Source organism: Pseudoxanthomonas suwonensis J47, assembly GCF_000513955.1.
GTDB lineage: Bacteria > Pseudomonadota > Gammaproteobacteria > Xanthomonadales > Xanthomonadaceae > Pseudoxanthomonas > Pseudoxanthomonas suwonensis_C.
In genome coordinates this window covers 1-56421 of record NZ_AZUZ01000028.1, presented here as the reverse complement: position 1 = coordinate 56421, position 56421 = coordinate 1, and the positions used below count along the sequence as shown (strand labels likewise).

Here is a 56421-nt window from a genome sequence, read left to right as displayed (position 1 = left end):
CCCCTTCGGCACGCAGCGCGCGCAGGGCGCTGCGCAGGGCCGGGGCGCCGTAACGCATCGCCGACAGCACCCGCCACTGCGGCAGGCGCTCGGCCATCGCCGAGGCCAGGCGCTGGGTGTAGACCAGCAGCGGCGAACCTTCGTCCAGCCAGACCTTGGCGTAGTTGGCCGCCGAGCGCGGCCCGCGCAGCGGCAGGATCAGGCCGTGCAGCAGCGGCTTCCACAGCAGCGGCGGGATCGACACCACCCGTGGATCGCCGAGGAACTCGGCCAGGTACCGGCGCACGGCCGGCGCGGTGGGCGCGTCGGGCGTGCCCAGGTTGACCACGATCAGCGCGGTGTCGGGTGCGTCGGCCATGCCCCATTCTGACAGAGAGACCGGATGCGGTCGCGCGGCCCCCTGTACGCAGGGCGTGTCGTCATGGACGATTCATGGCGCGCTCATTAGCTTCGGTCGCGTCCGCGGCGGGGAGCCGCATCCCAAGTCATTCCGGAGCCATCGCATGCCGCGTCTTCCGAAGATCCTCCTGGCGCTCACCCTCCTGTTCGCCGCCGGCCATGCCGCCGCTGCGCCGTCGGAGGACGAACGCGCGCGCAACGCGGTGCGGGTGCTGGCCGAGATCCAGCAGATCCCCGAGCAGGCGATCCCGGACAAGCTGCTGGACGAGGCCCGCGCCATCGTCGTCATCCCGGACACGATCAAGGCCGGCCTGGTGCTGGGCGGCCGCCGCGGCCATGGCCTGATGTCGGTGAAGGCCGCCGACGGCACCTGGTCCAACCCGGTGTTCGTGACGCTGACCGGCGGCAGCATCGGCTTCCAGGCCGGCGTGCAGTCGGCCGACGTGGTGCTGGTGTTCCGCAACGACCGCAGCCTCGACAACGTGGTCAACGGCAAGTTCACCCTCGGCGCCGACGCCGGCGTGGCGGCCGGCCCGGTCGGGCGCAACGCCGCCGCGGCCACCGACGGCCAGCTGAAGGCCGAGATCTGGTCGTGGTCGCGCGCCCGCGGCCTGTTCGCCGGCGTGTCGCTCGACGGCGCCGTGCTGCAGATCGACCGCGACGCCCAGGCCCGCATCTACGGCCCGAACACCACTCCGCGCATGGTCTTCGAGGGCCGCGCCCAGGGCGCGCCGTCCGACGCGGTGGTCTCGTTCCGCGACCAGCTGGAGGAAGCGACCCACAACGCGCGGGTTGCCCGTTCCGGCGGCAGCGCCGCCCCGGCAGCCGCGCCGACGGCCCAGGCCGCACAGCCGGTGGACACCGCGCAGACCCTGCCGGCGGTGCCGGCGCAGCCCGCGACCAGCGGCCCGGCGCCGAGCCAGGGCTTCGAGCCGGTGGAAGACAGCGGCACCCGGACCGAACCGCTGCCGTAAGGCTGCGCTATCCTGTCCGCCCTCTCTAATTCTGCGAGCTTGCCATGGGCGGTCTGAGCATCTGGCATTGGATCATTGTGCTGGTGGTGGTGCTGCTGGTGTTCGGCACCAAGCGCCTGCGCAATGCCGGCCGCGACCTGGGCGAAGCGGTCAAGGGCTTCAAGGACGGCATGCGCGAACCGGAGAAGCCGGCCGGCCAGATCGGCGACGAGCGCCGGTCCGAGGAAAAGGCCGAGTCCGAGCGCGACCGCGCCCAGCACTGATCCCGCGTCGGTCGCACGCGGATGTTCGATATCGGCTTCGGCGAACTGCTGCTGATCGCAGTGGTCGCGCTGGTGGTGCTTGGCCCGGAGCGGCTGCCCAAGGCGGCCCGCTTCGCCGGGCTGTGGGTGCGCCGCGCCCGCGCGCAGTGGTATTCGGTGAAGGCCGAACTGGAGCGCGAGCTGGAGGCCGAGGAACTCAAGCGCAGCGTGCAGGAGACCCAGGCCGCACTGAAGCAGGCGCAGTCGCGCTTGCAGGACGAGCTGGGCCAGGTGCAGACCCGGGTGCAGGAAGGCCTGGACAGCGCCGGCCGGCAGCTCGACGAAGTCCGCCGCCAGGTAGAGGACGCGGCCCCGCCGGCCGATGCCGGCAGCGCGCCGGCCGGCGATCCCGTTCTCCCGGCACTGCCGGATGCGGGCACCCCCACCCCATCGGATACGGAGCATGGCGATGAACCACGCCGGTCCTGAGTCCGATACCGAAAGCAGCCTGATGGAGCACCTGCTCGAGCTGCGCACGCGCCTGCTGCGCGGCCTGGCCGGGCTGGTGCTGGTACTGCTGCTGTTGCTGCCGTTCGCCAACCGGCTCTACGCCTGGCTGGCGGCGCCGCTGCTGGACAAGCTGCCGGCCGGCGGCCAGCTGATCGCGGTGCAGGTGGCGTCGCCGTTCTTCACCCCGATCAAGCTGGCGTTCTTCGTCGCCCTGCTGTTCTCGGCGCCGTGGCTGCTGTACCAGGCCTGGGCCTTCGTCGCGCCGGGCCTGTACCAGCGCGAGAAACGCCTGGCGATGCCGCTGCTGGTGTCGGCGGTGACCCTGTTCTACGCCGGCTGCGCCTTCGCCTACTTCGTGGTGCTGCCGGCGGTGTTCGGCTTCCTCGCCGCGATCAAGCCCGAAGGCGTGGCGATGATGACCGACATCAACGCCTACCTGGACTTCGTGCTGGTGATCTTCCTGGCCTTCGGCGCCAGCTTCCAGCTGCCGGTGGCGCTGGTGATCCTGGTGGCGCTGGGCTGGGTCACGCCCGACCAGCTGCGCTCCGGGCGCGGCTACGCGATCGTCGGCATCTTCATCCTGGCGGCGATCATCACCCCACCGGACGTGGTCTCGCAGCTGCTGCTGGCCGTGCCGATGTGCCTGCTGTACGAGGCCGGCATCATCGCCTCGCGGATGGTGGCGCGGCGCCACGCCGCCGACGCCACCGACTGAGGCCGGGCCTCAGGCTTCGAACCGGCCGGTGGCCACCGCCGCGACCGGGGCCGCCTGCCCGAACAGCTGGGTCCAGGCGGTATAGACCGCGCCGGCCAGCAGTGGCATCAGCACCGCCATCATCAGCATCTGCGCGATCCACATCGCCACCACCGGCCCGGCCAGCAGCTGCACCACCAGGGTCAGCATCAGCACGCCGAAATAAATCGCGAAGATCGCGACCATCACCAGCAGCAGGAACACCACCAGTGCCGGCAGGTTGCGCAGGCAGGCGCGCAGGCTGTCGCCCATCGCCGGCAGGCCGTCGCGGCGGTCGAACAGGATCCGCGGCACCGACACGAACACGGTCATCGCCACCGCCACCGCCGCGGCCAGGCCCAGCAGCAGCCACAGCAGGATGCGGCCGGAGGGCAGCCCGGCGACCAGCGCCTCGACTTCCTCGGGCGTCGGCTGCTGCCCGGCCTGGGCCATCGCATTGAGTTCCTCGCTGGCCTGGGCCAGGTGCTGCAACTGCTGCGGCCCGACCAGGACCAGCAGCATCACGCCCAGCAGCAGGCCGGCGGCGACCTGCGGCAGCAGGGTCGCCAGCAGCTGCGGCCAGCGGCCCTCGTTCCAGCCCTGCAGCAGGTGCGCCGGCAGGGCCGGACGGCCGTGCGCGACCTCGCGCACCGCCCAGACCAGGCCGGCGAACAGCACCGGGCCGGCCAGCGCCACCAGCAGCTGCAGGATCGTGCCCAGCGCCGGTACCGCCAGGCCCAGGGTCACCACCAGCGAGGCCAGCAGGCCCCACAGCGCACCCAGCGTGCCCAGCGCGACCGGCGCGCGGCGCAGCAGGGTGAATCCACCCAGCACCCATTCGGCGCCGGCCGAAGCCGGCAGCTTGCGTATCGTGTCCATCCTGTTCCCGTTGAGGCGCGGCCGCGAACCGGACGCGCGCCGTGGATTATCGGTGATCGGCCACCGGAATGCCGTGGCCGTGCGGCGTTTTCCTCAGGCCTGCGGCGCCGGCCGCGCGGCGCTGCCGCGCGCGTGCTGGACGAAGCGCCGCAGCAGGCGCCGGGCCTGCGGCGCCGCGCTGACCTCGCGGGCCACGGTGCGCGGGCAGCGGCCATGGTTGCGCAGGCATTCGGCGCGGGCCTGCACGTAGCCACGCATGTGGTGGGTGGCGAACTCCGGGTGGAACTGCACGCCCCAGGCCTGACCGCCCCAGCGGAAGGCGTGGCAGCCGTCCTGCTCGGACCGGGCCAGCACCGTCGCCCCTTCCGGCGGCCGCAGAACGGTCTGCAGGTGGGTGGCATGGGCGGCGAAGCGGGCCGGCATCCCGGCGAACAGCGGGTCCTCGAACGCCGGCGGATGCAGGTCGATGAACACCGTGCCGGACTCGCGCCCGGCCGGGTTGTAGTCGACCTCCCCGCCCAGGGCGTGGGCCAGCAGCTGGTGGCCGTAGCAGATGCCCAGCAGCGGGGTGCCGTCCTGGACCGCCTCGCGGATCCAGCCGGCGGTGCGCTCGCTCCACTCGGCGCGGTCGGTGACGAAGGCGGCCGAGCCGCTGACGATCACCCCGGCCACGCTGGACGCCTCCGGCAGCGGGTCGCCCCGTTCGGCGTTGACCTCGACCACCTCGCCGGCCCGCAGCCCGGCGGCGACCCGGATCCAGTGCGGGAAGCGCCCGTAGCGCTTGAGGCTGCCCACCGGCTGGCCGGTTTCGACGATGAGGAAGGGCGCGCGGCGGGCGGCGTTCACGGGGGCGGGGGACCAGGGAAAAAGTAGCTTCTGAAACCGTGGAAACCCGCATGGCGCGGGGCCGGCCCTATACTAGCCCGCTTTTCCGCACCGCAATAAAAGCCGATGACCGGACCGACCTTCCAGGGACTGATCCAGGCGCTGAACGCCTACTGGGCAGAACAGGGCTGCGTGCTCATCCAGCCGCTCGACCTCGAAGTCGGCGCCGGCACCTTCCACCCGGCCACCTTCCTGCGCGCGCTCGGTCCGGAGCCGTGGAACGCCGCCTACGTGCAGCCGTCCCGCCGCCCCACCGATGGCCGCTACGGCGAGAACCCCAACCGCCTGCAGCGCTACTACCAGTACCAAGTGGTGATGAAGCCCAACCCGGACAACATCCAGGAGCTGTACCTGGGTTCGCTGAAGGCGCTGGGCATCGATCCGCGCGTGCACGACCTGCGCTTCGTCGAGGACAACTGGGAATCGCCGACCCTCGGCGCCTGGGGCCTGGGCTGGGAGGTCTGGCTCAACGGCATGGAAGTGACCCAGTTCACCTACTTCCAGCAGGCCGGCGGCCTGGAGTGCAAGCCGGTGCTCGGCGAGATCACCTACGGCCTCGAGCGCCTGTGCATGTACCTGCAGAACGTGGACAACGTCTACGACCTCATCTGGACCATCGGTCCCCAGGGTCCGGTGACCTACGGCGACGTGTACCACCAGAACGAGGTCGAGCAGAGCACCTACAACTTCGAATACGCCGACGTCGCCGAGCTGTTCCACCGCTTCGACGCCTGCGAGGCCGAGGCGCTGAAGCTGGTCGAGGCCGGCCTGCCGCTGCCGGCCTACGAGCAGGTGTGCAAGGCCTCGCACTCGTTCAACCTGCTCGATGCGCGCCGCGCGATCTCGGTGACCGAGCGCCAGCGCTACATCCTGCGCGTGCGCCGCCTGGCCCAGGCCGTGGCCGAGGCCTATTACGCCCAGCGCGAGAAGCTCGGTTTCCCCGGGCTGAAGGGCCAGGGCAGCTGAGCCCCACTCCGCCCGGCCGGGCGGGCCGCGAAGCCCGCCGGCCCAGGGCCGAAACGTCATCCGGCGCGATGCGCCACCTTCTCCCGGGAGAAGGGCAAGCCTAAGGTCACGACATGAGCGAACAGAAACCCCTGCTGATCGAACTGGGCACCGAGGAGCTGCCGGTCAAGGCGCTGCCGGGCCTGGCCCAGGCCTTCTTCGACGGTGTGGTCGCGGCGCTGGGCAAGCGCGGCGTAAGCGTGGAAGTGGGCGACGCGCGCCCGCTGTACACCCCGCGGCGCCTGGCGGTGCTGCTGCCGGGCGTGGCCACCGAACAGCCGGAGCAGCGCTCCGAGGTGCTCGGCCCCTACGTGAACATCGCGCTGGACGGCGAAGGCCGCCCGACGAAGGCGCTGGAAGGCTTCGCCGCCAAGGCCGGGCTGGAGTGGACCGCGCTGGAGCGCACCACCGACGCCAAGGGCGAGCGTTTCGTGCACCGCTCGGTGAAGCCGGGCGCGCGCACCGTCGAGCTGCTGCCGGAGATCATCGCCGAGGCCATCGCCGGCATGCCGATCCCCAAGCCGATGCGCTGGGGCGGCCACGACTACGCCTTCGCCCGCCCGGTGCACTGGCTGGTGGTGCTGCTGGGGGGCGACGTGGTCGACGTGGAAGTGCTGGGCGTGAAGTCCGACCGCATGAGCCGCGGCCACCGCTTCGAGCACGACAAGCCGGTGTGGATCGGCCAGCCGGGCGACTACATGGACGCGCTGCAGGGCGCGCGCGTGCTGGTCGATCCGCAGGAACGCCGCGCACGCATCGTCGCCGAGGCGCAGAAGGCGGCCGGACAGGCCGGCGGCACCGCCCGCATCACCGAGGACAACCTCGAGCAGGTGGTGTGCCTGACCGAATGGCCGTCGGCCGTGCTGTGCAGCTTCGAGCGCGACTTCCTCGCCGTGCCGCAGGAAGCGCTGATCGAGACGATGGAGATCAACCAGAAGTTCTTCCCGGTGCTGGACGCCGGCGGCAGGCTGACCGAGCACTTCATCGGCATCGCCAACATCGAGTCGAAGGACGTGGCCGAGGTGCGCAAGGGCTACGAGCGCGTGATCCGCCCGCGCTTCGCCGACGCCAGGTTCTTCTTCGACGAGGACCTCAAGCAGGGCCTGCAGTCGATGGGCGACGGCCTGAAGACCGTCACCTACCAGGCGAAGCTGGGCTCGGTGGCCGACAAGGTCGCGCGCGTGGCCGCGCTGGCCGAGGCGATCGCCGCCCAGGTCGGGGCCGATCCGCAGCAGGCGCGCCGCGCCGCGCAGCTGGGCAAGAACGACCTGCAGTCGCGCATGGTCAACGAGTTCCCGGAACTGCAGGGCATCGCCGGCCGCCACTACGCGCTGGCCGCCGGTGAGCCGAAGGAAATTGCCGTGGCGATCGACGAGGCCTACCAGCCGCGCTTCGCCGGCGACGACATCGCGCTGTCGCCGCTGGGCAAGGTGCTGGCCATCGCCGAGCGCCTGGATACCCTGGCCGGCGGTTTCGCCGCGGGCCTGAAGCCGACCGGCAACAAGGACCCGTTCGCCCTGCGCCGCAACGGGCTGGGCCTGGCGCGCACGCTGATCGAGAGCGGCTTCGACCTGTCACTCAAGGACCTGCTGTCCAGGGCGGTGGAAGCCATCGGCCCGCTGCCCACCGGCAAGGACGGAGCGACCGCGTCCGCCGATGCCGGCGAACTGTACGACTTCATCCTCGACCGCCTGCGCGGCTACTACGCCGACAAGGGCGTGCCAGCGGCGCATTTCAACGCGGTGGCCGAACTGAAGCCGGCCTCGCTGGCCGACTTCGACACCCGCATCGATGCGATCGGCACCTTCGCCGCGCTGCCGGAAGCCGAGGCCCTGGCCGCGGCAAACAAGCGCATCGGCAACATCCTGAAGAAGGCCGACGTCGCCATCCCGGCGATGGAAAACCCGACGCTGTTCACGGAACCGGCCGAGCGCGCCCTCGGCGAGGCGGTGGAAGCGGCGCTGGGCGAAACCGACGCGGCCCTGCACCAGCGCGACTACGTGCGCGTGCTCGAACGCCTGGCGCGGGTGCGCCCGCAGGTCGACGCATTCTTCGACCAGGTCATGGTCAACGCCGAAGACGCCCAGATCCGTGCGAACCGACTGGCCCTGCTCAAGCGCCTGGCCGACCGCTTCGGCGCAGTCGCCGCGATCGGCCACCTGTCCAACTGAACGCAGGTGATGGAAGGTTAACGGGGCCGCGATCGGCCCCGTTATCCTGAGCGCATGCGCCCTCGCCTGCTCCTCGCCCTGCTCCTGTTCCTGGCGGCCTGCCCCGCCTGGGCGCGGGGCACCATCGACCGCGTCGAGATCCGCGGCCTCGAGGACCACGAGGCGATGGAGCACAACGTGCGCCTGGCGCTGGGCGTGACCGCCGCGATCGGCCAGGTGCAGGGCGAATCGCGGCTGGAGTTCCTGCTGCTGAGCGCCGAGCGCGAGGCGCGCCAGGCGCTGGAACCGTTCGGCTACTACTCGCCGGACATCGCCATCGATTCCACGCGCGACGACGACAACCGCATCGTGGTGACGGTGAACGTCGGCCTCGGCGAACCGGTGCGCGTGCGCGACGCCAACGTCGCCATCGCCGGCCCCGGCGGCGAGGATCCGTACCTGGGCGAGGACCTGGCGAAGTTCCGCCCCGCCGTGGGCGAGGCCTTCGACCACACCACCTACGAGGCCAGCCGCGACGCCATCACCCGGCGCCTGGCCGAACGCGGCTATTTCGACGCCGACTTCCTCGAGCGCGAGGTGCGGGTCACCCGCGCCGACTACGCCGCCGACATCGACCTGGTCTGGGACAGCGGCTTCCGCTACGACATGGGCCCAACCACCTTCGACCAGGACTACTTCCGCCCCGGCCTGCTGGAGAAGCTGGTGACCTGGGAGGAAGGCAGCTACTTCCACCAGGGCAAGCTGGACCGGCTGCGCACCTCGCTGGTCAAGCTCGACTACTTCAGCGCGATCGACATCCAGCCGCGCCCGGAGGACGCCACCGACGACCTGCGCGTGCCGATCGACGTCACCCTGGTGCGGGCCAAGCGCAACGTCTACACCGCCGGCCTCAGCTATGGCACCGAGAGCGGCATGGGCGTGCGCTTCGGCGTGGAGCGGCGCTACGTCAACGACCGCGGCCACAAGCTGCTGTGGGACCTGGACTGGGCGCAGAACCGCAAGAACCTGCTGCTGCAGTACCGCATCCCCGCCTTCGCCTGGCTGGACGGCTGGTACACCGGAGCGCTGAGCGCGTACGACGAACAGACCGACTACATCGACCTGCGCAACATCAAGCTGATCGCCAGCCGCAGCGGCGAGATCACCGAACGGCTGACCGCGGTGGCCTCGCTCAACGCGCTGCGCGAGCGCTGGAGCTACGACATGGACGTAGCCACCGGCCAGCGCCTTTACACGTACTCGACCCTGCTGTACCCGGAGCTCACCGTCAACTACATCGGCGTGGACGACCGCCTGTTCCCGCGCAAGGGCATCAGCGGCAGCGTGTCGCTGCGCGGCGGCATCGGCGGCGCGGGCTCGGACACCAGCTTCCTGCAGGGCTGGGCCAGCGCGACCTGGTTCCAGGGCGTGGGCGCGGCGGACCGCTTCATCGTGCGCGGCGAAGCCGGCGCGACCTGGACCGACGACCTGATCGCGATGCCGCCAAGCCTGCGCTTCTTCGCCGGCGGCGACCGCAGCATCCGCGGCTACGCCTGGCGCGAGGTCGGCCCGCGCACGCCGCCGCCGGACAACTTCGCCACCGGCGCGCGCTACGTGCTCACCGGTTCGGTCGAGTACGAGCACTACTTCAATGCCGGGCCATGGGGCATGGCCGCCTTCATCGATGGCGGCGACGCCTTCGACGACAAGTTCGACCTGCACCTGGGCGTGGGCGTGGGCGCGCGCTGGCGTTCGCCGGTCGGTGCGGTGCGCATCGACATCGCCCACGGCCTGGATGACCCGGACTCCGGCTTCCAGCTGTACCTGAGCCTCGGGGCCAACCTGTGAGCGCGCCGGCCACGCCTCCGCCGCCTGCGCCGCGGCCGCGCTTCTACCGGCGCCGCCGTTTCTGGGCCTGGTCCGGCCTGGGCGTGCTGGCGATGGTGGTCGGCGCCGTGGTGCTGCTGTACTGGCTGCTGCAGACCGTGGCCGGGCGCGACGTGCTGCTGGCGCAGGTGATCTCGCGCCTGCCGGTCGGCGCCACCCTCACCTGGGAGAAGGCCGAGGGCCCGCTGGCCGGGCCGCTGACCCTGCACAACCTGGACTTCCGCTACCAGGACTACCGCTTCACCGCGCGGCGCGCGCACCTGGATCCGGACATCCGCCCGCTGCTCGGCCGCCGGCTGCGCCTGGACGCCTTCGAGATCGAGGGCGCCACCCTCAACCTGATGCGCAGCGACGAGCCGTTCGAGCTGCCGCGCTGGCCGGAGTCGCTGCCGGCGATCGAGATGCCGCTGGCGATCCAGGCCGACCGCATCGTCATCGACGGCCTCACCGTCACCTCCGGCGGCGAGCACGTGATCGACATCCGCCACCTGCGCGGCGGCATCGACATCGCCAACGGCTTCCTGCACGCCGAACAGCTGAAGATCGACAGCGACCGCGGCCTGTTCTGCGTGCACGGCAACTACGAGCCGGTGAACGACTACCGCAGCAACCTGCTGGTCACCGCGGTGCTGCCGGTGGCGCACGGCCACAGCTCGCCGCGCGTCGGCCTGCTGGCGCAGGGCGACCTGTCGGGGATGAAGGTCGGCATCGGCGGACGCGCGCCGCAGCCGCTGCGCGCCACGCTGACGCTCGGCGGCAACGAGGAAGCACCCACCTGGCACCTGCTCGCGCGCAGCGAGGGCCTGGATCCGGCGCTGCTCACCACCGGCGAACCGTCCTCGAGCCCGGTGGAATTCGACGTGCAGGCCAGCGGCACCGGCGGCGCGGCCGACATTTCCGGCCGGGTCGCCTTCGCCGGCCAGCAGGTCACCATCGCGCCTTCGCACGTGAAGCTGCACGAGCAGGTGCTGGAAGTGGCGCCGCTGGCGCTGGAGCTGTACGGCGGCACCGCCCGCCTGCGTGGCCGCGCCGACTTCACCGATCCGGAAGGCGGCCGCTTCCGCTTCGCCCTCGACGCGCGCGGGCTGGTGTTCGAGGCGACGGATCCGGCGACGCCGGCGATCGGCGTGGATGCGGCGCTGGGCCTGGCCGGTTCGATGAAGAACTGGGCTGCCTACGGCGACGCCAGCCTGCGCCGCGACAGCCAGCAGGCCGAGCTGGTGCTGGACGTGCGCGGCGACGACCGCCGCGCGCGCATCCATTCGCTGCAGGCGAGCATGCCCACCGGCACCCTGCGCGCCACCGGCGAGGCCGGCTGGGACCCGCGGCTGGACTGGGAGCTGGCGCTGGCGCTGGACGGCTTCGACCCGGGCTATTTCGCGCCGGGCTGGGACGGCAACGTCAACGGCCGCATCGCCACCACCGGCCGCGCGCGCGACGGCGGCGGCTTCGATGCGGACGCGCAGGTGCAGTCGCTCGGCGGCCGCCTGCGCGGGCGCGCGCTGTCCGGCAACGGTCGCTTCAGCCTGCGCGGCGAGGAAGGCGAGGGCGAGCTGGCGCTGGCACTGGGCCAGAGCCGCGTGCGCGCCAGCGGTCGCGTCGGCAACCGCATCGACGTGACCGCGCAGCTGGCGCCGCTGCGCATCGACGACGTGCTGCCCGATGGCGCCGGCGAGGTGCAGGGGTCGCTGCAGCTGACCGGCACCCGCCAGGCGCCGGACCTGGAGGCGGACGTGCAGGCGCGCGGCGTGCGCTGGGACGAATGGAGCGCCGGCGCGGTGGACCTGCGCGGCCGGCTGCCGTGGCGCGGGGCGCGGGGCGACCTGGTCCTGCAGGGCCGCGAGCTGGACGTCGGCATCGCGCTGCGCCAGCTCGACGTGCATGCGCGCGGCGCGGTCGAGGACCTCGAGTTGCAGGTGTCCGCCGACAGTCCCGACATGGCTGGCCTGCAGCTGGCCGGCCAGGTGCACCGGCGCGGCACCGCCTGGCAGGGCTCGCTGGACCGCTTGCGGATCGAGCCGGCGCGCGGCAATGCCTGGGCGCTGGATGCGCCGGCGGCCTTCAGCGTGCAGGGCCAGCGCTGGCAGCTGCAACCGGCCTGCCTGTCCACCCGCGGCTTCGGCGACGGGCAGCTGTGCGCGCACGCCGACTGGCCACGCGAGGGCCTGGTCGTGCACAGCGACCGCCTGCCGCTGACCCTGTTGCAGCCGTGGCTGCCCGACCAGGGCGGCCGCGCCCTGATCCTGCGCGGCGAGCTGAGCCTGGACGCCAGCATCCGCCCGCTGGGCAACCGCTGGGCTGGCGGCGTGCACCTGGCCTCGCCCGACGGCGGCCTGCGCCTGGGCAACAACGCGCGCCGCGAGATGTTCCGCTACGACAACTTCAGCCTCGACCTGGACTTCGACCCGCAGAAGATCCACGGCCGGCTCGGCACCGGCTTCAAGGGCAACGGCTACATCGACGCGACCTTCGACACCGGCTGGGAGCCGCATTCGCCGCTGACCGGCGAGCTGTACACCTACATCTCGCAGCTGTTCTGGCTGGAGCTGTTCTCGCCGGACCTGGTGCGCCCGCGCGGCGTGCTGCGCGGGCACATGAGCATCCGCGGCACGCGCAGCCAGCCGCTGATGGGCGGGCAGCTGCTGCTGGAGGATTTCCAGGGCGAACTGCCGGCGCTGGGGCTGAGCCTCAGCGAGGGCAAGGGCAGCCTCGATGCGCAGCCGGACGGTTCGGCGACGGTGTCGGCATCGGTCAACACCGGCGAGCAGCCGCTGATGCTGGACGGCCGCCTGTCCTGGTTCGGCCAGGCCACGCCGCTGGAACTGCGCATCCACGGCCAGGACGTGCTGATCGCCGACACCGAGATGCTCAACGCCACCGCCAACCCGGACCTGCAGTTCAGCATGGACGGGCCGACCATGGTGCTGCGCGGCGAGGTGGAAGTGACCCGGGCGAAGGTCAACCTCGAGCGCTTCGAGCAGGGCGTGTCGGCTTCCGAGGACGTGGTCGTGGTCGATCCGGTGGATCCGGAGGAACAGCGCAGCGCGCCGCTGGACATGGAGCTGACCCTGGCCATCGCCGACAACGTGACGATCAGCGGCTACGGCCTCAACGGCACCATGAGCGGCCGCCTGGACGTGCGTTCGCGACCGGGCCACGAGATGTTCGCCACCGGCGCGCTGTCGGTCGGCGGGCGCTACCGCGCCTACGGCCAGGACCTGACCATCACCAACGGCCAGCTGACCTGGAGCAACGACCAGATCGCCGACCCGCGCATCAACCTGCGCGCCGAGCGCCGCATCGGCGACGTGCTCGCCGGCATCGACGTGTCCGGCAGCGCCACCGCGCCGCAGCTCAACGTCTGGTCCAACCCGGCGATGCCGCAATCCGAGGCGCTGGCCTACCTGATGCTCGGCCGCAGCCTGGAAGGCGCCACCCGCAGCCAGGCGCAGCAGGTCACCGCGACCTCGGCCGCGCTGTCGGCCGGCACCGGCCTGCTCGCCGCGCAGCTGGGCACGCGGCTGGGCTTCGACGACGCCGGGGTGATGCATTCGCGCGCGCTCGGCGGCTCGGTGGTGGGCATCGGCAAGTACCTGTCGCCGCGCATCTACGTCGGCTACGGCGTGTCGATGGTCGGCGCCGGCCAGGTCGTGGTGCTGAAGTTCCTGCTCAACCGCGGCTTCGACGTGGAGCTGGAATCGAGCACGGTGGAGACCCGCGGTTCGGTCAACTGGCGCACCGAGCGCTGAGCGCGCGTGACCTGCGGCGGTTGTCGCCGGCGCCGCGGGCGGGCTAACTTCGCCGGCTGACCCGTTCCATGGAATACCGATGAAGCCGACCCGGATCGCCACCGCCGTGGCCCTCGCCTGCCTTGCCGCGCTGCCCGCCGCCCATGCCGACGAAGGCATGTGGATGCCCTCGCAGCTGCCGCAGATCGCCGCGCAGATGCGCCAGGCCGGTTTCGCCGGCGATCCGGCCGGGCTGGCCGACCTCACCGCCGCCCCCCTCAACGCGGTGGTGCGCGCCGGCGGTGGCACCGGCGCCTTCGTCTCCGCCGACGGCCTGGTGCTGACCAACCACCACGTCGCCTACGGCGTGATCCAGTACAACAGCAGCCCGCAGCGCAACCTCATCGACAACGGCTACATCGCCGCCGACCGCGCCGGCGAGCTGCCGGCCAACCCGGACTTCCGCGTGCTGGTCACCGTCGGCTTCGACCGGGTCACCGACGAGGTGCTGGCGCAGGCGCGCGGCAAGCAGGGCCGTGCCTACTACGACGCCGTCGACGCGGCCAGCAAGCGCATCGTCGCCGAGTGCGAGCGCGAGGCCGGCTACCGCTGCAGCGTCGCCAACATGTACGCCGGCACCGACTTCTACCGGATCCGCCAGCTGGAACTGCGCGACCTGCGCCTGGTCTACGCGCCGCCGCGCGCGATCGGCAACTACGGCGACGAGATCGACAACTTCATGTGGCCGCGCCACACCGGCGACTTCACCCTGCTGCGCGCCTATGTCGGCCCCGACGGCAAGCCGGCGGCGTACTCGCCGGACAACGTGCCGTTCCAGCCGCCGTCGCACCTGCAGCTGGCGAAGGACGGCCCGCGCGAGGGCGACTTCGCCATGCTCGCCGGCTATCCGGGCGTAACCTTCCGCCACCGCACCGCCGCCGAGTTCGCCGAGCAGGTGGAATGGACCCTGCCGGCGCGGGTGGAGGTGATGGACGCGCTGCTGGCCGCGATCGACGCCTCCACCCGCGGTAACGCCGAGGCCGCCACGCGCTACGCCTCGCAGGTGCAGAGCCTGAAGAACAACCGCAAGCGCGCCGCCGGCGAACTGGAAGGCCTGCGCCGCAGCGACGCGGTGCGCCAGCGCGCGCAGGACGAGAAGGCGATGCTCGCCGCCACCAGCGCCGCCGACCGCAAGCGGATCCAGGCGCTGGCCGAGGTCCTCGCCGCTGCTTCGGCCAACCGCGAGCGCGACCTGCTGCTGGGCCTGGTCGCCTCGCAGACCCAGCTGCTGCGCTCGGCGCTGCAGCTGGAACGCCTGCGCATCGAGTCGGCCAGGCCGGACGCCGAACGCGAGAAGGGTTTCCAGGCACGCGACGTGGCGCTGATCGAAGGCATGCTGCGCCAGGTCCAGCGCCGCTTCGATCCGCAGGTGGAGAAGGCGCTGCTTCGTGAACTGCTGGGTCGCTACCTGGCGCTGCCGCAGGCGCAGCGCGTGCCCGAGTTCGACGAAGCCTTCGGCCGCACCCCGGCCGAGCTGGAGCAGACCCTGGAGCGCCTGTACGCGGCCACCGGCCTGGGCGACGAGCAGGCGCGACTGTCGCGCCTGGAAGCAGCCCGCCAGGGCCAGGCGATGGACGCCGACCCGATGCTGGAACTGGCCGCGCGGCTGGTGCCGGCGCAGGTCCGCCTGGAAGCCGAGAAGAAGGCCAGCGAGGGCGAGCAGCTGCGCCTGCGCCCGGCCTACATGCACGCACTGGCCGCCTGGCGCGCGAAGCAGGGCCGCCCGCTCTACCCCGACGCCAACGGCACCCTGCGGGTGAGCTACGGCAACCTGCAGCGCCTGGAGCCGCGTGACGCGGTGACCTATGCACCGGTGACCACGGTGGCCGGGATCGTCGAGAAGAACACCGGCCAGGTCCCGTTCGACGCGCCGCAGCCGCTGCTGGACGCGATCGCGCGCGGCGACTTCGGCGACACCGCCGACCCGGCGCTGGGCACGCAGACGGTCAACTTCCTCACCAACCTCGACACCACCGGCGGCAACTCCGGCTCGCCGGTTCTCAACGCCCGCGGCGAGCTGATCGGCCTGAACTTCGACAGCAACTGGGAAGCGGTCAGCGCCAGCTGGTGGTTCGACCCGCGCTACAAGCGCGCCGTCCACGTCGACATGCGCTACATGCGCTGGCTGATGGAAACGGTCTACCCTGCACCGCACGTGCTGCGGGAAATCGGGCTGTAAGCCACGCCACCTCCCTGCCGGCACGTCCACATCGGCCGACAGGGAGGTGCGACTGGGCATTCCCACCCTGGAGGAAGCGCGGGCCCGCGCTGCCAGCATGGGCGGCTGATCCGGAACCTGCTGGACCGCCGCGGCCCGCTTGTCAACGGGTTACATCGCCGCGGCGCGGTTGCCACAATCCGGTTCCGCTTTTCCGCAGCAGAACCGCAGTCCATGACCGAGATTTCCCCTGCGCTCGCGCGCAAGATCGCCCAGACCATCGCCGAGGAGATCGGCGCGCAGACGCAGCAGGTGCAGGCCGCCGTTGCGCTGCTCGACGAGGGCGCGACCGTGCCGTTCATCGCGCGCTACCGCAAGGAAGTCACCGGCGGCCTGGACGACACCCAGCTGCGCAACCTCGAGGTGCGCCTGGCCTACCTGCGCGAGATGGAGGACCGCCGCGCCTCGATCCTGGCCAGCATCGAGGAACAGGGCAAGCTCACCGATGAGCTGCGCGCGCAGATCGAAGAGGCCGACAGCAAGTCGCGCCTGGAAGACCTGTACCTGCCGTACAAGCAGAAGCGCCGGACCCGCGCGCAGATCGCCCGCGAAGCCGGCCTGGAGCCGCTGGCCGACGGCCTGATCGAGGATCCGGCCCGCGTTCCGGAAGAGTTCGCCGCCGGCTTCGTCGACGCCGAAAAGGGCGTGGCCGACGCGAAGGCCGCGCTGGAAGGCGCGCGCGCGATCCTGATCGAACGCTGGGGCGAGGACGCGACCCTGCTCGGCGAGCTGCGCGCATGGCTGGAGCGCGAGGGCGTGATCCGCTCGAAGGTGGTCGAGGGCAAGGAAGCGGCCGGCGAGAAGTACCGCGACTATTTCAACCACGCCGAACCGCTGGCGAAGATCCCCTCGCATCGCCTGCTGGCGCTGTTCCGCGGCCGCCGCGAGGAGTTCCTGCAGCTGGACCTGGAAGCCGGCGCCGACGCCGACGCGGGCAATGCCTACGCCGAAGGCCGCATCGCCCTGCACGCCGGCATCGCCGACAAGGGCCGCCCGGCCGACGCCTGGCTGCGCAACGCCTGCCGCCTGGCCTGGCGCGCCAAGATCCACCTGCACCTGATGCTCGACCTGTTCAACCAGGCGCGCGAGAAGGCCGAGGCGGAGGCCATCGCCGTGTTCGGCGACAACCTCAAGGACCTGCTGCTGGCCGCGCCGGCCGGCCCGAAGGCGGTGCTGGGCCTGGACCCGGGCCTGCGCACCGGCGTGAAGGTCGCGGTGGTCGATCCCACCGGCAAGCTGGTCGCCACCGACACCATCTACCCGCACGAGCCGAAGCGGCAGTGGGACCAGTCGCTGGCCACGCTGCGCAGGCTGTGCCTCGCCCACGGCGTGCAGCTGGTCGCGATCGGCAACGGCACCGCCTCGCGCGAAACCGACAAGCTCGCCGGCGACCTGCTCAAGGTGGTGCCCGAGCTGAAGATGCAGAAGATCGTGGTCAGCGAGGCCGGTGCCTCGGTGTACTCGGCCTCGGAGCTGGCGGCGAAGGAATTCCCCAACCTGGACGTGTCGCTGCGTGGCGCGGTCTCGATCGCGCGCCGACTGCAGGATCCGCTGGCCGAGCTGGTCAAGATCGAGCCCAAGGCGATTGGCGTGGGCCAGTACCAGCACGATGTCGACCAGTTCCGCCTGGCGCGTGCGCTCGACGCGAAGGTGGAGGACTGCGTGAACGCGGTCGGCGTTGACGTGAACACCGCTTCGGCCGCGCTGCTTGCGCGCGTGTCCGGCCTGACCCCGACCGTGGCCGAGAACATCGTCGCCTTCCGCGACCACAACGGCGCCTTCCCCTCGCGCAAGGCCCTGCTCAAGGTGCCGCGCCTGGGCGAGAAGACCTTCGAGCAGTGCGCCGGCTTCCTGCGCATCGCCGACGGCGAGCAGCCGCTGGACGCCTCGGCCGTGCACCCGGAAGCCTATCCGGTGGTCGAGCGCATCCTCGCCGGCAGCGGCAAGCAGGTGAAGCAGATCATCGGCGACAGCGCCTTCCTGCGTTCGCTCAAGCCCGAGCAGTTCACCGACGAGAAGTTCGGCCTGCCGACCGTGCGCGACATCATCAAGGAACTGGAGAAGCCCGGCCGCGACCCGCGCCCGGAATTCAAGGCGGCCAGGTTCGCCGACGGCGTGGAGGACATCAAGGACCTGCGCCCGGGCATGATCCTCGAGGGCGTGGTGAGCAACGTCGCCGCGTTCGGCGCCTTCGTCGACATCGGCGTGCACCAGGACGGCCTGGTCCACATCTCCGCGCTGAGCGAGCGCTACGTCAAGGACCCGCGCGACGTGGTCAAGGCCGGAGACATCGTCAAGGTGAAGGTCCTGGAGGTGGACGTGGCGCGCAAGCGCATCGCCCTGACCTGCCGCCTCAGCGACGAACCGGGCCAGGCCAGCGCGCGCGACGCACGTGGCGCCGACCGCGATGCGCGCGGCCCGCGCGGCCACGACCGTGGCCGTGGCGGCAACGGCGGCCGCGCCCCGCAGCCGCAGGCCGCACCGTTCAACAGCGCCATGGCCGACGCGCTGAAGAACCTGCGCCGCAACTGATCCGGCCGGGATGGCAGAAGGGCCGGCATGGCCGGCCCTTCTGCTGCCCGCAGCCTGGAAAGGCCGCTTACGCGGCTTCGGCCGCCTTGCGGAACTCGTCGTAGGCGGCCAGGGCGTTGGCCGCGTACATCAGCGACGGGCCGCCGCCCATGTATACCGCCACGCCGAGCATCTCGCGGAACTCCTCCGGCGTGGCGCCCAGGCGCACCAAGGCCTTGGCATGGAAGCCCAGGCAGGCGTCGCAGCGGTTGGCCACGCCGATCGCCATCGCGATCAGCTCCTTGGTCTTCTCGTCGAGCGCGCCGGGGGCCAGCGCGGCCTTGCTGAGCGCGCCAAAGCCGTGCATCACGTCGGGGTTGTGGGTACGCAGCGGGGTGAGGTTGCGCGAGACCTCGCGGGTCAGGTCCTGGTAGGCGGTGCTCATTGCCATCTCCTTCGTGGGCGGATGCTGCCTAATATATTACCTATTGCTAATTTAGCAACCTATGATATGATGGCGACATGGCTACCAACCGCCAGGACCGCAAGTTCAAGGAGCAGGGCGCCAGCCAGGCCGCGGCGATGCTGCGCGCGCTGGGCAACGAGCAGCGCCTGCTGCTGCTGTGCCTGCTGATCGAGCACGGCGAGATGAACGTCGGCCAGTTGCATGCGGAGGTCGACCTGAGCCAGTCCGCGCTCTCGCAGCACCTGGCGCGGATGCGTGCCGAGGGCCTGGTCGCCTGCCGCCGTGAAGGCCAGCTGGTCCATTACCGCATCGCCGATCCGCGCGTGGAGCGGCTGGTGGCCGCGCTCAAGTCCCTCTTCTGCCCCTGACGGGCGAGACATAGCCATGAAGACCATTGATTCCCGCTCCGCCCACGCCCTGGTCGAACAGGGCGCGCTGCTGGTGGACATCCGTGACCCCGACGAACATGCGCGCGAGCGCATCCCCGGCGCCTGCTGCATCCCGCTGGCACGACTGGGTCTGGCGCCCGAGCTGGCCACTGCGCAAGGGCGCGCCGTCGTGTTCCATTGCCGTTCCGGTATGCGTACGCGCACCAATGCCTCGATCCTCTGCGCGGCGGCAGGGAACTGCGATGCCTACGTGGTCGAAGGCGGCCTGGACGCCTGGAAGCAGGCCGGCCTGCCGGTCGAGCGCGACGCGCGCGCGCCGCTGGAGCTGATGCGGCAGGTGCAGATCGCCGCTGGCAGCCTGGCCCTGGCCGGCACGGTGCTGGCGGCGACGGTCTCGCCCTGGTTCATGCTGGTGCCCGGGATGGTCGGTCTGGGCCTGCTGCTCGCGGGCGTGACCGGCTTCTGCGGCATGGCCCACCTGCTGGCGCGGATGCCGTGGAACCGGCCCCGCGGCGCATGACCCGGCCCTGATGCATCGGCGCGTCTGGCACCACGTTCCCGGGTGTTGCCCCGCTAGACCCAGGCGCAATCCCAGAACGGATAGTCGCGGATGTCGTCGACCAGCCGCGCGCGCAGCGGTTCGGCGACGATGTAGCGGGCCACGGTGCGCAGGTCGTCCTCGCGGCGCAGTGGCCGGTCGTGGAATGCCGGTTCCCACAGCGGGCCAGCGCGCGACAGCACGCGGTTGACCTGCACGCCGGTGACCGACTTCATCCGCTGCACCACCTTCTCCAGCGGATCGCGCTGCCCCACCTGGAGCAGCCAGTGCACCTGGTCGGGCATCAGCACCCAGGCCAGCAGGGTGGCATCGCCATGCGCCAGCGGCTGGCGGAAGGCGCGCACCGCTTCGCAGCCGACATGGAAATTCGAGAACCAGGCCTGGCGGTCGCGGGTGGCGACGCTGACGTGGTAGGCCTGCCCGGGGACGGACAGCCCGCGCTGCCGCACCACGCGCAATCCCTGGAACCGGTCCTCGGTATGCATGTCCATGGACCGCATCCTTGCAAGCGGCCCGTGGGCGGAACAGCGGACTGGTCCGCAATCCGCTGTAGGAATTTTCCACGGCGGAAAGTTGCGGCCGAAAAGGTCCACGCCACGCGCAGTGCGCGCCAGGCCGAGAGGCTCACTCGGCCCATTCCTGGTCGGTGGTGAACACGATCGTCAGCCAGCGGTCCGGCGACTCCGGGCCGATCGCCTCGCCGACCTCGTCGCGCAGCGCGTCCCAGGCTTCCAGCGGACGCGGCGGCGCGCCGCGCGGCACGATGAAGTACAGCTCGATCTGGCGGCCACGCCCGACCCGCGCCACGTACGAGCGGAACGAGACGAAGCCCTCGCGCCGCACCACCTCCGCCGCCACCGCGTCGACCTGCTGCTTCAGCTCCACCGGCGTGACCAGCAGGATGTCGGCGATCGCGCTGCGCACCGCGCCCAGCGGCACCGGGATCACCACCAGGCACACCAGCGCCAGCACCGCCGGGTCTACGTACGGCGCCATCCATGCCCAGCGCGTGCCCTGCATCGCCTTGCCGATGGCGAAAGCCGCCAGCAGCGCGCCGCTGATCGCCGCCGATACCAGCCAGCCGCGTGCCTCCATCGCCACCAGCTGCGAACCGATGCGGCGGTTCGCGCGCATCGCATAGGCGGCCATCGCGATGCTGATGACGACCGTGGCCACGGCATAGACGATGGCCTGGCCGAAGTGCAGCTCGCGGCCGCCGTCGAGGAAACTGCCGATGGCGTTGACCAGTGCGTACGCGGCGGCGGCGGACATCAGCAGGCCGGTCGCGCCGAGCACCATCGGTTCCAGGTGCCAGAAGCCCATGGTGAAGCGCTCGGCGAGGCGCCGGTCCTGCGGATCGTCGGCGGCGTAGCCGGCGATCAGGCGCGCGACCAGCAGCGCCGCCGCGCTGGTGATGCCGTCGGCCAGCGAATAGATGCCGTCGAACACGATCGCGTACGAACCGGACAGCAGGCCGAAGACGATGCCCAGCGCCGCGACCAGGCCGGTGGCCGCGATCGAGCGGCGCAGGACGCGCTGTTCGCCGCCGCCGGGCGGCAGGTCCTGCACGGGGCCGGACGCTTCGCTCATGCGCGCAGCCTGCACCTTGCGGCCGCGCGGCGCCACCCGCGTCGCTACCCGACGATCAGGCCACCCGGCTGCGGCGCAGGCGCTCCAGGTGGACCAGCAGCAGCGAGATCGCCGCCGGGGTCATGCCCGGGATGCGCTGGGCCTGGCCGATGGTCTGCGGGCGCACCCGTTCCAGCTTCTGCTGCACTTCCGCCGACAGGCCGCGCACCGCGGCGTAGTCGAAGTCCGCGGGAATCGCGGTGTCTTCGTGGCGCTGCTGGCGCGCGATCTCGTCGCGCTGGCGGTCGAGGTAGCCGGCGTACTTCACCGCGATCTCGACCTGCTCGGCCACCTGCGCGTCGTCCACGCCCGGGCCCAGCGCCGGCACCCGCATCAGCGCGGCGTAGCCCAGCTCCGGGCGCTTGATCAGGTCCAGCGCGCTGGTCTCGCGGCTCACCGCCACGCCCAGCACCGCCTCGACCTCGCGGCCGATGGCATTGGCCGGCGTCGCCCACAGCGCGCGCAGGCGCGCGGTCTCGCGCTCGATCGCCTCGCGCTTGGCCTCGAAGCGCGCCCAGCGCGCGTCGTCGACCACGCCCAGCTCGCGGCCGCGCGGGGTCAGGCGCAGGTCGGCATTGTCCTCGCGCAGCTGCAGCCGGTACTCGGCGCGGCTGGTGAACATGCGGTACGGCTCGTTGGTGCCGTGGGTGATCAGGTCGTCGACCAGCACGCCCAGGTAGGCCTCGTCGCGGCGCGGCGCCCAGCCTTCGTGGTCGCGCACGTGGCGGGCGGCGTTGATGCCGGCCAGCAGGCCCTGCGCCGCCGCTTCCTCGTAGCCGGTGGTGCCGTTGATCTGGCCGGCGAAGAACAGGCCGGAAACCGCCTTGGTCTCGAGCGTGGCCTTCAGCCCGCGCGGGTCGAAGAAGTCGTATTCGATCGCGTAGCCGGGGCGGGTGATGTGCGCGTTCCCGAAGCCGCGGATCGAACGCACCAGCTCCAGCTGCACGTCGAACGGCAGCGAGGTGGAGATGCCGTTCGGGTAGATCTCGACCACGTCCAGCCCCTCGGGCTCGACGAAGATCTGGTGGCTGGGCTTGTCGGCGAAACGCACCACCTTGTCCTCGATCGAGGGGCAGTAGCGCGGGCCGATGCCCTCGATCTGGCCGGTGTACAGCGGCGACCGGTCCAGCGCGCCGCGGATGATCTCGTGGGTGCGTTCGGTGGTGTGGGTGATCCAGCACGAGACCTGGCGCGGGTGGTCGGCCACGTCGCCGAGGAAGGACATCACCGGCATCGGGTCGTCGCCGGGCTGCTCGTCCATCACCGCGTAGTCCAGCGTGCGCCCGTCGATGCGCGGCGGCGTGCCGGTCTTGAGCCGGTCCACCGCGAACGGGCGTTCGCGCAGGCGCGCGGCCAGGGTGGCCGAGGGCGGATCGCCCATGCGCCCGGCCGCATACGTGGTCGGGCCGATATGGACCTTGCCGGCGAGGAAGGTGCCCGCGGTCAGGACCACGGCCGGGGCGTCGAAGCGCAGGCCGGTCTGGGTGATCGCGCCGCGCACAGCGTCGCCTTCGATAACAAGATCATCCACCGCCGCCTGGAACACAGTGAGGTTTGGCTGGTTCTCGACCATGCGGCGGATCGCCGCGCGGTACAGCGCGCGGTCGGCCTGGCAACGGGTCGCGCGCACAGCCGGGCCCTTGGACGCATTGAGCGTGCGCCACTGGATGCCGGCCAGGTCGGCGGCGCGGGCCATCGCCCCGCCGAGGGCATCGATCTCCTTGACCAGGTGGCCCTTGCCGATGCCGCCGATGGCCGGGTTGCAGCTCATCGCGCCCACGGTCTCGATGTTGTGGGTCAGCAGCAGGGTGCGCGCGCCGGCGCGGGCCGAGGCCAGCGCGGCCTCGGTGCCGGCGTGGCCGCCGCCGATCACGATGACGTCGTACTGGTGGAAGGAGCGGGTCATGCGGGTTCCGGGAAGCGCCCTGGGGGGCGGCGCTGGGCGGCAATTCTACGCCCGGGGGTGTCCGTGGACTTGGCACGCTTCCTGCGGTAACCATCACGTGCACCCATCGCGGCAATGCGTCGGGGGCGCGGGCTGGAATTGGAACAGGGGCCAGCCACGCGCGCGATGGGGAAGCCGAGGGGCCGGCAGTCGGGGGACTGCCGGCCCCGTTTTTTGCCTGGCGCCAGCCAAACCGTGACCGGGGCCACAAAAAACGACAGCCCGGCCAGGGGACCGGGCTGTCTTGGGGGCGCCGATGTCCGACAGGGCCGGAACAGGGGGGATCCAGATTTCCCTGCCGGACATCGACATGGACTTGCCGGGCAGGTCAGAAGCTGACGTGCCCTGTCACGTTGCGGGCTAAGCTTGCGACCACCGACCCGGCAACGCAAGCGCTTTTTCAGGGCTCATTCGTGTCGCGCGTCCCACTACGCTGAGGTCGCGAGCTGCCGCTGGGCGCCGGTCGCGGGGCCGGGGCGCTGCGTGGCGCCGCGTTGCTGCGGGGCGCCTGGCGGAACTCGCCGCCGCTGCTGCGGGGCTGCGGCTGCGGCGAGACCGGGCGCGTCGCCACCGGTGCGACGTTGCCGCCGTTGCCCGGGAAGCGGCGGCGGACCGCGGTGTCGGTGCCGCCCTGCGGCGGATCGACGCGGTAATAGGTGCCGGTCGGCGGCACCGGTCGCACGCTGCCGCCCGTGCCCGGCCCCGGGCCACCGCTCATGCCCGGTTGCGGACCAGCGATGCTGCGGGTCCCCGGTTGCGGGCGACGCCGCGGCTGGTCTTCCTCGCTGCCACGGCGCAGCCGCTCCAGGTCGCGCCAGGGCGCGCGGTTGAGCGGGGGCGGCGTGTTGCCGGCCGTCGGCGGCGGCCGGTCGGGGCGGCCGTCATGGTCGCCGCCGTGGTGGCCGGGCCTCGGCGGCGCAGGCGCATGCGGGTGGTAGTGCGGCGGCCGGTAGTAGTAACCCGGGTAGCCGTACCCGTAGTAGTAGGAGGGATGGCCGTAGCCGAGGCCGAACGACCAGCCCGGCCGGTAGCGGTAAGCGTAGGGCACGCCGTAACCATAGCTATAGCCGTAGCCGCCGTAGACCGTGCCGTAGCCGGAGTAGTCGTAGCCGGTGTAGTAACCGCCGCCGTCGTCCACATACCCGTAGGTGGTGCAACCCGCCAGGGCCAGCGCGCACGCCAGGCCGGTCAACACTCGCAGTTTCATGGGCAGTCCCCCCCTCGGGCTTGGATGGCCAGCTTCGCGGCGGCGCTTTGAATCCGTGCTTAACCCGTCCGGGCGCCCCCCCGCCGTGCCGCCACGCGATGACAGGCCCCCGCCGTAGTCGATACGTTAACCTTGGCCCATGCCAGTCGACCTTCCCGTTGCCGACGACGTCCTCGCCGCCGCTGCCCGGATTGCCGGCCATGCCAGCGTCACCCCGGTGCTGCGTTCGCGCGTGCTCGACGGCATGGCCGGCTGCGAACTGCACTTCAAGGCCGAACACCTGCAGCGCGGCGGCGCCTTCAAGTTCCGCGGCGCCTGCAACGCCGTGTGGTCGCTGTCCGGTGAGGAGGCCGCCCGCGGCGTGGTCACCCACTCCTCCGGCAACCACGGCGCGGCGCTGGCGCTGGCCGCGCGCAGCCGCGGGATTCCCTGCCACGTGGTCGTGCCCGAGGGCGCGGTGGCGGCCAAGCTGGCCAACATCGAACGCCATGGCGCCACCGTCTGGCGCTGCGAACCCACCCTGGCCGCGCGCGAGGCGACCTGCACGCGCATCCAGGCCGGGACCGGCGCGCAGCTGGTCCATCCCTACGCCGACGCGCGGGTGATCGCCGGCCAGGGCACGGCGACGGTCGAGCTGGTCGGCCAGGCCGGTGCGCTGAACACGATCGTGGTGCCGGTGGGCGGCGGCGGCCTGGCCGCGGGCACCGCGCTGGCGCTGGCCGCGGTCGCGCCGGGCTGCCGGCTGGTGCTGGCCGAACCGGCCGGCGCCGACGACACCGCCCGTTCGCTGGCCACCGGCGAACGCCAGACCGACCTGGTCCCCGATACCGTCTGCGATGGCCTGCGCGCCACCCTCGGCGCGCCCAACTTCGCCCTGCTCCGCGCCTGGGGCACCGAGGTCGTGGTGGTCGACGACGCGGCCACGGTCGCGGCGATGCAGCTGGCCTGGCAGGTGCTCAAGCAGGTCGTCGAACCGTCCTCGGCGATCGCCCTGGCCGCGGTGCTGGCGCAGCCGGCGCGCTTCGCCGGCCAGCGCGTCGGCGTGGTCTTCACCGGCGGCAACGTCGACCTGGGGGCATTGCCGTGGCACGGCTGAGCCGCGGCCGCAAGGCGCGGCGCGGCTTCTTCGGCTGGCTGTGGCGGCTGGCGCTGCTGGCGGTGCTGTGGCTCGCCGGCGTGGCCGCCTGGATCGTCTGGGTCGGCCAGCGCGACCAGGCCACGCGCGCCGACGCGATCATCGTGCTCGGCGCCGCCGCGTACCACAAGAATCCCTCGCCGGTGTTCCGCGAACGCATCCGCCACGGCCTGGACCTGTACCGCCGCGGCTACGCGCCGGTGCTGGTGTTCACCGGCGGCTACGGCAATGGCGCACCGTTCGCCGAATCGCAGGTGGCGCGCCGCTACGCGCTGCAGCAGGGCATTCCCGAGTCGGCGATCCTGATCGAATCGGCCTCGCGCAATACCCGCGAGAACCTGCTGCAGGCGCGCATGCTGATGCAGCAGAACGACCTGCACCGGGTGATCGTGGTCAGCGACCCGCTGCATATGGCGCGCGCGCTGCGGCTGTCTCGGCGGCTGGGCATCGACGCGGTCGGCTCGCCCACGCCCAGCACCCGCTTCCGCACGGTGCAGACGCAGTGGCGCTTCCTGCTGCAGGAGGTCTATTTCTTCCACCGCGACCTGGTGCTGCGCGACTGATCCCGCGCGCTGCCGCGGCGTATCATGGCCGCCCCCGCAGAACCGGAATTCCCCGATGAAGATCGACGGCACCCGCCGCCAGGACCGCGCGATCGAGCTGGTGCTCGCCTACTACGCCGCGTTCAACCGCGGCGACCGCGAGGCGATGCTCGCGCTGCTCGCCGACGACGTCGTCCACGACCTCAACCAGGGTGCGCGCGAGACCGGCAGGGACGCGTTCGCCGCCTTCATGCAGCGCATGGACGCCAGCTACCGCGAGCAGCTGCGCGACATCGTGGTGATGGCGACCCAGGACGGCGATCGCGCCGCCGCCGAGTACGTGGTCCATGGCGAGTACCTGCGCGACGACGAAGGCCTGCCGCCGGCGCGAGGCCAGAAGTACGTGCTGCCCGGTGGCGCGTTCTTCGACATCCGCGACGACCGCATCGCCCGGGTCAGCAACTACTACAACCTGCAGGACTGGATCGCGCAGGTTGCGGGGTGAGAGCCGGGATTCGGGATTCGGGATTGCAGATTCGCAAGAGCCCGTAGCCCGGACAGGCGGAGCGCGTGCGATGGGCTTGCGGAGCCGCAGGGCTCAGGGATTGTTACGGCGGCGGATCGGGATCTTCGACAGCGGCACCGCCGCGATCTCGTGGCCGCCCTCGCGGATCGGCGCACCCGGGGCCGGCGCCCAGGCCTGCGCGTAGATCACTTCCCAGGTGCTGGGCAGGCGTCCGTCGGCGTCGCGCAGCGGCTCGTAGGCCGCGGCCGCGGCGGCGAAACGCGCGCGCCCGGTGAGGCTGCGCCGGCGCGAGGCCAGCGCGTTGGTCGCGCCGATCGCGCGCAGTTCGCGCATCAGCGCCGGCAGGTCCGGATAGGTCAGGGTGAACATGTCGCGGTCCACCACCGGATCGCGGAAACCGGCCGCCATCAGCGCGTCGCCGAACTGGGCGATCGAGGCGAACGGGCTCACGTGCGGCGCATCGTCGGCCGCGGCGAAGGCGCCGCGCAGTTCGGACAGCGTCTCCGGGCCGAAGCTCGAGCACAGCAGCAGGCCCTCGGGCTTGAGCACGCGGCGGAAGCCGGCGAACACCGCCGGCAGGTCGTCGACCCACTGCAGGCACAGGTTGCTGAAGATCACGTCGACGCTGCCTTCGGCCAGCGGCAGCGCGCGCGCATCGGCGCACACGCGCGCGAACGGCTTCCACCAGCCGGCCTGGCGCCTGGCCTCGCGCAGCATCGGCAGGGCCAGGTCCAGCGCGATCACCCGCGCCTTCGGCCAGCGCTTGCGGATCGCGGCGGAAGCGTGGCCGGTGCCGCTGCCGACGTCGAGCACGACTTCCGGCTGGCGGTCGTCGAGGTAGTCGAGCGAACCGAGCAGGCGCGTGCGCACCTCGGCCTGCAGCGCCGCGGCCGCGTCGTAGCCGGCGGCGGCGCGCGAGAAGGCGCGGCGCACGTGGCGGGGGTCGAACAGCGGGTCCATGGGGGGCACGGCGACGTCAGGGGGCGCCATTGTCGGCGAAAGCGCGCAGCTCCGCCGCGACCGCGTCCACATGGCCGAGGAACGGTGCGTGCCCGGCGCCAGCCAGTTCGACGAAGCGCGACTGCGGCGCCAGGGCCGCGGCGGCGGCCATGCCGCGCGGATCGACCAGGCGGTCGCGGCGGCCGGCCAGCCACAGGCTGGGCACGGCCAGGCGCGGCAGGCTGCGGCGCAGGTCGGTGCCATCGAGCAGGGCCAGGCCGTCGCGCAGCGCCTGTGGGTCCGGCTCGCCGCGCGCGCGCAGCAGTTCGCGCAGGGCCTTCAGTTCGGCGCGGCCGTGCTCGGAACCGAGAGTGTCCAGGGCGATGAAGCGGTCGAGGGTCCCGGCATAGTCTTCGGCGAGGTCGTGGCCGAAGCGCTCGAATACCTCGCGCGGCACCGCATGAGGCCAGTCCTCGCCGTGCACGAAGCGCGGCGTCGCCGCGACCATCACCAGCCCGCGCACGGTCGGCAGCGTCGCCGCCGCGCGCAGCGCGAACAGCCCGCCCAGCGACCAGCCCAGCCAGATCGCCGGCGGCGTGCGCGCGGCGATCGTGCTGGCGACCAGGGCCAGGTCGAGGCGTTCGTCCGGATCGCGGCTCAGGCCGTGGCCTGGCAGGTCCACCAGGTGCAGGCGGAAATGCGGCGCCAGGCGTTCGGCCAGCGGCGCGAACACGCCGCCGTGCAGGGCCCAGCCGTGGATCAGGACCAGGTCCGGGCCGCTGCCCAGGGTTTCGATATGCATGCGTGCGCGGCGGCGTCGCGCGGCCTCAGCCGCGCAGCGCCTGGTTGAGCGTGTAGGTGCCGTACACCGCGGCTTCGCCCAGTACGTGGCCCTGCATCGCCCGCTGCACGTCGGCGGCGGTGAAGCGCGCCGGCAGCTGCAGCGCCGGCACGTCCAGGGCGAACAGGCGGAAGAAGTAGCGGTGCACGCGCAGGTCGTTGAACGGCGGATACGGGCCGTCGTAACCCAGGTAGTCGCCGCGCATCTGCGCATCGCCGGCGAACCAGCCGGTGTAGTCGTTCAGGCCCTGGCGCGAACCGGCGGGGCCGGCCGGCTGCTGCTTGCCGCCGGTGGTGACGCCGTCGCTGCAGCTGCCGGCGGCGATTTCGCGCACGTCGGCGGCGATGTCGGCCACCACCCAGTGGATGAAGTCGCCGCGCGGCTGCTCGACCGGGATCTGCAGGTCCTCGCGGCCCACCGTCTCCGGCACCGTCGGCGCGTCCGGATCGATGCACAGCAGGGCGAAGGAACGGGTGCCCTCGGGCACGCCGTCCCAGGCCAGGTGCGGGTTGCGGTTGCCGGCGAAGCCGTCGGGCTGGCCCATCGCGAACTCGGCCGGGATCGGGCCGCGCGCTTCGAAACTGTCACTCCAGATACGCATGCGTGGCTCCTCTGCGGGATCAGGATTCAACGTAGCCCAGGCGCACGGCGACCGGCGTCAACCGCGCGAACGGCGCGGCGAGCTGGTCGGCATAGGCGCGCCAGCGGCCCGGCGGCAGGCGCCGCTGCGCGGCCGGCGGCGGCGCCAGCTTGAGGCCGCCGAGGGCCTTGCCCAGCACCTCGGCCAGCGCCTGCTGCGCATCGACGATGCCGTCCACGCGCAGCAGCACGTGCGGGTACAGGTCCTGCTCGTCGAGGTCGGCCAGCTGCTCCAGGCCCTGCGCCAGCCATTCGGCCGCCGCTTCGGGGTTCTCCAGCGCCAGCGGCACCGGCGAACCGGTGGCCAGCCAGTCCAGCAGCATGTCGCGCGGATCGCGGACCACCGCCAGCAGCAGGCCTTCGGGCAGGTGCGGGCGCAGCGCCAGCAGCAGCGCGTTGTCCCACCAGGTCAGCCAGTCGACGGCGTTGCCGCCGGCGGCGCCGCGGGCCGGCAGCTGTTCGCGCCAGCGCGCGACCAGCGCGGCCGGATCGGCGCTGCCGTTGCGCAGCGCGTGCGCGGCCTGCGGGCTGCGCAGCGGATCCTCCGGCGCCTGCGGGGTGTAGCGGTCGCGCAGGACCGCGGCGCCAAGCGTGTCCACCACCCGTTCCACGCCCGAGCCGGGCAGGCCCCAGACCAGGATCGGACGCGGCGCGTCCGGGGTGGGCGTGGCCAGCGCCGGCCACTCCTCGACGGCCGGGGCCAGCGGAGGCAGGGCCAGGCGCGAAGCACGCATGCCGTCGTGCAGCGACTGCCATTGCGCCACCGCCTCGGAGGTGCGGCCCGCGCGATCGAGCAGGCGCCCGACCCAGCTGCCCATCGCGGCGCGGCTGGCCGGATCCTGCGGGCGCGCGGCGATGGCGCGGGCGCGGGCGATGGCCGCATCGGGGTCGCGCTGCAGCAGTGCCTCGACCAGGAACTGTTCGGCCAGCGCATGTCCCGGCTGCACTTCCAGCAGGCGTTCCGCCAGGCGCATCGCCCCGTCCAGGTCGGCGGCGCGGTCGCGCGCGACCATCGCCGTCTCCAGCGCCATCACGCTGCCCGGCAGGGCCTCGAGCCAGCGCGACAGCACCGCCTCGCCGCCCTTGCTGCCCGGTTCCTCCATCGACAGGCGCACCGCCCACAGGTCGTTGACCAGCGGATGCCGGGCCAGCGCTTCCTCGAGGGTCGCCTGCGCCGCGGCGCGGTCGTCGCGGCGGGCCCACAGCTGCATCAGCGCCTGCAGGACGAAACGGTCCGGCGAGTGCAGCAGGCTTTCCTGGAGCAGTTCCAGCGCCTGTTCCGCGCGGCCGGCGCGGAACGCGTACAGACCGGCGAGGCGGCGCAGCGACGGGTTGGACACCTTCGGGTCGTCCAGCAGCGGCGCGAGCAGTTCGACGGCCTCCTCGTGGCGGTCCTGCCCGGCGGCCAGCTGCGCCAGCAGCGGCTGCAGCGCGCGCGCGTCCGGCAGCAGCGCGGAGACCTTGCGGAAGGCCTGCTCGGCGAAGGCCCAGTGGGACTTGGCCAGGTAGGCAAAGCCCAGCACCGACAGCAGCTGCGGATCGTCCGGCAGCGCCTTGCTGGCCGATGAGGCCAGCGCCAGCGCGCGGTCGGGGTTGCCACGGCGCAGGGCCAGCAGCGCGTCCAGCCCGAGCAGGCGCGGATCGTCCTCGGCGGCGATGCGGGCGGCGGTGCGGCTCAGCCGCTCAGCCTCGTCCAGGTCGCCACGGGCCAGGGCGACGTGGGCCTTGGCCAGGTAGGACGGCAGGTGGTTCGGATCCAGCTCCAGGCCCTGGGCCAGCGCCGCGCCGGCCTCGTCGACGCCGCCGCTGCGCAGCAGCAGGCTGGCGCGCTCGAAGTGCAGGCCCGCGTCCTCCGGCGCCAGCAGGATCGCCTGGTCCAGCGCGAACAGGGCGGCAGCCGGGTCGCCGGCGCGGGCCAGGGCCAGCGCGAGGGTGCGCTGCGCCACCGCATCGTCCGGGGCGCTGGCCGCCCAGTCCTGGGCCAGGGCCAGCGCTTCGTCGACGGCATCGCGCCGCAGCGCGTCTTGGATACGTTCCAGCATCGGGGGCGTTCTTTCCGGGAAAACCCGCAGTTTACCCCGGCACCCGCTCCCCGCCGCCCTGTCTCAGCCCGGCGGCAGCGCCGCGCCCAGGCGGTCGGCGACCCAGCGCTCGGCGAAACCGTCCCCGGCGAGGTTCTCGACGAAGGCGCAGTGGCCGCCCCAGCGCGCCAGCTCCAGCTCGACGGTGGCCGGCAGGCGCCAGTTGCGGAAGTGCGCGACCGGGATCACCGGATCGTCCTCGGCCATCAGGATGCTGGCCGGCACGCCCAGTCCGCGCAGGCGGTCGCCGGCGATCGAATAGCTCTCGAAATACTCCTCGACCGTGCCGAAGCCGGCGTGCTGGCGCGCCAGCCAGCCGATCAGGCCGCGCATGTCCATCGCCAGGGTGGCGTCGTCGTAGCCGAAGCGCTCCGGGAACAGCTCGCGCTTGCGCACCAGCGAGCTGCGCCACTTGCGGCGGAAATACCAGTCGTAGAACTGCGGCGCGCGCTCCATGCTGTCCATGGTCGCGGCCGGGTCGACCAGCGGGCAGACCACGGCGATGCGGCGCAGCGGCAGGCCGGCGTCGGCCGCGCGCAGGCCCAGGCGCAGGGCGTGGTTGCCGCCCAGCGAGAAGCCGGCCACCACCAGGTCGCGCACCTGCAGGCGGCAGACCATCTCCGCGGCCGCGTGCACCACCTCGCCGATCCGGTTGGAGTGGAACAGCTCCTCGTTCAGGTGGTGGGTGTCGCCGTGGTCGCGGAAGTTCAGGCGGAACACGTCCAGGCCATCGGCCAGCAGGCGCGCGGCAGTCAGGCGCATGTAGCCGGACTCGGCGCTGCCTTCCCAGCCGTGCAGCAGCAGCGCGGTGCCGCGCGGGCGGCGGCCGGGGACGGTGCTGTGCCAGCCCTGCAGGCGCGCGCCGTTGCCGCCGTCGAGGATGTATTCGCTGGTGGTGGCGCCGACCGCCGACAGCGCGCGCAGGCCGCGGCGCTGGCGCAGCCCGCTGGAACCCAGCACCGACTGCAGGTGCGGATTGCGCAGGAGCCGTGGCGGCTGGTAGTCGGTGGCCTTGAGCATCGGGGCAAATCTTGCACCGCAACATGCGCGGCGCAAGTGCGGAGGCCCGACTCAGCTTTCCATCGCCGCGACGATCCGCTCGCGCGACAGCTCGGCGATCCGCCGGCGGCCTTCCACGTTCCCCGGTGGGATCGGCTCGAGGAAGTGCACCTCGGCCAGCCGCGCGCGGCCGCCGAGCAGGCGCAGGAAGTTCTGCAGGAAGTTCTCGCGCGGGGCGAAGGCCACCACGGTCTGTTCGGCGCCCTTCTCGCCGTAGCGCAGCGCCACCGGCTGCACCGGCACCTGCGCCTCGACCGCGGCCATGAAGATGCGCGCGTGGAACGGGCCGACCTCGCGGCCGTCGCGGGTCCGGCCTTCCGGGAACACGCCCACCGAGCGGCCCTCGCGCAGGCGCTGCGCCATCGCCTCCAGCACCCCGTTCAGCGAATCGGAGCTGCCGCGCTGGTGGTAGATGGTCTGGCCGAGGGTGGCCAGCCAGCCCACCAGCGGCCAGCTGGCGATCTCGCGCTTGGCGACGAAGCCCATCATCCGCTGGCTGTGCAGGATCTCGATGTCGAGCCAGCTGACGTGGTTGGCCACGAACAGGGTGGCGCCCGGCAGCGGCTGGCCGAAGCGGCGCAGGCGGAAGCCGAACACCCGCATCAGCCCGGCCGACCAGGCCCGCACCGCGCGGTCGCCCAGGGTTTCCGGGCCCCACGGGATGCGCGCCAGTACCGGGATCTGGCAGAGCAGGGTCGGCGGCAGCAGCACCAGCAGGTGCAGCAGCAGGAGCGGGACGCGGTAGAGGTAACGGAAGGCGCGCGCAAGGCCGGAGTCGCCGGCGGCGCGGGGGGAGGCGTGATCCATGGACGCGCACGATACCGGATGGCCGGGCGCCCTGCGCAGTCCCCCGCGTCCGTGCGCCACCCGCCGCGACCGCGGCCGGGGCGCCTCCCGGGTGGCAGGTCCGCGCTCCACGTCCCTGCCCCTGCTCAGGCCGGTGCGGCCATCGGCACCACCGCCAGGGTCAGCCGCGACACGCATACCAGGCGACCGCGTTCGTCCTCGATGCGGATGTCCCAGACCTGGGTGCTGCGGCCCACGTGCACGGCCCTGGCCGTACCGGTGACCACGCCCTCGCGCACCGCGCGCAGGTGGTTGGCGTTGATCTCCAGCCCCACCGCCTGCTGCCGGGTGGTGTCCAGGCACAGGTTGCCGGCGCTGCTGCCGAGGGTTTCGGCCAGTACCACGGAGGCGCCGCCATGCAGCAGCCCGTACGGCTGGCGGGTGCGCGCGTCGACCGGCATGGTCGCCTGGACCCAGTCCGGGCCGGCGGCGGTGAAGACGATCCCCAGGTGCTCGATCAGCGTGCCCTGGCTGAGCCGGTTGAGGTCGTCGATCTGGACGGGGGCTCGGAAGACCATGGCGGGACCTGCTGCGGGAGGGGCCGGGATTATCGCCGGGCCCCACGCCGGTGTCGCGCGCGCGTGGCCTTCAGAGGATGGGAACGAGGCCGGCGCCGAAGGCGGTCAGCATCCGGGTCAGGATCGACTTCGGGCCGAGGCTGACCTCGGGGAAGTCGCCCACCGGCGCGTAGCAGCGGTGGAAGTCCGGATCGCGCCGCGGCAGCGGCGCCGGGCAGTCCGGGCCGGGCTGGAACTCGTAGTTGGTGGCGTAACGCCACGGCCACAGGTCCAGCACCGGCGAGGCCTCCAGCACCTTGCCCATGCTGTAGTTCAGGCCCGACAGCACCGGCGGCCGCGCGCGCGGGCCCACCGTCCAGGAATTGGCCGGGGCGATGTCGCGCTCGATGCTGCGCGCCAGCGCCTCGGCGAACACCGGGTCCTCGATCACCACCACCGCCTCGGTGTTGTAGTTCTCGCTGCGCGGGTCGAAGTTGTGGGTGCCGACCACGGCGATGCGGCGGTCGATCACCATCGACTTGGCGTGCACGCCCATGCGCGGGCCCTCGCCACGCACCGGCACCGGGCGGTTGGCCGGCGCGCTGGTGCGCAGCAGCGACGGACGCGTCTCGGTACGCAGCTTGTCCTCGACCCGGCCGTCGTCGCCGTTGCGGCCGGAACCCGAGCCCGAACCCGAGCCGGCGAGGCTGCCCAGGCTGCCCGGCACCTCGCTGCGCGCGGTGGTCGGCGTGGGCGCCAAGGGATCGCCCGGCCACCACGCCCCCAGCGACACCGCCACCGGCGGGTCGGCCGGGAACGGCTTGTATTCGAAGACGTCGAAGCCCAGCTCGCGCACGTTGCGGCGTTTGTACTTGTAGGTGAGCGCGTAGACGATCGGGTTGTCGGTCGCGGCCAGGCTGTTGGTCGAGACCACCACGCGTGGCGGCACGTCGGCCTTGCGCAGGCCGCGGAACACTTCCAGTGCGCTGTCCGACAGCACCAGGTACGGCGTCTGCAGCAGGATCTCGCTGCGTGCGCGGGCCAGCAGTTCGGCCAGCCCGGGCGCGCCGGCTTCCGGGTCCGGGCCTTCGTGGTGCTTCGCCGGCAGGTCGGCCAGGTAGGAAACCTTGCCCACCGGCAGTGCGCGGCTGACCAGGCGTTCGCGCACCAGGTCCTGGTCGGCGGCCGCCTGCGACATCAGCTCGACCCGCTCCGGCACCGCCGGCCGCGACGGCGGCATCTCCGGCACGCCCTGCTGCAGCAGCACCTTGGCCACGTCGTCCAGGCGCTCCACCGGCACGCTGCGCGGATCGGTCCAGTACTCGGCGAAGTTGCGCTCCATGCCGCGCACCACCGGGCCGGCGACCAGCACGTCGCGGTCGCGGAAGTTGTACTCGGCGTCCCAGTCGTAATAGTCGTCCTGGTAGTTGCGCCCGCCGGTGATCGCCACCGCGCCGTCCACCACCAGCAGCTTGTTGTGCATGCGCTGGTTGAAGCGGCGGAAGCAGCACAGCACGCTGGCCGCGTAGTGCATGTAGTTCGGCTTGGCGCGGTTGAAGGTCGGGTTGTAGATGCGCAGTTCGAGGTTCGAATGCGCGCCGGACAGCGCCGCCAGGATCTGCAGGTCGGCGATCGCCGACAGCTGGTCGATCAGCAGCCGCACCTTCACCCCGCGCCGCGCCGCGGCGAGCAGCTCGTCGATGACCAGGCGCGCGCTGTCGTCCTTGTCGAAGATGTAGGTCTGCAGGTCGATGCGGCGGGTGGCGCTGCGCAGCAGGTTGATCCGCGCCAGCAGGGCGTCGCCGCCGGTGTCCAGGATCAGCGCATAGTGGCGCGGGCCCTGCCCGGGCCCGGCCTGCGCCTCAGCGAAGGCGGCGCCAGCCAGCGCGTGCAGTTCCGAGGGCGTGGCGCAGCGGTCGGCGCGCTCGCATTCCACCGCGGTGTCGCGCGCGGACACGGCAATCGCGGCGGCGCGCTCGTGCTGCGCAGGGCCGATCGTGCTGCAGGCGGTGGCCGACAACAGCAGGAGCAGGCCGAGCAGTCGGGCGACGACGTTCACTTCGCGCGTTCCCGCAGCTGCAGGCTGGCGAGCAGCCAGACCTTGTCGGCCAGCGCCACCTGCCATTCGCGCATGCCGTAGTCGCTGCGCTGGATGCTGCCGTTGACCTGGATCGGGCAGTCGCGGCCCGGCCGGGCGCAGGCCGACGGCGCGATCTCCAGCGACTGCGGCCGGGTAACGCCACGCAGGGTCAGTTCGCCCCGCAGCGCGCCACCGTCGCGCAGCAGGTCCGAGGTGTAGGGTTCGGACACGAATTCCATCCAGGGATGGCGCACGGTGTCGAAGAAGCTGGCTCCGCGCATCCACGCAGTGTAGCGCGGGCGCTCCGGGATCACCGCCTCGGAGGTGGCCACCTGCAGGCGGACGCGGTGGCGTCCGTCCGGCAGGTGCTCGACCACCCCGTCGAAGCGCGGGAACTCGCCGGCGATGCGCTGGCCGAAGCGGGTCCGCACCTCGAAGCCCAGCCAGCTCTGCTCGTGGTTGAAGGTGGAAGGCGCGGGCGCGTCCTGCGCCTGGGCCAGGGCTGCGACCAGCACCAGCGCCGCTACCGCCAGCCTCGCCCCCCGCCAGGCACGCATGGAATCAGGGCCACCAGAACGCCGCCAGGCGGCCGGCGCCCGGTTCGATGGGTGGACCGGCCGGGATGGAGAGCACCGCCACCGCCGCCGCCGGCATGCCGCGATAGTCGCCGGACTGGCCGCTGTGCAGCAGCGCCACCAACCGTTCCAGGCCCGGGTTGTGCCCGACCACCAGCAGCCGCTCGACCTCCGCATGGGCCTGCAGCAGGCCGAACAGGGTGCCGGGCGTGGCCTCGTAGATCGACGGCTCCAGCCGCTGTTCGGCGTAGCCGGTGATCGCCAGCACGGCTTCCAGGGTCTCGCGCGTGCGCCGCGCCGGCGAGCACAGGACCCGGTCCGGCACCAGGCCGCGTTCGGCCAGCCAGCGCCCGGCGGCTTCGGCTTCGGCCAGGCCCTGCGCCGACAGCGGACGGTCGATGTCGGCCTGGCCGGGCGCGGCGGGCTCGGCGTGGGCGTGTCGCAGCAGGATCAGTTCGCGCACCGGGAGGGTTCCTTCGTTCATGCCTTCAACCACTTCAACAGGGGCTCCCAGTCGGCCTGGTGCTCGCGCACCTGCGCCGAGTGGTAGTCGAACAGGCTGCGGCCGAGGCCGACCATGACCACGTAGGCCTGGGTGTCGCGCAGCTGTGCCACCACCGGGTAGGGCCAGGTCTGCAGCATCGCCAGCGCCTGCTGGCTGGCGTTGGTCCACGGCTTGCTGCGGTTGAGCACCAGCCCCACCGGCAGCTTGCGCTGGTGGATCCGCGGCACCTTGGCCATGGTGTTGAGGAAGGCGACCGTGGCCTCGATGTCCAGCGCCGAGGGCTGCACCGGCACCACCACCGCGTCGGCGTGCTGGATGAACCCGTCCAGGTCCTCGGCCAGGGCGCCGGCGGGGGCGTCGATCACCACCCGGTCGGCATCGTCCGGCAGCCAGCTGCGCCAGGCGCGGCGGCGGCTGCCGTCGATCGGCAGCACGGCGCTGTCCAGTCCGGCGCGACGTTCCGCCCAGCGCGTCGCCGAGCGCTGCGGGTCGGCGTCCACCAGCACGGTGCGCAGGCCCTGCAGGGCCGAGTGCGCGGCAAGATGGGTGGCGATGGTGGTCTTGCCCACTCCCCCCTTGGAACCGGCCACCAGGATCGTCTTCATGCGGTCGCTGCCTCCGGATTGGCTGACCGCAGGTTACACCGCCCCCTCGTGCAGGCGATAGGAAGGCCGCCCCGGCCGCTGCTATCGTGACCGGGCACCCTCCGGGACCCCCCATGAGCCAACTGCAGGACCTGACCGCCCTGATCCGGGCGAACACCCCGCTGATCGTGATCGAGACCCGCGACGAGGAGCGGGTGGTGGAGCTGTTCCGGCAGTCGCTGCTGCACGTGTGGCGCGCCCTGCACCGCTGGACGATCACCGAGGGCCTGCGCCGCCTGGACCTGGACCGCGAGGATCCGGCCGAAGGCCCGCCCGACGCCTCCTACGCATTGCGCGCCATCCAGGGTGCGGGGCAGCGCGGCATCTACCTGCTGCTCGACTTCCACCCCTATCTCGGCTACGCCAGCCACCAGCGCCTGCTGCGCGACATCGTCCAGCGCCGCGGCTGCGAGCCGCACGTGCTGGTGCTGGTCGGCGCCAAGGTGGAACTGCCGGCCGAGCTGGAAGCGCTGGCGGTGCGCTTCGCCCCGCGCCTGCCCGACCAGGCGGCGCTGCTGAAGCTGGTCCGCGAGGAGGCAGTCGCCTACGCGAAGGAGCATGGCGGCCGCCGCGTGGAGGCCGAGGAGGACGCGGTGCGCCAGATCGTGCGCCACCTGCAGGGCCTGGACCTGCACGACGCGCGCCGCATCACCCGCCAGCTGATCCACGCCGACGGCGCGCTCACCGCCTCCGACCTGCCGCAGCTGGCGAAACTGAAGTTCGAGCTGCTCAACCGCAGCGGCCACCTGCACTACGAGTACGACACCGCCGGCTTCGACGACGTGGCCGGCGCGCGCCGGCTCAAGCGCTGGATTTCCCAGCGCCGCGCCGCCTTCGCCGGCAACCCGCCGCCGGGCCTGGACCCGCCGCGCGGCGTGCTGCTGCTGGGCGTGCAGGGCTGCGGCAAGTCGCTGCTGGCCAAGGCCATTGCCGGTGGCTTCGGCGTGCCGCTGTTGCGCCTGGACTTCGGCACCCTCTACGCCAAGTACCACGGCGAGACCGAGCAGAACCTGCGCGCCGCGCTGGCCTCGGCCGACCAGCTCGCGCCGTGCGTGCTGTGGATCGACGAGATCGAGAAGGGCGTGGCCGCCGATTCCGGCGACGGCGACGGCGGCGTGTCGCGGCGCGTGCTCGGCTACCTGCTGACCTGGATGGCCGAGCGCAAGTCGCCAGTGTTCCTGGTCGCCACCGCCAACCAGGTCCAGCACCTGCCGGCGGAACTGCTGCGCAAGGGACGTTTCGACGAGATCTTCTTCGTCGACCTGCCCGACCCGGACACGCGGGTGGAGCTGCTGCGCCTGCACCTGTCCGCGCGCGGGCTGGATCCGCAAGGCTTCGCCCTGCCGGCGCTGGCCGCCGCGGCCAATGGCTTTTCCGGCGCCGAGATCGAGCAGGCCATCGTCTCCGGCCTGTACGCCGCGCACGCCGAGCAGCGCGCGCTGGACACCGACCTGCTGATGCAGGAAATCCGCGGCACCCGGCCGCTGTCGGTGCTGATGGCCGAACAGGTCGCGGCGCTGCGCGCCTGGGCGCTGGAACGGACGGTGCCGGCGGACTGACCGCCGATGCCCGTCGCCGGGCGACGGGTGGGAAACCCGCGGTCAGGCGGCCGCGGTCAGGCGACCACGCGCCCCAGCAGCCAGGCCCAGGCCGGCAGGGTCAGCAGGCACAGCACGATGCCGTAGCCCACCAGCGCCGCGCACAGGCGCGGCGCCAGGCCGTGGGCCATCGCCAGCGCCGCGGCCGAGACCATGGTCGGCATCGCCGATTCGAGCACGTTGGCCTGCAGCATCAGCGGCGGCATGCCGAACAGCAGCGACAGCGGCAGCGCGATCGCCGGCATCACCAGCAGCTTCAGCGCCAGGCCGGTGGCCAGCGGACCCAGCTCCTCGCGCGGCAGGCGCAAACGGATCGACAGGCCCACCGCCAGCATCACCAGCGGCAGCATCGCATCGGCCAGGCGCTGCAGGCCGGAAGCGATCCAGTGCGGCGGCTGTTCCGGCATCAGCGTCAGGCCCAGCAGCAGCGCCCACACCGGCGGGAAGCGGGCGATGCGCAGCGCCACCTGGCGCGGCCCCGGCGGCGCGTCGCCGCTGTAGCGCGCGCAGATGTACAGGCCCACCGTCGACAGCAGCATGAAGGTGCCGAACTGGTCGTACACCACCGCATACTGCACCGCGTCCTCGCCCAGCAGCGCGCGCATCATCGGGTAGCCGAGGAAGCTGGAGTTGCACAGGCCCACGCACAGCAGCAGCACCGCGTACTGTTCGCGGCCGAACTTCCACAGGCGCGCCGCCGCGGTCACCAGCGCCCAGGTGGCGCCCATCAGGATCCACGGGGTCAGCGCCACGCCCAGCAGCGACCACTGCAGGTGCAGCTGCGGCACGTAGATCAGCACCGCCGCCGGCAGGCACACGTACAGCACCACCAGGTTGAGCACCTCGGAGGCGTTGTGCGGCAGCAGCGAGGTGCGGCCCATGGCCATGCCCAGCGCGAGCATGGCCAGGATCAGCGCGAATGCATCGAAAGCCATCGTTCCGGCTCAGCCGCGGCGCAGCCACCCGGTGATGCTGTAGCGCGGGCCGCCCGCCCAGGGCGCCACCAGGCTGACCTCGTGCGGTTGCGGCACGCGGAACAGGCTCAGCGAGTTCCACAGCGGGGTAAAGGTGTCGATCACCCGGCTCTCCGTGGGATCGAGGAAATGCAGCAGCCCGCCCCAGTCCGGCTTCCAGCCGTGCGACAGGTTGACCACGTAGGCGAAGGCGCGGTCCTCGTCGCTGGCGTGGTCGCTGTGCGACCGCAGGAAGTGGCCGTGGCGGTAGCGCACGGCGATCGCGCTGGTCATGCGGATTTCCGCGTCGCCGGTCAGCTGGCGGGCGAAGGCGATGAACTCGGGGCTGTTGAGGAAATCCACCACCGCGTGCAGGACCAGCTGCGGGTCGCGGCCCTCGCGACGCGCGTCGATCATCCGGTAGCGGTCGAAATAGAACTCGAAGCCGTCGCGCGCGCGCGCGGTGGCGGCCTGCAGCAGGCGGGCGTCGTCCTCGCTGCCCGGCGCGGCCTCGCGCGGCAGTCCCGGCGGCAGCTCGGCGCCGGTGCGCTGGGCGATCTCCCACGGCACCTCGTCGCGCAGGCACTGGTGCAGGCGTTCGGCGGCCTCTTCCTGCAGGAAACCCGGGATCTGCACCCGGCCGTGGGCGCGCAGGCGCGCGCGCCAGGGCTCGAGCTGGAGTTCGTTGCTGATCATGGTCGCGCCGGACCGCGCCTGCGTGGTGGAAACGCGCCTATTGTCGCACACGCCCGGCAGGGCGCGGCCCGGCGGTCAGGGCCAGGCGGGCGGATTGGCCTGCCAGTAGGCCTGCACTTCGGCCAGGGTCGCGCGGTCCTCCTCGCGCCAGTCCGGCAGCAGGCGGGCATAGGCGGAAGTGCCCGACCACTGCTGCGGTTCGGTGCGCACCGCGGCGGCGTACCAGGTGGCCGCCTCGGCCTTGCGGCCCACCTTCCACAGCGCCATCGCCAGGGTCGGCGGCTGCCAGGACGGCGTGCTCGGCCAGCCGCCGAGCAGCGACTGCCACTGGTCCAGCGCGCGCTCGGGCTGGCCGGCGTGGTACAGGTCCCAGGCGTAGTTCCAGGTCACCGCGCGCGCCAGGCGCTGGTTGCTGCCGGCGGCCTTCCGCGCGGCGCGGTACAGCTCCTCGCCCAGCTCCATGCGGCCGGAACGCATCGCCACGCGCGCCAGCTGCGCGCGCGATTCCACGTCCGAAGACCTGCGTGCGATGTTGGCGGCGAGCCGATCCACCACCGCATCGCCCTCGCCCTGCACGGCGACGATGGCGCGGGTGGTGTGTGGATCCTCGTCGAAGTAGAACTCCTTCGGCGCCGGCAGGCTCTGCGCCTGCGCAAGCAGCGCGCACAGGGCCAGGGCGGCCGCAAGCGGTAAACGCAACTTCATGACTTCATCCCCGGGAACCGACTGCCTCCCCTTGCCTGCATCCTAACCGCTGCAACGCACAGTGGACGAGTGCGGCTCATCACAGAATGGCGCTTGTTATGATGCGACGCCGGGCCGGCGAGGCCCGGTTCCGCCAGACAGGGCCCGCCATGACCAGTACTGCCGAACTGACCTCGCCTTCTTCCGCGAACCTGCCCGGCCTGGACACGTTCGACGCCGACTACACGCTCGAGCACAAGTACACGCGCCGCGACGGCCGCATCTACCTCAGCGGCGTGCAGGCGCTGGTGCGGCTGCCGCTGATGCAGCAGCTGCGCGACGCCGCCGCGGGCCTCGATACCGCCGGTTTCATCAGCGGCTACCGCGGCAGCCCGCTGGGCGGCTTCGACCTGGAGCTGTGGCGCGCGCGCAAGCACCTGGAGGCGGCGAAGGTGCGCTTCCAGCCCGGCCTCAACGAGGACCTGGGCGCGACCATGGTCTGGGGCACGCAGCAGACCAACCTGTTCCCAGGCGCCAGGGTCGATGGCGTGTACGCCATGTGGTACGGCAAGGGCCCGGGCGTGGACCGCTGCGGCGACGTGTTCAAGCACGGCAACGCCGCCGGCACCTCGAAGCATGGCGGCGTGCTGGCGCTGGCCGCCGACGACCATGCCTGCCGCAGCTCGACCCTGCCGCATGGCAGCGAGGACGAGTTCGTCAGCGCGATGATGCCGGTGCTCAACCCGGCCGGCGTGCAGGACATCCTCGACCTCGGCCTGGTCGGCTGGGCGATGAGCCGCTACACCGGCCGCTGGATCGGCTTCAAGACCATCGCCGAGACGGTGGAATCCTCCGCCTCGGTGGACGTGGATCCGTTCGCGCGCCGGATCGTGCTGCCGGAGGATTTCGAGCTGCCCCCGGGCGGGCTCAACATCCGCTGGCCGGATCCGCCGCTGGAGCAGGAGATGCGCCTGCACCGCTACGCGATCCGCGCCGCGCAGGCCTTCGCCCGCGCCAACCGCATCGACCGGATCGTGCTCGACTCGCCGCGCGCGCGGCTGGGCATCGTCACCACCGGCAAGAGCTACCTGGACGTGCTGCAGGCGCTGGAATACCTGGGCCTGGACGAGGCCGCCTGCCGCGACATCGGCATCCGCGTGTACAAGGTCGGCATGACCTGGCCGCTGGAGCCGCAGGGCATCGCCGCGTTCGCGCGCGGGCTCGAGGACATCGTCGTGGTGGAGGAGAAGCGCGCCTTCATCGAGCGGCAGATGAAGGAGCAGTTCTACAACTGGCCGGCCGACTGGGGGCGCCGCCCGAGCATCGTCGGCAAGTACGACGAGGCCGGCGAATGGATCCTGCCGTCCACCGGCGAACTGACCCCGGCCACGATCGCCGGCGTGATCGGCCGCCGCATCCAGCGCTTCCCGCTTCCATCGGGCGCGTTCAGCGAATCCATCGAACAGCGCCTGCGCTGGATGGACGAGAAGGAAGCGGAGATGGCGCTGCCGCGCGCCAACTTCCCGCGCGTGCCGCACTACTGCTCCGGCTGCCCGCACAACACCTCGACGGTGGTGCCCGAAGGATCGCGCGCGCTGGGCGGCATCGGCTGCCACTACATGGTCACGTGGATGGACCGCTCCACCGACACCTTCACCCACATGGGCGGCGAAGGCGTCACCTGGGCCGGGCAGGCGCCGTTCACCGACACGCCGCACGTGTTCCAGAACCTCGGCGACGGCACCTACTTCCACAGCGGCTCGCTGGCGATCCGCCAGGCCGTGGCCGCCAAGGTCAACATCACCTACAAGATCCTCTACAACGACGCGGTGGCGATGACCGGCGGGCAGCCGGTCGACGGCCAGCTGAGCGTGCCGGACATCGCCTGGCAGATGCGTGCCGAGGGCATCGACACGATCGTGCTGGTCAGCGACGACATTTCGAAATGGTCGAAGCGCGAGCTGTTCCCCACCGGCGTCGAGTTCCACGACCGCAGCGAGCTGGACGCGGTGCAGAAGCGCCTGCGCGAGGTGAAGGGCGTCTCGATCCTGATCTACGACCAGACCTGCGCCACCGAGAAGCGCCGCCGCCGCAAGCGCGGCAGGCTCGAGGATCCGCAGAAGCGGGTGATGGTCAACACCCTGGTCTGCGAAGGCTGCGGCGACTGCGGGCAGAAGAGCTTCTGCGTGTCGGTGCTGCCGAAGGAGACCGAGTTCGGGCGCAAGCGCGAGATCGACCAGTCCAACTGCAACAAGGACTACTCCTGCGTGCAGGGCTTCTGCCCCAGCTTCGTCACCGTGCACGGCGGCAAGCCGCGCAAGGGCCCGCGCGCCGAGGCCGCGGCGCTGCTGGACAACCTGCCGGAACCGGCGTTCCGCACGCGCCTGGACCGGCCCTGGAACATCCTGATCACCGGCGTCGGCGGCACCGGCGTGGTCACCATCGGCGCGCTGCTCGGCATGGCCGGGCACCTGGAGGGCAAGGGCGCCACCGTTCTCGACCAGACCGGCCTGGCGCAGAAGGGCGGCGCGGTCACCACCCACGTGCGCCTGGCGCGCACGCCGGAGGACATCCACGCCGTGCGGATCGCGGCGGGCGAGGCCGACCTGGTGCTCGGCTGCGACATGGTCGTGGTCAACGACTACTGGGCGCTGTCCAAGGTCCGCGGCGAACGCTCGGAAGTGGTGCTCAACACCTACGAGGCGATGCCCGGCACCTTCACCACGCGCCCGGACCTGCACTTCCCGGCGGCGGACATCATCGCCGGCATCCGCCTGGCCCTGGGCGGGCGCGAACCGCGCCTGCTCGACGCCACCCAGCTGGCCACGGCCCTGCTCGGCGACGCCATCGCCAGCAACCTGTTCATGCTCGGCTACGCCTGGCAGCTGGGCCTGGTGCCGGTCTCGCACGGCGCGCTGATGCGCGCGATCGAACTCAACGGCGCCGCCGTGGAAATGAACCGCCAGGCCTTCGCCTGGGGCCGCCTCGCCGCGGTCGATCCGCACGCGGTGGCCAAGGCCGCCGGCCTGGTCAGCAATCCGGTGACCGGCGACGAGCGCAGCGCCGACGGCCTGCACCAGCTGCCGCCGGGCGACTGGGAAGGCAGCGAGTTCGGCAGCATCAGCGCGCCGCGCCCGGCGCGTGCCGACCGCAACCTGCGCGGCCTGCCCGAACGCGGCGCGGTCGCCGGCGAAGGCGCCTCGCCGCTGGATGCGGCGACCGGCGAGGTCACCGCCCTGCCGCTGGACGACCTGCGCCTGTCGCGCAGCCTCGACGAACTGGTCGCGCGCCGCGAACGCTTCCTCACCGAGTACCAGGACGCCGCCTACGCGCGCCGCTACAGCGGGCTGGTGGCGAAGGTGCGCGCCGCCGAGAACCTGAAGGCCCCCGGCTCCACCGCGCTGACCGAGGCGGTGGCGCGCTACGCCTTCAAGCTGATGGCCTACAAGGACGAGTACGAGGTGGCGCGGCTGTACACCAGCGGCGAGTTCCAGCGCCGCCTGCAGCAGCAGTTCGAGGGCGACTACACCCTGCATTTCCACCTGGCGCCGCCGCTGCTGGCGAAGAAGGACGCGCAGGGCCGCCTGGTCAAGCGCGAGTACGGACCGTGGATGTTCACCGCGTTCCGCTGGCTGGCGAAGCTGCGCTTCCTGCGCGGCACCGCCCTCGACCCGTTCGGCCGCACCGCCGAACGGCGGATGGAGCGGCAGCTGGTGGAGGACTACTTCGCCACCGTCGAGCGCCTGCTCGCCCGGCTCGATGCCGGCAACCTGGAGCTGGCCACGCGCATCGCCAGCATCCCGGAGCAGATCCGCGGCTACGGCCACGTCAAGGAAGCGCACCTGCACAAGGCCAGGGCGCGCGAGGCCGAGCTGCTGCAGGACTGGGACAGCCCGCTGCGGGTGGTCAGCCGGGACGCCGCCTAGGGCACGCCGGCGCCGCGCCAGGAGCGGCGTGGCGGCGGTCCGCACCGCAGCGGCGGAGTGCCACGCCAGCCAGGCTCAGTCGCCGGCTTCGGCCATGTCCGCTTCCCAGGCCTGCCAGTCGCTCCGCTTCTGCATCGCGGCGTGGACGTTGCGAAGCAAGCGGACCGCGGCGAGCGGATTCCTGGAGGCTTCCTTGCGGGCGAAGGCCCAGCGCTTGGCGTAGCCGGGCCAGGCCTCCTGCAGCCGCTGCACGGGCGCGGGCAAGGTGGCGACGTCCACCGGCTCGACGACCACCATGCGGATCTGCAGCGGGGCATCCGGGGCGGAGGCCGGCAGCAGCACCGGGCTTCCGAGGGCGAGCGCCAGCACGGCGCCCGCGATGGCGACCCTGCCGCGCTTGGCGGCAACTGGCCAGGGTGACTTGTACATCTCTCGCTTCCGTTGCGGAGTCCTTGCCAAACCCCGGTTATGGCACCCGCGCCAGGGTCGGGGAATCAGAAGTATCGCAAACCGGAACCCTACCCACACTCGGGTGAAGACCCGATGCTGCCCGGCGTGCGGCCGCCATGGAGGGCCGGACTGCGGGCGTCCCGGGGCCCCGCCTGCACCCGGTCGCGGGCCTCAGCCCGCCGGCACCGGCCCGGTCGACTGGCGCAGCTGCAGCGAGTACGGCATCCGCACCATGCGCCCGGCGCTGCGCTCGCGGATCGCGTTGAGCAGCTGCACGGTGGCCACCTGGCCCATGTCGCGGGTGGGCTGCTGCACGGTGGTGATGGCCGGGAAGATCTGCTGCGAGATCGGGGTATTGTCGAACCCGCACACCGACACGTCGGCCGGCACGCGCAGGCCCAGCTCGCTGGCCGCGCGCATCACCCCGGCGGCCATGTCGTCGTTGGCCGCGAAGATCGCGGTGGGCCGCTCCGGCAGGGTCAGCAGGTGGCGGCCGGCGGCCAGGCCCGAATCGAACGAGAACTCGCCGTCGACCACCAGCTCCGGGTCGTAGCGCAGGCCGGCGCGGCGCAGCGCGGTGCGGTAGCCGGCCAGGCGCCATTCGCTGGCGCCGTGGTCCGGATGGCCCCGGACGTGGGCGATGCGCTGGTGCCCCAGGGCGATCAGGTGCGCCATCAGCTCGCACACCGCCTCGTGCTCGTCGAGGGTCACGCCGGTGCGGCCCTCGCGGTCCTTGGGCGAGATGCAGGAGAACGGGATGCCGCGCTGGTCCAGCCGGTCCAGCAGGGCCTGGCTGTCGGTCAGCGGCGGGGTCAGGATCAGCCCGTCCAGGCGCGAGGCCACCACCAGCGCATCGACCGTGTCGAGGAAGTCCGGGCTGCGGTAGCTGACCGGCTGCATCACCATGCCGTAGTGGTGGCTCTCGCAGGCCTCGACCACGCCGGTGAGGATCTCCATCAGGTAGTTCGGCGAGGGGTTGTCGTACAGCAGCGCGACCAGGTACGAGCGGTTGCCGGCGAGGCTGCGCGCGGACGGATCGGGCCGGTAGTTGAGCGCGCCCACCGTCTCCAGGACCCGTGCGCGGGTGGCGTCGCGCACGCCGGGCTCGTTGTTGAGCACGCGCGACACCGTCTTCATGGAGACGCCCGCCTGCCTGGCGACGTCCTCGATCCTGACCCGCATCACCCCTCCATCCGTGGCCGGCAACGGGCCGGCGCTCGCGCCGGACCCGCCCGCCACGTCACCAGAACAGCGCGTAGAGCGCGGCCAGGATCGCGACGACCCCGAGCGCGGCGATATTGAAACCGGCCGACGTCGAATAGTCGACATCGGCGGTCCGGATCAGGTCGCTGCCGGCCTGCTGCGGACGCGTCGCCAGCGACACCACTACCGCCAGCGCCAGCGCCAGCAGGAACACCAGGCCGACGCGGTCGATGAACGGCAGCGACGGCCACGCCAGCTTCAACACGACCGACAGCGCGAACGAACCGATCGCCGCGGCCAGCGCGCCGGCCTCGTTGGCGCGCTTCCAGAACAGGCCCAGCACGAAGATCACCACGATGCCGGGGGTGAAGAAGCCGGTGTACTCCTGGATGTACTGGAAGGCCTGGTCGAAGCTGCCCAGCAGCGGGCGCGCGGCCAGGATCGCCGCCACCACCGACACCGCCGCGGCGATGCGGCCCACCCGCACCAGGTGCGTCTGGTCGGCCTGCGGCCGCGACTTGGCGTAGAAGTCCAGGGTGAAGATCGTCGCCACCGAATTGATCTTCGAGGCCAGCGAGGCGACGATCGCCGCGACCAGCGCGGCGAACACCAGGCCGAGGATGCCGCCGGGCAGCAACCGCATCATCGTCGGATAGGCCTCGTCGGGCTTGGCCAGCTCCGGCGCCAGCACCACCGCGGCGATGCCCGGCAGCACCACCACCAGCGGCATCAGCAGCTTCAGGAACGCGGCGAACACCACGCCCTTCTGCGCCTCGCGGATGTCCTTCGCGGCCAGCGCGCGCTGGATGATGTACTGGTTGAAGCCCCAGTAGCTGATGTTCATGATCCACATGCCGCCGACCAGCACGCTGATGCCCGGCAGGTCCTTGTAGAACGGGTTGTCCCTGTCGAGGATCATCTCGAAGTGGCCGGGGTGTGCGGCCCACAGCTTCGAGAAGCCGGCGGCGACGCTGCCGTCGCCGATGTGACCCAGGGTGATCCCGGTGACCAGCAGGCCGCCGAGCACCAGCAGGGTCACCTGCACGATGTCGGTCAGCGCCACCGCCTTGAGGCCGCCGTACAGCTGGTAGGCCAGCGCGAACAGGCCCAGCAGCGCCAGCGCCAGCATCTGCTCCATGCCGGTCACCTGCGCCACCGCGATCGAACCCAGCCACAGGATCGAGGTCAGGTTGACGAACACGTACAGGCCCAGCCAGAACACCGCCATCAGCGTGCGGATGCGCGTGCCGTAACGTTCCTCGAGGAACTGCGGCATGGTGTAGATGCGGTTGCGCAGGAAGATCGGCAGGAAGAACTTGCCGACGATCAGCAGGGTCGCCGCCGCCATCCACTCGTAGGAGGCGATCGCCAGGCCGATGGCATAGCCCGAACCGGACATGCCGATGATCTGCTCGGCGGAAATGTTCGCCGCGATCAGCGAGGCGCCGATCGCCCACCACGGCAGCGAGCGGCTGGCGAGGAAGTAGTCGGTGGTCGATTTCTGGTGCCCGGCCTTCTCGCGCGAGACCCACTGCGCCAGCACGAAGATGCCCGCCAGGTAGGCGAGCACGATCACCATGTCCAGTGTTGCCAGCTTCATCCGCGTCCCTCTCCCCGGTTCGAGCGGTGGGCCTGGGGGAGGGCGCGGCACGCCGGCGCGCGGCCGGGCCGCGGCACCGTGGAGGAACCGGCCCGCACCGCCGCCCTCCCGGGGCGGCGCGGGCCTTCATGCGGTTACTGCGGGCAGGACAGGGTGTGCTCGACCTCGCCCACCGCGGCCAGCGACACCTGCGACACCGACAGCGTGGTCGCCGCGTCGCTGCGCAGGCGCAGCAGCACGTCGAGGCTGGCGGGGTCCGCGCCGGCGGCGGCGAAGCACTTCAGCGGGATGCCCAGGGTGGTCCACTGCCCGGCCGGCAGCGCCGCCAGCGTCTCGCGCAACGGCAGCGGCTGGCTGGCGCCGGCGGCGGCGGTCACCGAGCCGCTGGCCGGGATCGCCTCCGGACGCAGGGTCAGCGCCAGCATCACGTCGCCATTGGTCTCGCGGGCCAGGTCCTGCGCCGGCGTGGCGGCGATCGCCACCGCCGCCGGCTGCGCACCGGACCAGGTGAAGCGGCGCGCGTCCTCCTGGCGCTGGTGGTCGACCGCGGCCACGGCGAGGCTGTCGTCGGCCAGCGCGGCAGGCACGGTGGTGACCGGCGTCGCCTGCCCCTGCGCGTCCTCCAGCTGCAGCGCCAGCCCGGCGGTGAGCTGGCCGCGGGCGAAGAACACCCCGGCCGGCGCCTGCAGGCCCTGGATGCCGGAGTCCTCCGGCAGCGAGGCCAGGTCGCCGTTGTCGGCGTAGGTCAGGCCGTAGCCGAAGGCGAACTGCGGCTGGTAGCCAGGGGCGTTGACCGCCGCGTCGACCGCGTTGCGCGGCCAGGAGAAGCTCAGCTTGCCCTTGAAGTCGTGGTTGACGCTGCCGTCGGGCTTGCGCAGCAGCACGTCGGCCACGCCCGCGCCCTCCGAACCCGGCAGCCACGCGGCGACGAAGGCGTCGGCGGCGTTGATCTCGCGGTTGAGCCACAGCGGGCGGCCGCTGATGAACACCGCCACCACCGGGATGCCGTCGGCCTTGAGCTTGCGGATCAGCTCCAGGTCGCCGTCGTCGCCGGGCTTGAACAGCAGGTTGGGGATGTCGCCCTGGAACTCGGCGTAGGGCTCCTCGCCGAACACGACGATCGCCGCGTCGGGCTTGCTCTTGTAATTGCCGTCCACCGCCAGCTCGGCCTTGCCGCCGGCGGCGCGGACCGCGCGCTCGACCCCTTCCCAGATGGTGTCGGCGTTGGGGAAGTCGGCGCGGGTGGTGCCGCTGCCCTGCCAGTTGAGGGTCCAGCCGCCGGTCTGCTTGCTCATGTCGTGGGCGGCATCGCCGGCGACGAGGATGCGCTGGCTGGCGCGCAGCGGCAGCACGCCGCCCTGGTTCTTCAGCAGCACCAGCGACTCGCGCACGGCCTGGCGGGCGACCTCGCGGTGCTCCGGCGCGCCAAGCAGCTCGAACTTGCCGCCCAGGGCGCGCTGCGACGGCTTCGGCGCGTCGAACAGGCCCATGCGGAACTTGACCCGGAGGATGCGCTTGACCGCGTCGTCCAGGCGCTCCATCGGCAGGGTGCCGTCCTTCGCCGCGGCCAGGGTGCTCTCGTACATGCCCTTCCAGCTGTCCGGCGCCATCGCCATGTCCAGGCCGGCGGCGAAGGTCGCCGGGCAGTGGGTGGCGGTGCAGCCGGGGATCTGGCCGTGGCCGTTCCAGTCGCCGACGACGAAGCCGCCGAAGGCGAAGCGTCCCTTGAGCACGTCGGTCAGCAGCGGCTTGTGGCCGTGCAGCTTGGTGCCGTGGAAGCTGTTGAACGAGGCCATCACCGACTGCGCGCCGGCCTCGATCGCGGTCTTGTAGCCGGCCGCGTGCACGTCGCGCAGCTCGGCCTCGCTGACCTGGGTGTCGCCCTGGTCGCTGCCGCCGCTGGTGCCGCCGTCGCCGACGAAGTGCTTCACCGAGACCATCACGTGGCGGTCGTCGAGGAAGCCCGGCTCGCCCGGCTTGCCCTGCAGGCCTTCGACCATGGCCCTGGCGAACTGGGCGACGACCTCGGGGTTCTCCGAGTAGCCCTCGTAGGCGCGGCCCCAGCGCACGTCCTGCGGCACCGCCACGGTCGGGGCGAAGGCCCATTCCATGCCGGTGGTGCGGGTCTCCAGCGCGGTGATCTCGCCGATCCGGCGCAGCAGCTCGGGGTTGCGGGTGGCGCCGAGGCCGACGTTGTGCGGGAACAGGGTGGCGCCAACGACGTTGCTCTGGCCGTGCATCGCGTCGATGCCCCAGATCACCGGGATCGGCTTTCCGCCGCCGGAGGTGTCCATCGACGCCTCCCAGAAGGCGTCGGCCAGGGCCAGCCATTCGGCCGGTTTCGCGTTGTACTTGCCGCCCGGGTCGGAGCTGCCGCCGGCGAGGATCGAGCCGAGGCGGTACCTGCGCACGTCGTCCGGGGTGATCGAGGCGATGTCGCCCTGGACGATCTGGCCGACCTTCTCCTCGAGGGTCATCGAGGCGAGCAGGTCGTCGATCTTCTGCTCGAGCTCCGGATCGGCCGGCAGCGGCCAGGCCAGCTGCGGCCAGGCCTCCGGATGGATGGTGCCGTCGCCGGCGGAAGCGGTGGCATCGGCCTCGCCGGCCGGAGCGGCCGGTTCGGGCGCGCGGTCGCAGGCGGCCAGCAGGACCAGGGCCAGGGCGGCGGCCAGGCCATTGCGGATGCGCACGGGTGCGGCGGCTTCGGAACTCATCACGGTCTTCCCTCCGGTCGGTCTCGCGGCGCCTGATGTCCCCGGGCGCACTGGTGGCACTGACGGCCGCAGAGGCTTTGCCACACATGGCAGCGCTGTCAACCGCGAGCGGCCGTCATGCCCTGCCGGTATAGGCCCGCCCGGGCTGCGGCATGTCCCGCGCTGGGCCGCGCGAGGCTGAAAAGCCGGGGATTCCGGCCAGATCGGCGGTTCGCGGAGGTGCCGGGGCGCCGCCGCCGGGCGACGCCGGGGAGGGCCCGGCCTGTTGCATCGCAGCAGCCCATTGCGACGCCGGAGGAGACGCGGCGCGGGCTTGCCCGGCATGCGGATCGCGCTGCGTCGGGCCCCCGCTGGACCCGGTCGGACGCGCACGAGCGTCGTGCCTCCGGCTGCCGCGGCTTCCGGAGCCGGCTTGTCCCTCTCTATAATCGCCGGCAGCTGTGGCCGGCCGCGCCACTCGCCATAGGATGGGATGTGCGTAACTACGACCTGGAATTCCTGAAGCGCTTCTCGATGGTGATCGGCCTGCTGGGCCTGGTCACCCTGGGCCTGATCCTCCTGGCCAGCCACCTGCACGGCCGGATTCCGCCGGAAGTGTCGCCGACGGCTGCCAAGCGCACCGCCGAGCGCATCGCCCCGGCCGGCGCGGTCTATGCCGGCGACACCGGTGCCGCCGCGCAGGCCGCCGCCGCTGCCGCCGCCGCTGCCAAGGCCGCCTCGCAGGTGGCCTACGGCGGCACCACCGACGGCTCGGTGATCTTCCAGAACCTGTGCGGCGCCTGCCACAGCGGTGGCGTGGGCGGCGCCCCGACCCTGGACCGCAGCCACTGGAACGCGCGCATCGCCCAGGGCACCGACACCCTCTACAAGCACGCGATCGAGGGCTTCACCGGTTCGGCCGGCGTGATGCCGCCGAAGGGTGGCAACCCGGCGCTGACCGACGAGCAGGTGCAGGCGACGGTCGACTGGATGATCTCCAACCTCAAGTAAGCCGCGCTTCTTCCCGCCAACGCCGCCTCCGGGCGGCGTTGTCGTTTTCAGACACGCAGGATCCGCCCATGCACGCCCCCCGTATCCCGACGGCCCTGTCCCTGTTGCTGGCCTTCACGCCGGCCACCGCGCTGGCAGGCCCGGCCACCGCCATCGGCCAGCTGCGCGCCGGCGCGGCTGAGGCGGCGGAGGTCGCGGTGACCGCGACGGTCAGCGCCGACTTCCGCGAAGGCCTCGGCGGCGTGTTCGTGCAGGACGGCGGCGATGGCGACCCGGGCACGCCGGACGGCCTGTTCGTGCGTCCGACCGAGGGCGTGCAGTTCCCCGAGGGCGTGGCGGCCGGCCACGAGTGCCGCTTCCAGGGCCGGCTGGTCGAGGAGAAGCGCAGCGGCAGCCGCGCCACGGTGCTGCTGGCCGAACGCGTCGACCGCTGCCGCGCGGGCCAGCCGGTCGCGGCGCTGACGCTGGACGCGCTGCCGCAGGACTGGGCCGCGCTCGACGGCATGCGCGTGCGCATCGAGGCGCCGCTGTTCGTGGCCGGCACCGACGCGCTGCCGCGCTACGGCGAGCTGGCGGTGTCGTTCGACGGGCGCCTGTGGCAGCCCAGCGAACTGGCCCGCCCCGGCACGCCGGAACATGCTGAACTGGCCGCACGCAACGCACGCGTTCGCCTGCTGCTGGACGATGGCAGCCAGGCGCGCGATCCGGGACAGGTGGCGTATCTGGGCGACAGCGCCGCGCCGCGCGTCGGCGACGTGGTGCTGGGCGCCGAAGGCGTGGTCGAGCAGCGCCACGGCAGCTGGCGCCTGCAGCTGGACCGCCCGCTGCGCTTCGAAGCGGCGCAGCGTCCGGCGCCGCCACAGGTGCCCGGCAACGTGCGCGTGGCCGCGTTCAACCTGGAGAACCTGTTCAACGGCAACGGCCGCGGCGGCGGCTTCCCCACTCCGCGCGGCGCGAAGACCGAGCAGGCGTTCGAGGCGCAGCTGGCCAAGCTGGTCGCCACCGTGCACGGGCTCGATCCGGACGTGGCCGCGCTGATGGAGCTGGAGAACGACGGCTACGGCGAGGATTCGAGCATCGCCCGGCTGGTGCGCGAGCTCAACGCCGGCGGCGCGCAGTGGCGCTTCGTCGACGCCGGCCGCGGCCCGGGCGCGGACACGATCCGCGTCGGCATCATCTACCGCGCCGACCGCCTGGTCCCGCGCGGCGCGCCGGCGGTGCTGGAAGGCGGCCCGTTCGGCGAACGCAGCCGCGTGCCGCTGGCGCAGGCGTTCAGGCGCAAGGGCGGCGGCAAGGAGTTCGTCGTCGTCGCCAACCACTTCAAGTCCAAGGGCTGCAGCGAAGCCACCGGCGACAATGCCGACCGCAAGGACGGACAGGGCTGCTGGAACGCGCTGCGCCTGGATTCGGCACAGCGCCTGCACGCCTGGCTGCAGTCGGCGCCGCTGGGCAAGGGCCGCGAGCGCGTGGTGATCCTCGGCGACTTCAACGCCTACGCGATGGAAGATCCGGTGCGCTGGCTGCGCGAGGACGCCGGCTGGACCGACGCCTTCGCCGCCGCCGGCGTCGAACGCCCGTGGAGCTACGTGTACCAGGGCCTGAGCGGGCGCCTGGATCACGCCCTGCTGAGCCCGGCGCTGCTACCGCACCTGCGCGGCGCGGCCGAATGGCACGTCAACGCCGACGAGCCGGACGACGCCGGCTACGCGGGACGCAACGTGTCCGGACCATGGCGCAGCTCGGACCACGATCCGTTGCTGCTGGGGTTCGAGCTTTGAGGGACAGGGGTTCTAGCGGGTGCCGTGGAGGTAGTCGAGGCTGACCTGGAGCAGGGCGCGGAAGCCGACGTCCAGGGCGGCCTCGTCGAGGGTGAACTCGGGCGAGTGGTTGCTCGGCGCGGTGGCCGGATCGGTGCCCTTCGCGGTCGCGCCGACGAAGAAGAACATCGCCGGGGCCTTCTGCCCGTAGAACGAGAAATCCTCGGCGCCCATCGTCAGCGGCGGCTCGAACACGTTGTCCGCGCCGACCACCGCCTGCAGGCTCGGCAGCATCCGCGCGGTGAGTTCCGGGTGGTTGATCGTGGCCGGGTTGCTGTCGCTGTCCGGGATCTTCGTCTCGACCGTGGCGCCATGCGCCGCGGCGACGTGCCCGGCGACGTTGCGCAGGTCGGCGAAGATCCTCTCGCGCATGCCTTCGTCGAAGGTGCGGATGGTGCCGATCAGCTCCACGTCGTCCGGGATGATGTTGTAGCGGATGCCGCCCTTGATCGCGCCGAAGGTCACCACCGCCGGCAGTTTCGCGATGTTGGTACGGCGCGAGACGATGCTCTGCGCTGTGCCGACCAGGTCCGCCGCGGCGACGATCGGGTCGATGCCGCCCCACGGCTGCGAACCGTGCGTCTGCCGGCCCTTCACCTTGATGCTGAAACGGTCGGAGGCGGCCATCAGCGGACCGCCTCGCACCGCGATCTGCCCGGCCTGCACCGTCGAGAACACGTGCAGGCCGAACACCGCATCCGGCTTGAAGTCGTCGAAGAGGCCTTCGGCCAGCATCAGCGACGCGCCGCCTTCCTCGCCCGCCGGCGCGCCTTCCTCGGCGGGCTGGAACACCAGCAGGACCTCGCCGGGCAGCTCGTCGCGCATCGACACCAGCGCACGCGCCACGCCCAGCAGGATGCCGGTGTGCGCGTCGTGGCCGCAGGCGTGCATCACCCCCACGGTTTCCCCGCGGAACTCGGCGGTGGCCTTCGACGCGAACGGCAGCCCGGTGCGCTCGGCCACCGGCAGCGCGTCCATGTCCGCGCGCAGCGCGATCCGCGGGCCCGGCCTGCCGCCCTTGATCACCGCGATCACGCCGTGGTGCGCGATGCCGGTCTTCGGCTCCAGGCCCATCCTGCGCAGTTCCTCGGCCACCACCCGGGCGGTGCGCTCCTCGCGGTTGGACAGCTCCGGGTGCTGGTGGAAGTCGCGACGCCAGTCGACCACCTGCTGGCGCAGCTTCGCCGCCGCTTCGGTTACCTCCGGGCGCTGGGCCGCCTGCGCGCCGGCGATACCGGGAAGGGCCAGGCCGAGGGCGCAGGCCAGCAGGGACAGACGGCAACGGGCGGTCAGGGACATCGCGCGACTCCTGGGGACGTTGAGCGGATGCTAACCGTTGCGACGCGCGTGGACGAAGCCGGCATCCGCGCCGCCTAGAATCACCTGCGCGGCCAACGCACGGCCGTACTTCCTTCCCCCGGATCCCCTGATGGCCGACCCCGCCCTGCAGCTGTTGCTGCTGCTGTTCCTCGCCGCCGTGCTTGCCGGCTTCGTCGATGCGATCGCCGGCGGTGGCGGCATGATCACCCTGCCGGCGATGCTGCTGGCCGGCATCCCGCCGCTGCAGGCACTGGGCACCAACAAGCTGCAGTCGCTGTTCGGCTCCGGCTCGGCCAGCTGGACCTACGCCCGCCACGGCCACGTCGACCTGCGCCAACAGCTGCCGATGGGCATCGCCGCCGCCATCGGCGCGATGGCCGGCGCCCTGGCCGCCACCGTCGTCCCGTCCACCTGGCTGCGCGCGGTCCTGCCGTTCCTGCTGGCCGGGATCGCCATCTACTTCGCGCTCAAGCCGGACGTCGGCGCGGTCGAACGCCAGCGTCGCATGGGGCCGCGCATGTTCACGCTCGGCTTCGTGCCCGCGGTGGGCTTCTACGACGGCATCTTCGGCCCGGGCACCGGCTCGTTCCTGATGCTCGGCTTCGTCGGCCTCGCCGGCTTCGGCCTGCTCAAGGCCACCGCCCACACCAAGTTCCTCAACTTCGGCTCCAACGTCGGGGCCTTCGTCGTGTTCCTGGCCACCGGCTCGGTGGTGTGGAAGGTCGGTCTGCTGATGGGCGCCGGCCAGTTCCTCGGCGCCCGCGCCGGCTCCCGCTTCGCCATGAGGCATGGCACCCGCGTGATCCGCCCGCTGCTGGTGACCGTGTCGCTGCTGCTGGCCTTGCGCCTGCTCGCGGATCCGGCGCATCCGGTGCGCGCCTGGCTCGGGATCTGAAGCCCCTCCCACCGGGGTGAGGCTGCATGTTTGCGCGCCACTGGCGCGCGTGCCGCCGAACGCCCGCGCGCCGTGGACGCGTTACGGGCGCGGAGCGCGGGTTGGGGAGAGGGTAGGCGGGCCCAGCGCGGCGAGAGATCCCGACCCTCACCCCTGCCCCTCTCCCGGAGGGAGAGGGGAGAAAAGAAACGAAGCCACGCCCCCGAACGCAACGAAAGACGCGGCAGCGCGGGGGTATGGCGCATCGCGCGGTTCCGCCATCCATGGCTCCAACGCGCGAACGCAGGCCA

Annotated in this window: 47 protein-coding genes (1 of these 47 only partly in view); 20 read left to right on the top strand and 27 right to left on the bottom strand. The window is 72.1% G+C overall.

From position 1 onward, the window contains the following. Nucleotides 1-358, bottom strand: the 5' end (the start) of a protein-coding gene (gene hemH, locus M503_RS0109100; RefSeq protein ID WP_028920152.1) for a ferrochelatase. 602 nt of this gene lie to the left of the window's left edge; 358 of the gene's 960 nt are visible here — the first part of the coding sequence; its start codon is at nucleotides 356-358; the stop codon falls past the left edge of the window. A gap of 145 nt (nucleotides 359-503) precedes the next feature. Here hemH and M503_RS0109095 point away from each other — a divergent pair, with 145 nt between their 5' ends. The 4 genes from M503_RS0109095 to tatC are packed head-to-tail and all read left to right on the top strand — an operon-like array spanning nucleotide 504 to nucleotide 2840. Continuing rightward, entirely contained in the window at nucleotides 504-1373 is an 870-nt protein-coding gene (locus tag M503_RS0109095) for a lipid-binding SYLF domain-containing protein (protein ID WP_028928199.1), read from the top strand. Nucleotides 1374-1417: 44 nt separating this feature from the next. Further along, on the top strand, nucleotides 1418-1636 hold the full coding sequence (tatA, locus tag M503_RS0109090; RefSeq protein ID WP_028920154.1) for a Sec-independent protein translocase subunit TatA: 219 nt from the start codon (nucleotides 1418-1420) through the stop codon (nucleotides 1634-1636). Between the two features lie 21 nt (nucleotides 1637-1657). Beyond that, on the top strand, nucleotides 1658-2104 hold the full coding sequence (gene tatB, locus M503_RS0109085) for a Sec-independent protein translocase protein TatB (protein ID WP_028928198.1): 447 nt from the start codon (nucleotides 1658-1660) through the stop codon (nucleotides 2102-2104). Then, a complete protein-coding gene (gene tatC, locus M503_RS0109080) occupies nucleotides 2085-2840 on the top strand; it encodes a twin-arginine translocase subunit TatC (RefSeq protein WP_028920156.1) in 756 nt (251 codons plus the stop codon). The genes tatB and tatC overlap by 20 nt, the downstream gene beginning before the upstream one ends. Nucleotides 2841-2849: 9 nt before the next feature. Here the strand turns inward: tatC and M503_RS0109075 are convergent, their stop codons facing one another. Then, nucleotides 2850-3737 (bottom strand): BPSS1780 family membrane protein, encoded by an 888-nt coding sequence (locus M503_RS0109075; protein ID WP_028920157.1) that lies wholly within the window; start codon nucleotides 3735-3737, stop codon nucleotides 2850-2852. A 93-nt stretch (nucleotides 3738-3830) separates the two neighbouring features. Continuing rightward, nucleotides 3831-4583: a glutamine amidotransferase gene (locus tag M503_RS0109070; RefSeq protein ID WP_028920158.1), complete on the bottom strand. Its 753-nt coding sequence runs from the start codon at nucleotides 4581-4583 to the stop codon at nucleotides 3831-3833. A 105-nt stretch (nucleotides 4584-4688) separates the two neighbouring features. On the opposite strand from M503_RS0109070, the gene glyQ reads away from it, so the two are divergent. The 6 genes from glyQ to M503_RS0109040 all read left to right on the top strand — a co-directional run bounded on the left by glyQ (nucleotide 4689) and on the right by M503_RS0109040 (nucleotide 18202). After that, nucleotides 4689-5588 (top strand): glycine--tRNA ligase subunit alpha, encoded by a 900-nt coding sequence (gene glyQ, locus M503_RS0109065; protein ID WP_024869662.1) that lies wholly within the window; start codon nucleotides 4689-4691, stop codon nucleotides 5586-5588. A 113-nt stretch (nucleotides 5589-5701) separates the two neighbouring features. Beyond that, complete coding sequence (glyS, locus tag M503_RS0109060; RefSeq protein ID WP_028920159.1) at nucleotides 5702-7798, top strand: glycine--tRNA ligase subunit beta; 2097 nt, start codon at nucleotides 5702-5704, stop codon at nucleotides 7796-7798. A gap of 54 nt (nucleotides 7799-7852) precedes the next feature. After that, the gene (locus M503_RS0109055) at nucleotides 7853-9625 is read left to right on the top strand and encodes an autotransporter assembly complex protein TamA (RefSeq protein WP_028920160.1); all 1773 of its coding nucleotides are present in this window, start codon (nucleotides 7853-7855) and stop codon (nucleotides 9623-9625) included. Next, on the top strand, nucleotides 9622-13413 hold the full coding sequence (locus tag M503_RS0109050; RefSeq protein ID WP_028928197.1) for a translocation/assembly module TamB domain-containing protein: 3792 nt from the start codon (nucleotides 9622-9624) through the stop codon (nucleotides 13411-13413). The genes M503_RS0109055 and M503_RS0109050 overlap by 4 nt, the downstream gene beginning before the upstream one ends. A gap of 79 nt (nucleotides 13414-13492) precedes the next feature. Then, nucleotides 13493-15631 (top strand): S46 family peptidase, encoded by a 2139-nt coding sequence (locus tag M503_RS0109045; RefSeq protein WP_028920162.1) that lies wholly within the window; start codon nucleotides 13493-13495, stop codon nucleotides 15629-15631. Between the two features lie 213 nt (nucleotides 15632-15844). Then, nucleotides 15845-18202, top strand: a complete 2358-nt coding sequence (locus M503_RS0109040) for a Tex family protein (RefSeq protein WP_028920163.1) — start codon at nucleotides 15845-15847, stop codon at nucleotides 18200-18202. 67 nt (nucleotides 18203-18269) lie between these two features. Here M503_RS0109040 and M503_RS0109035 read toward each other — a convergent pair whose 3' ends face one another. After that, a complete protein-coding gene (locus M503_RS0109035) occupies nucleotides 18270-18626 on the bottom strand; it encodes a carboxymuconolactone decarboxylase family protein (RefSeq protein ID WP_197017203.1) in 357 nt (118 codons plus the stop codon). A 77-nt stretch (nucleotides 18627-18703) separates the two neighbouring features. Between M503_RS0109035 and M503_RS0109030 the strand changes: the two genes are divergently transcribed. Then, nucleotides 18704-19015 carry an ArsR/SmtB family transcription factor gene (locus M503_RS0109030; protein ID WP_028920165.1) on the top strand — a complete coding sequence of 104 codons (312 nt, stop codon included), beginning with the start codon at nucleotides 18704-18706 and terminating at the stop codon, nucleotides 19013-19015. Between the two features lie 16 nt (nucleotides 19016-19031). Beyond that, the gene (locus M503_RS0109025) at nucleotides 19032-19556 is read left to right on the top strand and encodes a rhodanese family protein (RefSeq protein WP_197017202.1); all 525 of its coding nucleotides are present in this window, start codon (nucleotides 19032-19034) and stop codon (nucleotides 19554-19556) included. Between the two features lie 53 nt (nucleotides 19557-19609). Here M503_RS0109025 and M503_RS0109020 read toward each other — a convergent pair whose 3' ends face one another. The 4 genes from M503_RS0109020 to M503_RS17610 form a co-directional block, all read right to left on the bottom strand. Then, nucleotides 19610-20086 carry an REP-associated tyrosine transposase gene (locus tag M503_RS0109020; RefSeq protein ID WP_051414460.1) on the bottom strand — a complete coding sequence of 159 codons (477 nt, stop codon included), beginning with the start codon at nucleotides 20084-20086 and terminating at the stop codon, nucleotides 19610-19612. A 133-nt stretch (nucleotides 20087-20219) separates the two neighbouring features. Continuing rightward, on the bottom strand, nucleotides 20220-21185 hold the full coding sequence (locus M503_RS0109015) for a cation diffusion facilitator family transporter (protein ID WP_051414464.1): 966 nt from the start codon (nucleotides 21183-21185) through the stop codon (nucleotides 20220-20222). Between the two features lie 55 nt (nucleotides 21186-21240). Next, nucleotides 21241-23130, bottom strand: a complete 1890-nt coding sequence (mnmG, locus tag M503_RS0109010; RefSeq protein ID WP_028920169.1) for a tRNA uridine-5-carboxymethylaminomethyl(34) synthesis enzyme MnmG — start codon at nucleotides 23128-23130, stop codon at nucleotides 21241-21243. A 439-nt stretch (nucleotides 23131-23569) separates the two neighbouring features. Further along, on the bottom strand, nucleotides 23570-24376 hold the full coding sequence (locus M503_RS17610) for a hypothetical protein (protein ID WP_051414452.1): 807 nt from the start codon (nucleotides 24374-24376) through the stop codon (nucleotides 23570-23572). Between the two features lie 139 nt (nucleotides 24377-24515). Here M503_RS17610 and M503_RS0109000 point away from each other — a divergent pair, with 139 nt between their 5' ends. Genes M503_RS0109000 through M503_RS0108990 form a run of 3 tightly spaced genes read left to right on the top strand, consistent with a single transcriptional unit; the run spans nucleotide 24516 to nucleotide 26558 of the window. After that, nucleotides 24516-25472 (top strand): pyridoxal-phosphate dependent enzyme, encoded by a 957-nt coding sequence (locus tag M503_RS0109000; RefSeq protein WP_028920170.1) that lies wholly within the window; start codon nucleotides 24516-24518, stop codon nucleotides 25470-25472. Further along, entirely contained in the window at nucleotides 25469-26074 is a 606-nt protein-coding gene (locus M503_RS0108995) for a YdcF family protein (RefSeq protein ID WP_028920171.1), read from the top strand. The genes M503_RS0109000 and M503_RS0108995 overlap by 4 nt, the downstream gene beginning before the upstream one ends. Nucleotides 26075-26129: 55 nt before the next feature. Continuing rightward, on the top strand, nucleotides 26130-26558 hold the full coding sequence (locus tag M503_RS0108990) for a ketosteroid isomerase-related protein (protein ID WP_051414448.1): 429 nt from the start codon (nucleotides 26130-26132) through the stop codon (nucleotides 26556-26558). 93 nt (nucleotides 26559-26651) lie between these two features. Here the strand turns inward: M503_RS0108990 and bioC are convergent, their stop codons facing one another. The 11 genes from bioC to M503_RS0108935 all read right to left on the bottom strand — a co-directional run bounded on the left by bioC (nucleotide 26652) and on the right by M503_RS0108935 (nucleotide 37246). Next, nucleotides 26652-27539, bottom strand: a complete 888-nt coding sequence (bioC, locus tag M503_RS0108985; RefSeq protein WP_028920173.1) for a malonyl-ACP O-methyltransferase BioC — start codon at nucleotides 27537-27539, stop codon at nucleotides 26652-26654. A 16-nt stretch (nucleotides 27540-27555) separates the two neighbouring features. Further along, the gene (gene bioH / locus M503_RS0108980; protein WP_024869644.1) at nucleotides 27556-28320 is read right to left on the bottom strand and encodes a pimeloyl-ACP methyl ester esterase BioH; all 765 of its coding nucleotides are present in this window, start codon (nucleotides 28318-28320) and stop codon (nucleotides 27556-27558) included. Between the two features lie 25 nt (nucleotides 28321-28345). Then, the gene (locus M503_RS0108975) at nucleotides 28346-28960 is read right to left on the bottom strand and encodes a YbhB/YbcL family Raf kinase inhibitor-like protein (RefSeq protein ID WP_028920174.1); all 615 of its coding nucleotides are present in this window, start codon (nucleotides 28958-28960) and stop codon (nucleotides 28346-28348) included. Nucleotides 28961-28979: 19 nt separating this feature from the next. Then, nucleotides 28980-31040 (bottom strand): tetratricopeptide repeat protein, encoded by a 2061-nt coding sequence (locus tag M503_RS0108970; protein WP_028920175.1) that lies wholly within the window; start codon nucleotides 31038-31040, stop codon nucleotides 28980-28982. 63 nt (nucleotides 31041-31103) lie between these two features. After that, complete coding sequence (locus tag M503_RS0108965; protein WP_028920176.1) at nucleotides 31104-32099, bottom strand: YheT family hydrolase; 996 nt, start codon at nucleotides 32097-32099, stop codon at nucleotides 31104-31106. Nucleotides 32100-32150: 51 nt separating this feature from the next. Beyond that, nucleotides 32151-32945 (bottom strand): lysophospholipid acyltransferase family protein, encoded by a 795-nt coding sequence (locus tag M503_RS0108960; protein ID WP_037060989.1) that lies wholly within the window; start codon nucleotides 32943-32945, stop codon nucleotides 32151-32153. A 125-nt stretch (nucleotides 32946-33070) separates the two neighbouring features. Further along, nucleotides 33071-33502, bottom strand: coding sequence for a hotdog fold thioesterase (locus M503_RS0108955; protein WP_028920178.1), 432 nt, complete (start codon nucleotides 33500-33502; stop codon nucleotides 33071-33073). A gap of 70 nt (nucleotides 33503-33572) precedes the next feature. Continuing rightward, nucleotides 33573-35540 carry a phospholipase D family protein gene (locus M503_RS0108950; protein WP_028920179.1) on the bottom strand — a complete coding sequence of 656 codons (1968 nt, stop codon included), beginning with the start codon at nucleotides 35538-35540 and terminating at the stop codon, nucleotides 33573-33575. Then, the gene (locus tag M503_RS0108945) at nucleotides 35537-36118 is read right to left on the bottom strand and encodes a YceI family protein (RefSeq protein WP_028928196.1); all 582 of its coding nucleotides are present in this window, start codon (nucleotides 36116-36118) and stop codon (nucleotides 35537-35539) included. Before M503_RS0108945 ends, M503_RS0108950 begins: the two co-directional genes overlap by 4 nt. Before the next feature lie 4 nt (nucleotides 36119-36122). Continuing rightward, entirely contained in the window at nucleotides 36123-36599 is a 477-nt protein-coding gene (locus M503_RS0108940) for a SixA phosphatase family protein (RefSeq protein WP_028920180.1), read from the bottom strand. A 17-nt stretch (nucleotides 36600-36616) separates the two neighbouring features. Further along, the gene (locus M503_RS0108935; RefSeq protein WP_028920181.1) at nucleotides 36617-37246 is read right to left on the bottom strand and encodes a ParA family protein; all 630 of its coding nucleotides are present in this window, start codon (nucleotides 37244-37246) and stop codon (nucleotides 36617-36619) included. A 113-nt stretch (nucleotides 37247-37359) separates the two neighbouring features. On the opposite strand from M503_RS0108935, the gene M503_RS0108930 reads away from it, so the two are divergent. Continuing rightward, on the top strand, nucleotides 37360-38844 hold the full coding sequence (locus M503_RS0108930; RefSeq protein ID WP_028920182.1) for an AAA family ATPase: 1485 nt from the start codon (nucleotides 37360-37362) through the stop codon (nucleotides 38842-38844). 56 nt (nucleotides 38845-38900) lie between these two features. Here M503_RS0108930 and M503_RS0108925 read toward each other — a convergent pair whose 3' ends face one another. The 3 genes from M503_RS0108925 to M503_RS0108915 form a co-directional block, all read right to left on the bottom strand. Beyond that, a complete protein-coding gene (locus M503_RS0108925; RefSeq protein WP_028920183.1) occupies nucleotides 38901-39818 on the bottom strand; it encodes an AEC family transporter in 918 nt (305 codons plus the stop codon). 9 nt (nucleotides 39819-39827) lie between these two features. Beyond that, nucleotides 39828-40532 carry a 2OG-Fe(II) oxygenase gene (locus M503_RS0108920; RefSeq protein ID WP_028928195.1) on the bottom strand — a complete coding sequence of 235 codons (705 nt, stop codon included), beginning with the start codon at nucleotides 40530-40532 and terminating at the stop codon, nucleotides 39828-39830. A gap of 75 nt (nucleotides 40533-40607) precedes the next feature. Beyond that, nucleotides 40608-41237, bottom strand: coding sequence for a tetratricopeptide repeat protein (locus M503_RS0108915; RefSeq protein ID WP_028920184.1), 630 nt, complete (start codon nucleotides 41235-41237; stop codon nucleotides 40608-40610). Between the two features lie 149 nt (nucleotides 41238-41386). Between M503_RS0108915 and M503_RS0108910 the strand changes: the two genes are divergently transcribed. Next, nucleotides 41387-45142, top strand: coding sequence for an indolepyruvate ferredoxin oxidoreductase family protein (locus tag M503_RS0108910; protein WP_028920185.1), 3756 nt, complete (start codon nucleotides 41387-41389; stop codon nucleotides 45140-45142). Between the two features lie 75 nt (nucleotides 45143-45217). Here the strand turns inward: M503_RS0108910 and M503_RS0108905 are convergent, their stop codons facing one another. The 4 genes from M503_RS0108905 to M503_RS0108890 all read right to left on the bottom strand — a co-directional run bounded on the left by M503_RS0108905 (nucleotide 45218) and on the right by M503_RS0108890 (nucleotide 51109). Beyond that, a complete protein-coding gene (locus M503_RS0108905; protein WP_028920186.1) occupies nucleotides 45218-45571 on the bottom strand; it encodes a hypothetical protein in 354 nt (117 codons plus the stop codon). Nucleotides 45572-45763: 192 nt separating this feature from the next. Beyond that, nucleotides 45764-46774: a LacI family DNA-binding transcriptional regulator gene (locus M503_RS0108900; RefSeq protein WP_037060988.1), complete on the bottom strand. Its 1011-nt coding sequence runs from the start codon at nucleotides 46772-46774 to the stop codon at nucleotides 45764-45766. A 58-nt stretch (nucleotides 46775-46832) separates the two neighbouring features. Further along, entirely contained in the window at nucleotides 46833-48395 is a 1563-nt protein-coding gene (locus M503_RS0108895) for a sodium/sugar symporter (protein ID WP_028920188.1), read from the bottom strand. Nucleotides 48396-48529: 134 nt separating this feature from the next. Beyond that, nucleotides 48530-51109 carry a glycoside hydrolase family 3 protein gene (locus M503_RS0108890; protein WP_028920189.1) on the bottom strand — a complete coding sequence of 860 codons (2580 nt, stop codon included), beginning with the start codon at nucleotides 51107-51109 and terminating at the stop codon, nucleotides 48530-48532. Nucleotides 51110-51583: 474 nt separating this feature from the next. On the opposite strand from M503_RS0108890, the gene M503_RS0108885 reads away from it, so the two are divergent. Both M503_RS0108885 and M503_RS0108880 read left to right on the top strand, forming a co-directional pair. Next, nucleotides 51584-52099 (top strand): c-type cytochrome, encoded by a 516-nt coding sequence (locus tag M503_RS0108885; protein WP_028920190.1) that lies wholly within the window; start codon nucleotides 51584-51586, stop codon nucleotides 52097-52099. A gap of 68 nt (nucleotides 52100-52167) precedes the next feature. Then, on the top strand, nucleotides 52168-53877 hold the full coding sequence (locus M503_RS0108880) for an ExeM/NucH family extracellular endonuclease (protein ID WP_028920191.1): 1710 nt from the start codon (nucleotides 52168-52170) through the stop codon (nucleotides 53875-53877). Between the two features lie 12 nt (nucleotides 53878-53889). On the opposite strand, the gene M503_RS0108875 is transcribed toward M503_RS0108880, so the two are convergent. Next, entirely contained in the window at nucleotides 53890-55215 is a 1326-nt protein-coding gene (locus M503_RS0108875; protein ID WP_028920192.1) for an amidohydrolase, read from the bottom strand. Nucleotides 55216-55345: 130 nt separating this feature from the next. Here M503_RS0108875 and M503_RS0108870 point away from each other — a divergent pair, with 130 nt between their 5' ends. Beyond that, nucleotides 55346-56131, top strand: coding sequence for a TSUP family transporter (locus M503_RS0108870; protein ID WP_028920193.1), 786 nt, complete (start codon nucleotides 55346-55348; stop codon nucleotides 56129-56131). Nucleotides 56132-56421 lie beyond the last annotated feature (290 nt).

Excerpts from the sequence above, each read along its gene's own strand:
- M503_RS0109095 (WP_028928199.1), top strand. The coding sequence starts at position 504 with ATGCCGCGTCTTCCGAAGATCCTCCTGGCGCTCACCCTCCTGTTCGCC.
- tatA (WP_028920154.1), top strand. The coding sequence starts at position 1,418 with ATGGGCGGTCTGAGCATCTGGCATTGGATCATTGTGCTGGTGGTGGTG.
- tatB (WP_028928198.1), top strand. The coding sequence starts at position 1,658 with ATGTTCGATATCGGCTTCGGCGAACTGCTGCTGATCGCAGTGGTCGCG.
- tatC (WP_028920156.1), top strand. The coding sequence starts at position 2,085 with ATGAACCACGCCGGTCCTGAGTCCGATACCGAAAGCAGCCTGATGGAG.
- M503_RS0109075 (WP_028920157.1), bottom strand. The coding sequence starts at position 3,737 with ATGGACACGATACGCAAGCTGCCGGCTTCGGCCGGCGCCGAATGGGTG.
- glyQ (WP_024869662.1), top strand. The coding sequence starts at position 4,689 with ATGACCGGACCGACCTTCCAGGGACTGATCCAGGCGCTGAACGCCTAC.
- glyS (WP_028920159.1), top strand. The coding sequence starts at position 5,702 with ATGAGCGAACAGAAACCCCTGCTGATCGAACTGGGCACCGAGGAGCTG.
- M503_RS0109055 (WP_028920160.1), top strand. The coding sequence starts at position 7,853 with ATGCGCCCTCGCCTGCTCCTCGCCCTGCTCCTGTTCCTGGCGGCCTGC.
- M503_RS0109045 (WP_028920162.1), top strand. The coding sequence starts at position 13,493 with ATGAAGCCGACCCGGATCGCCACCGCCGTGGCCCTCGCCTGCCTTGCC.
- M503_RS0109040 (WP_028920163.1), top strand. The coding sequence starts at position 15,845 with ATGACCGAGATTTCCCCTGCGCTCGCGCGCAAGATCGCCCAGACCATC.
- M503_RS0109035 (WP_197017203.1), bottom strand. The coding sequence starts at position 18,626 with ATGAGCACCGCCTACCAGGACCTGACCCGCGAGGTCTCGCGCAACCTC.
- M503_RS0109030 (WP_028920165.1), top strand. The coding sequence starts at position 18,704 with ATGGCTACCAACCGCCAGGACCGCAAGTTCAAGGAGCAGGGCGCCAGC.
- M503_RS0109025 (WP_197017202.1), top strand. The coding sequence starts at position 19,032 with ATGAAGACCATTGATTCCCGCTCCGCCCACGCCCTGGTCGAACAGGGC.
- M503_RS0109020 (WP_051414460.1), bottom strand. The coding sequence starts at position 20,086 with ATGGACATGCATACCGAGGACCGGTTCCAGGGATTGCGCGTGGTGCGG.
- M503_RS0109015 (WP_051414464.1), bottom strand. The coding sequence starts at position 21,185 with ATGAGCGAAGCGTCCGGCCCCGTGCAGGACCTGCCGCCCGGCGGCGGC.
- mnmG (WP_028920169.1), bottom strand. The coding sequence starts at position 23,130 with ATGACCCGCTCCTTCCACCAGTACGACGTCATCGTGATCGGCGGCGGC.
- M503_RS17610 (WP_051414452.1), bottom strand. The coding sequence starts at position 24,376 with ATGAAACTGCGAGTGTTGACCGGCCTGGCGTGCGCGCTGGCCCTGGCG.
- M503_RS0109000 (WP_028920170.1), top strand. The coding sequence starts at position 24,516 with ATGCCAGTCGACCTTCCCGTTGCCGACGACGTCCTCGCCGCCGCTGCC.
- M503_RS0108990 (WP_051414448.1), top strand. The coding sequence starts at position 26,130 with ATGAAGATCGACGGCACCCGCCGCCAGGACCGCGCGATCGAGCTGGTG.
- bioC (WP_028920173.1), bottom strand. The coding sequence starts at position 27,539 with ATGGACCCGCTGTTCGACCCCCGCCACGTGCGCCGCGCCTTCTCGCGC.
- bioH (WP_024869644.1), bottom strand. The coding sequence starts at position 28,320 with ATGCATATCGAAACCCTGGGCAGCGGCCCGGACCTGGTCCTGATCCAC.
- M503_RS0108975 (WP_028920174.1), bottom strand. The coding sequence starts at position 28,960 with ATGCGTATCTGGAGTGACAGTTTCGAAGCGCGCGGCCCGATCCCGGCC.
- M503_RS0108970 (WP_028920175.1), bottom strand. The coding sequence starts at position 31,040 with ATGCTGGAACGTATCCAAGACGCGCTGCGGCGCGATGCCGTCGACGAA.
- M503_RS0108965 (WP_028920176.1), bottom strand. The coding sequence starts at position 32,099 with ATGCTCAAGGCCACCGACTACCAGCCGCCACGGCTCCTGCGCAATCCG.
- M503_RS0108960 (WP_037060989.1), bottom strand. The coding sequence starts at position 32,945 with ATGGATCACGCCTCCCCCCGCGCCGCCGGCGACTCCGGCCTTGCGCGC.
- M503_RS0108955 (WP_028920178.1), bottom strand. The coding sequence starts at position 33,502 with ATGGTCTTCCGAGCCCCCGTCCAGATCGACGACCTCAACCGGCTCAGC.
- M503_RS0108945 (WP_028928196.1), bottom strand. The coding sequence starts at position 36,118 with ATGCGTGCCTGGCGGGGGGCGAGGCTGGCGGTAGCGGCGCTGGTGCTG.
- M503_RS0108935 (WP_028920181.1), bottom strand. The coding sequence starts at position 37,246 with ATGAAGACGATCCTGGTGGCCGGTTCCAAGGGGGGAGTGGGCAAGACC.
- M503_RS0108930 (WP_028920182.1), top strand. The coding sequence starts at position 37,360 with ATGAGCCAACTGCAGGACCTGACCGCCCTGATCCGGGCGAACACCCCG.
- M503_RS0108925 (WP_028920183.1), bottom strand. The coding sequence starts at position 39,818 with ATGGCTTTCGATGCATTCGCGCTGATCCTGGCCATGCTCGCGCTGGGC.
- M503_RS0108920 (WP_028928195.1), bottom strand. The coding sequence starts at position 40,532 with ATGATCAGCAACGAACTCCAGCTCGAGCCCTGGCGCGCGCGCCTGCGC.
- M503_RS0108915 (WP_028920184.1), bottom strand. The coding sequence starts at position 41,237 with ATGAAGTTGCGTTTACCGCTTGCGGCCGCCCTGGCCCTGTGCGCGCTG.
- M503_RS0108910 (WP_028920185.1), top strand. The coding sequence starts at position 41,387 with ATGACCAGTACTGCCGAACTGACCTCGCCTTCTTCCGCGAACCTGCCC.
- M503_RS0108905 (WP_028920186.1), bottom strand. The coding sequence starts at position 45,571 with ATGTACAAGTCACCCTGGCCAGTTGCCGCCAAGCGCGGCAGGGTCGCC.
- M503_RS0108900 (WP_037060988.1), bottom strand. The coding sequence starts at position 46,774 with ATGCGGGTCAGGATCGAGGACGTCGCCAGGCAGGCGGGCGTCTCCATG.
- M503_RS0108895 (WP_028920188.1), bottom strand. The coding sequence starts at position 48,395 with ATGAAGCTGGCAACACTGGACATGGTGATCGTGCTCGCCTACCTGGCG.
- M503_RS0108890 (WP_028920189.1), bottom strand. The coding sequence starts at position 51,109 with ATGAGTTCCGAAGCCGCCGCACCCGTGCGCATCCGCAATGGCCTGGCC.
- M503_RS0108880 (WP_028920191.1), top strand. The coding sequence starts at position 52,168 with ATGCACGCCCCCCGTATCCCGACGGCCCTGTCCCTGTTGCTGGCCTTC.
- M503_RS0108875 (WP_028920192.1), bottom strand. The coding sequence starts at position 55,215 with ATGTCCCTGACCGCCCGTTGCCGTCTGTCCCTGCTGGCCTGCGCCCTC.
- M503_RS0108870 (WP_028920193.1), top strand. The coding sequence starts at position 55,346 with ATGGCCGACCCCGCCCTGCAGCTGTTGCTGCTGCTGTTCCTCGCCGCC.